The 57,078-nt window shown below is 47.9% G+C and carries 59 protein-coding genes (2 of these 59 cut by a window edge); 31 read left to right on the plus strand and 28 right to left on the minus strand.

The annotated features are described in order from the left end of the window. Window positions 1-1,521, minus strand: the beginning of a protein-coding gene (locus LPA26_RS01475) for a YhdP family protein (protein ID WP_229007064.1). 2,346 nt of this gene lie to the left of the window's left edge; the window shows 1,521 of its 3,867 coding nt (coding positions 1-1,521); it begins with the start codon at window positions 1,519-1,521; the stop codon falls past the left edge of the window. Window positions 1,522-1,798: 277 nt separating this feature from the next. On the opposite strand from LPA26_RS01475, the gene LPA26_RS01480 reads away from it, so the two are divergent. The 12 genes from LPA26_RS01480 (at window position 1,799) to LPA26_RS01535 (ending at window position 16,779) form a co-directional block, all read left to right on the plus strand. Continuing rightward, window positions 1,799-3,703, plus strand: a complete 1,905-nt coding sequence (locus LPA26_RS01480) for an ATP-binding cassette domain-containing protein (protein ID WP_229007065.1) — start codon at window positions 1,799-1,801, stop codon at window positions 3,701-3,703. Between the two features lie 43 nt (window positions 3,704-3,746). Further along, window positions 3,747-4,322, plus strand: a complete 576-nt coding sequence (locus LPA26_RS01485; RefSeq protein WP_229007066.1) for a hypothetical protein — start codon at window positions 3,747-3,749, stop codon at window positions 4,320-4,322. A 167-nt stretch (window positions 4,323-4,489) separates the two neighbouring features. After that, the gene (locus LPA26_RS01490; protein ID WP_055829398.1) at window positions 4,490-5,170 is read left to right on the plus strand and encodes a response regulator transcription factor; all 681 of its coding nucleotides are present in this window, start codon (window positions 4,490-4,492) and stop codon (window positions 5,168-5,170) included. Window positions 5,171-5,195: 25 nt separating this feature from the next. Continuing rightward, complete coding sequence (locus LPA26_RS01495) at window positions 5,196-6,341, plus strand: sensor histidine kinase KdpD (RefSeq protein ID WP_055871230.1); 1,146 nt, start codon at window positions 5,196-5,198, stop codon at window positions 6,339-6,341. A 75-nt stretch (window positions 6,342-6,416) separates the two neighbouring features. Further along, window positions 6,417-7,961: a lysine--tRNA ligase gene (gene lysS, locus LPA26_RS01500; RefSeq protein WP_229007067.1), complete on the plus strand. Its 1,545-nt coding sequence runs from the start codon at window positions 6,417-6,419 to the stop codon at window positions 7,959-7,961. A gap of 162 nt (window positions 7,962-8,123) precedes the next feature. Further along, a complete protein-coding gene (locus LPA26_RS01505; protein ID WP_229007068.1) occupies window positions 8,124-9,596 on the plus strand; it encodes a porin in 1,473 nt (490 codons plus the stop codon). 163 nt (window positions 9,597-9,759) lie between these two features. Next, complete coding sequence (locus LPA26_RS01510) at window positions 9,760-9,951, plus strand: YezD family protein (RefSeq protein WP_229007069.1); 192 nt, start codon at window positions 9,760-9,762, stop codon at window positions 9,949-9,951. A 59-nt stretch (window positions 9,952-10,010) separates the two neighbouring features. Then, a complete protein-coding gene (locus LPA26_RS01515; RefSeq protein ID WP_229007070.1) occupies window positions 10,011-11,720 on the plus strand; it encodes an alginate export family protein in 1,710 nt (569 codons plus the stop codon). A gap of 13 nt (window positions 11,721-11,733) precedes the next feature. Continuing rightward, window positions 11,734-12,741, plus strand: a complete 1,008-nt coding sequence (locus tag LPA26_RS01520) for a sulfate ABC transporter substrate-binding protein (protein ID WP_229007071.1) — start codon at window positions 11,734-11,736, stop codon at window positions 12,739-12,741. A gap of 65 nt (window positions 12,742-12,806) precedes the next feature. Further along, the gene (locus tag LPA26_RS01525; protein WP_029146612.1) at window positions 12,807-13,085 is read left to right on the plus strand and encodes a DUF2325 domain-containing protein; all 279 of its coding nucleotides are present in this window, start codon (window positions 12,807-12,809) and stop codon (window positions 13,083-13,085) included. A 176-nt stretch (window positions 13,086-13,261) separates the two neighbouring features. Next, entirely contained in the window at window positions 13,262-14,923 is a 1,662-nt protein-coding gene (locus LPA26_RS01530; RefSeq protein WP_229007072.1) for a bifunctional diguanylate cyclase/phosphodiesterase, read from the plus strand. 221 nt (window positions 14,924-15,144) lie between these two features. Further along, complete coding sequence (locus LPA26_RS01535; RefSeq protein ID WP_229007073.1) at window positions 15,145-16,779, plus strand: bifunctional diguanylate cyclase/phosphodiesterase; 1,635 nt, start codon at window positions 15,145-15,147, stop codon at window positions 16,777-16,779. A gap of 3 nt (window positions 16,780-16,782) precedes the next feature. Here the strand turns inward: LPA26_RS01535 and LPA26_RS01540 are convergent, their stop codons facing one another. From LPA26_RS01540 to epsC, 4 genes are all read right to left on the minus strand, one after another. Then, window positions 16,783-18,150, minus strand: a complete 1,368-nt coding sequence (locus tag LPA26_RS01540; RefSeq protein WP_229007074.1) for a TAXI family TRAP transporter solute-binding subunit — start codon at window positions 18,148-18,150, stop codon at window positions 16,783-16,785. A gap of 149 nt (window positions 18,151-18,299) precedes the next feature. Then, the gene (locus LPA26_RS01545) at window positions 18,300-20,306 is read right to left on the minus strand and encodes a family 2A encapsulin nanocompartment cargo protein cysteine desulfurase (protein ID WP_229007075.1); all 2,007 of its coding nucleotides are present in this window, start codon (window positions 20,304-20,306) and stop codon (window positions 18,300-18,302) included. Continuing rightward, window positions 20,293-21,207: a family 2A encapsulin nanocompartment shell protein gene (locus tag LPA26_RS01550; RefSeq protein ID WP_055829363.1), complete on the minus strand. Its 915-nt coding sequence runs from the start codon at window positions 21,205-21,207 to the stop codon at window positions 20,293-20,295. The genes LPA26_RS01545 and LPA26_RS01550 overlap by 14 nt, the downstream gene beginning before the upstream one ends. 46 nt (window positions 21,208-21,253) lie before the next feature. After that, window positions 21,254-22,156 (minus strand): serine O-acetyltransferase EpsC, encoded by a 903-nt coding sequence (epsC, locus tag LPA26_RS01555; RefSeq protein WP_055871247.1) that lies wholly within the window; start codon window positions 22,154-22,156, stop codon window positions 21,254-21,256. A gap of 404 nt (window positions 22,157-22,560) precedes the next feature. On the opposite strand from epsC, the gene LPA26_RS01560 reads away from it, so the two are divergent. The 5 genes from LPA26_RS01560 to LPA26_RS01580 all read left to right on the plus strand — a co-directional run bounded on the left by LPA26_RS01560 (window position 22,561) and on the right by LPA26_RS01580 (window position 27,428). Beyond that, complete coding sequence (locus LPA26_RS01560) at window positions 22,561-23,541, plus strand: sulfate ABC transporter substrate-binding protein (protein ID WP_229007076.1); 981 nt, start codon at window positions 22,561-22,563, stop codon at window positions 23,539-23,541. 42 nt (window positions 23,542-23,583) lie between these two features. Continuing rightward, the gene (locus LPA26_RS01565; RefSeq protein WP_055872033.1) at window positions 23,584-24,453 is read left to right on the plus strand and encodes an EAL domain-containing protein; all 870 of its coding nucleotides are present in this window, start codon (window positions 23,584-23,586) and stop codon (window positions 24,451-24,453) included. A 230-nt stretch (window positions 24,454-24,683) separates the two neighbouring features. Continuing rightward, on the plus strand, window positions 24,684-25,514 hold the full coding sequence (gene cysT, locus LPA26_RS01570) for a sulfate ABC transporter permease subunit CysT (protein ID WP_055829352.1): 831 nt from the start codon (window positions 24,684-24,686) through the stop codon (window positions 25,512-25,514). A gap of 44 nt (window positions 25,515-25,558) precedes the next feature. Beyond that, entirely contained in the window at window positions 25,559-26,449 is an 891-nt protein-coding gene (gene cysW / locus LPA26_RS01575; protein ID WP_055829349.1) for a sulfate ABC transporter permease subunit CysW, read from the plus strand. Window position 26,450: 1 nt separating this feature from the next. Continuing rightward, window positions 26,451-27,428 carry a sulfate/molybdate ABC transporter ATP-binding protein gene (locus LPA26_RS01580; protein ID WP_055829346.1) on the plus strand — a complete coding sequence of 326 codons (978 nt, stop codon included), beginning with the start codon at window positions 26,451-26,453 and terminating at the stop codon, window positions 27,426-27,428. A 91-nt stretch (window positions 27,429-27,519) separates the two neighbouring features. On the opposite strand, the gene LPA26_RS01585 is transcribed toward LPA26_RS01580, so the two are convergent. From LPA26_RS01585 to ribA, 6 genes are all read right to left on the minus strand, one after another. Continuing rightward, entirely contained in the window at window positions 27,520-27,735 is a 216-nt protein-coding gene (locus tag LPA26_RS01585) for a DUF4287 domain-containing protein (RefSeq protein ID WP_370634365.1), read from the minus strand. Window positions 27,736-27,805: 70 nt separating this feature from the next. Continuing rightward, window positions 27,806-28,249: an SRPBCC domain-containing protein gene (locus tag LPA26_RS01590; protein WP_229007078.1), complete on the minus strand. Its 444-nt coding sequence runs from the start codon at window positions 28,247-28,249 to the stop codon at window positions 27,806-27,808. A gap of 47 nt (window positions 28,250-28,296) precedes the next feature. Beyond that, the gene (sodC, locus tag LPA26_RS01595) at window positions 28,297-28,809 is read right to left on the minus strand and encodes a superoxide dismutase family protein (RefSeq protein WP_229007079.1); all 513 of its coding nucleotides are present in this window, start codon (window positions 28,807-28,809) and stop codon (window positions 28,297-28,299) included. A 327-nt stretch (window positions 28,810-29,136) separates the two neighbouring features. Continuing rightward, window positions 29,137-29,316 (minus strand): hypothetical protein, encoded by a 180-nt coding sequence (locus LPA26_RS01600; RefSeq protein WP_229007080.1) that lies wholly within the window; start codon window positions 29,314-29,316, stop codon window positions 29,137-29,139. 89 nt (window positions 29,317-29,405) lie between these two features. Further along, window positions 29,406-30,677, minus strand: a complete 1,272-nt coding sequence (locus tag LPA26_RS01605) for an O-acetylhomoserine aminocarboxypropyltransferase/cysteine synthase family protein (protein WP_229007081.1) — start codon at window positions 30,675-30,677, stop codon at window positions 29,406-29,408. A gap of 143 nt (window positions 30,678-30,820) precedes the next feature. Further along, the gene (gene ribA, locus LPA26_RS01610) at window positions 30,821-31,426 is read right to left on the minus strand and encodes a GTP cyclohydrolase II (protein ID WP_055829333.1); all 606 of its coding nucleotides are present in this window, start codon (window positions 31,424-31,426) and stop codon (window positions 30,821-30,823) included. Window positions 31,427-31,675: 249 nt separating this feature from the next. Here ribA and LPA26_RS01615 point away from each other — a divergent pair, with 249 nt between their 5' ends. The 3 genes from LPA26_RS01615 to LPA26_RS01625 are packed head-to-tail and all read left to right on the plus strand — an operon-like array spanning window position 31,676 to window position 33,980. Then, entirely contained in the window at window positions 31,676-31,975 is a 300-nt protein-coding gene (locus LPA26_RS01615; RefSeq protein WP_229008309.1) for a PepSY domain-containing protein, read from the plus strand. Next, window positions 31,975-32,655 (plus strand): response regulator transcription factor, encoded by a 681-nt coding sequence (locus LPA26_RS01620; protein WP_229007082.1) that lies wholly within the window; start codon window positions 31,975-31,977, stop codon window positions 32,653-32,655. Before LPA26_RS01615 ends, LPA26_RS01620 begins: the two co-directional genes overlap by 1 nt. Then, window positions 32,652-33,980, plus strand: a complete 1,329-nt coding sequence (locus LPA26_RS01625) for a sensor histidine kinase (protein ID WP_229007083.1) — start codon at window positions 32,652-32,654, stop codon at window positions 33,978-33,980. The genes LPA26_RS01620 and LPA26_RS01625 overlap by 4 nt, the downstream gene beginning before the upstream one ends. Window positions 33,981-33,994: 14 nt before the next feature. Here LPA26_RS01625 and LPA26_RS01630 read toward each other — a convergent pair whose 3' ends face one another. Then, entirely contained in the window at window positions 33,995-34,333 is a 339-nt protein-coding gene (locus LPA26_RS01630; RefSeq protein WP_229007084.1) for a PepSY domain-containing protein, read from the minus strand. 218 nt (window positions 34,334-34,551) lie between these two features. On the opposite strand from LPA26_RS01630, the gene LPA26_RS01635 reads away from it, so the two are divergent. Next, window positions 34,552-34,797 (plus strand): hypothetical protein, encoded by a 246-nt coding sequence (locus tag LPA26_RS01635; RefSeq protein ID WP_229007085.1) that lies wholly within the window; start codon window positions 34,552-34,554, stop codon window positions 34,795-34,797. A 24-nt stretch (window positions 34,798-34,821) separates the two neighbouring features. Here LPA26_RS01635 and LPA26_RS01640 read toward each other — a convergent pair whose 3' ends face one another. The 3 genes from LPA26_RS01640 to LPA26_RS01650 are packed head-to-tail and all read right to left on the minus strand — an operon-like array spanning window position 34,822 to window position 38,020. After that, a complete protein-coding gene (locus LPA26_RS01640; protein WP_055829316.1) occupies window positions 34,822-35,274 on the minus strand; it encodes a response regulator in 453 nt (150 codons plus the stop codon). Continuing rightward, on the minus strand, window positions 35,271-37,244 hold the full coding sequence (locus LPA26_RS01645; protein ID WP_229007086.1) for an ATP-binding protein: 1,974 nt from the start codon (window positions 37,242-37,244) through the stop codon (window positions 35,271-35,273). Before LPA26_RS01645 ends, LPA26_RS01640 begins: the two co-directional genes overlap by 4 nt. An 8-nt stretch (window positions 37,245-37,252) precedes the next feature. Further along, window positions 37,253-38,020 (minus strand): LuxR C-terminal-related transcriptional regulator, encoded by a 768-nt coding sequence (locus LPA26_RS01650; protein WP_229007087.1) that lies wholly within the window; start codon window positions 38,018-38,020, stop codon window positions 37,253-37,255. Window positions 38,021-38,160: 140 nt separating this feature from the next. Here LPA26_RS01650 and LPA26_RS01655 point away from each other — a divergent pair, with 140 nt between their 5' ends. From LPA26_RS01655 to LPA26_RS01670, 4 genes are all read left to right on the plus strand, one after another. Next, a complete protein-coding gene (locus LPA26_RS01655; RefSeq protein WP_229007088.1) occupies window positions 38,161-38,436 on the plus strand; it encodes a hypothetical protein in 276 nt (91 codons plus the stop codon). Window positions 38,437-38,552: 116 nt separating this feature from the next. Beyond that, on the plus strand, window positions 38,553-38,840 hold the full coding sequence (locus tag LPA26_RS01660; RefSeq protein ID WP_055829309.1) for a hypothetical protein: 288 nt from the start codon (window positions 38,553-38,555) through the stop codon (window positions 38,838-38,840). A gap of 149 nt (window positions 38,841-38,989) precedes the next feature. After that, the gene (locus tag LPA26_RS01665) at window positions 38,990-40,573 is read left to right on the plus strand and encodes a SulP family inorganic anion transporter (protein ID WP_229007089.1); all 1,584 of its coding nucleotides are present in this window, start codon (window positions 38,990-38,992) and stop codon (window positions 40,571-40,573) included. A gap of 57 nt (window positions 40,574-40,630) precedes the next feature. Continuing rightward, window positions 40,631-41,275, plus strand: a complete 645-nt coding sequence (locus LPA26_RS01670) for a carbonic anhydrase (protein ID WP_055829303.1) — start codon at window positions 40,631-40,633, stop codon at window positions 41,273-41,275. Window positions 41,276-41,341: 66 nt separating this feature from the next. Here LPA26_RS01670 and fdx read toward each other — a convergent pair whose 3' ends face one another. From fdx to cysE, 9 genes are all read right to left on the minus strand, one after another. Further along, entirely contained in the window at window positions 41,342-41,683 is a 342-nt protein-coding gene (gene fdx, locus LPA26_RS01675; RefSeq protein ID WP_229007090.1) for an ISC system 2Fe-2S type ferredoxin, read from the minus strand. Between the two features lies 1 nt (window position 41,684). Next, the gene (hscA, locus tag LPA26_RS01680) at window positions 41,685-43,574 is read right to left on the minus strand and encodes a Fe-S protein assembly chaperone HscA (RefSeq protein ID WP_229007091.1); all 1,890 of its coding nucleotides are present in this window, start codon (window positions 43,572-43,574) and stop codon (window positions 41,685-41,687) included. A gap of 5 nt (window positions 43,575-43,579) precedes the next feature. Beyond that, window positions 43,580-44,092, minus strand: coding sequence for a Fe-S protein assembly co-chaperone HscB (hscB, locus tag LPA26_RS01685; RefSeq protein WP_229007092.1), 513 nt, complete (start codon window positions 44,090-44,092; stop codon window positions 43,580-43,582). 88 nt (window positions 44,093-44,180) lie between these two features. Continuing rightward, on the minus strand, window positions 44,181-44,504 hold the full coding sequence (iscA, locus tag LPA26_RS01690; protein ID WP_055829295.1) for an iron-sulfur cluster assembly protein IscA: 324 nt from the start codon (window positions 44,502-44,504) through the stop codon (window positions 44,181-44,183). Between the two features lies 1 nt (window position 44,505). Continuing rightward, window positions 44,506-44,889, minus strand: a complete 384-nt coding sequence (gene iscU / locus LPA26_RS01695; RefSeq protein WP_055829291.1) for a Fe-S cluster assembly scaffold IscU — start codon at window positions 44,887-44,889, stop codon at window positions 44,506-44,508. 231 nt (window positions 44,890-45,120) lie between these two features. Continuing rightward, a complete protein-coding gene (locus tag LPA26_RS01700; protein ID WP_229007093.1) occupies window positions 45,121-46,338 on the minus strand; it encodes an IscS subfamily cysteine desulfurase in 1,218 nt (405 codons plus the stop codon). A gap of 23 nt (window positions 46,339-46,361) precedes the next feature. Further along, window positions 46,362-47,507, minus strand: coding sequence for a cysteine desulfurase family protein (locus tag LPA26_RS01705; RefSeq protein ID WP_229007094.1), 1,146 nt, complete (start codon window positions 47,505-47,507; stop codon window positions 46,362-46,364). Window positions 47,508-47,523: 16 nt separating this feature from the next. Next, entirely contained in the window at window positions 47,524-47,994 is a 471-nt protein-coding gene (locus LPA26_RS01710) for an Rrf2 family transcriptional regulator (RefSeq protein WP_055829282.1), read from the minus strand. 140 nt (window positions 47,995-48,134) lie between these two features. After that, window positions 48,135-48,869 (minus strand): serine O-acetyltransferase, encoded by a 735-nt coding sequence (cysE, locus tag LPA26_RS01715; RefSeq protein ID WP_055829279.1) that lies wholly within the window; start codon window positions 48,867-48,869, stop codon window positions 48,135-48,137. 134 nt (window positions 48,870-49,003) lie between these two features. Between cysE and LPA26_RS01720 the strand changes: the two genes are divergently transcribed. Beyond that, window positions 49,004-49,312 (plus strand): YkgJ family cysteine cluster protein, encoded by a 309-nt coding sequence (locus LPA26_RS01720; RefSeq protein WP_255658858.1) that lies wholly within the window; start codon window positions 49,004-49,006, stop codon window positions 49,310-49,312. A 49-nt stretch (window positions 49,313-49,361) separates the two neighbouring features. Here LPA26_RS01720 and LPA26_RS01725 read toward each other — a convergent pair whose 3' ends face one another. Continuing rightward, on the minus strand, window positions 49,362-50,099 hold the full coding sequence (locus LPA26_RS01725) for an RNA methyltransferase (RefSeq protein WP_229007096.1): 738 nt from the start codon (window positions 50,097-50,099) through the stop codon (window positions 49,362-49,364). Between the two features lie 113 nt (window positions 50,100-50,212). Between LPA26_RS01725 and LPA26_RS01730 the strand changes: the two genes are divergently transcribed. The 3 genes from LPA26_RS01730 (at window position 50,213) to LPA26_RS01740 (ending at window position 54,464) form a co-directional block, all read left to right on the plus strand. After that, on the plus strand, window positions 50,213-51,025 hold the full coding sequence (locus LPA26_RS01730) for an inositol monophosphatase family protein (RefSeq protein WP_055829274.1): 813 nt from the start codon (window positions 50,213-50,215) through the stop codon (window positions 51,023-51,025). A gap of 304 nt (window positions 51,026-51,329) precedes the next feature. Next, window positions 51,330-53,852, plus strand: coding sequence for a DNA mismatch repair protein MutS (gene mutS / locus LPA26_RS01735; RefSeq protein ID WP_229007097.1), 2,523 nt, complete (start codon window positions 51,330-51,332; stop codon window positions 53,850-53,852). A 12-nt stretch (window positions 53,853-53,864) separates the two neighbouring features. Continuing rightward, window positions 53,865-54,464, plus strand: a complete 600-nt coding sequence (locus tag LPA26_RS01740) for a nitroreductase family protein (RefSeq protein WP_229008310.1) — start codon at window positions 53,865-53,867, stop codon at window positions 54,462-54,464. A gap of 107 nt (window positions 54,465-54,571) precedes the next feature. Here the strand turns inward: LPA26_RS01740 and yfcF are convergent, their stop codons facing one another. Both yfcF and sugE read right to left on the minus strand, forming a co-directional pair. After that, window positions 54,572-55,198, minus strand: a complete 627-nt coding sequence (gene yfcF, locus LPA26_RS01745) for a glutathione transferase (protein WP_229007098.1) — start codon at window positions 55,196-55,198, stop codon at window positions 54,572-54,574. Window positions 55,199-55,259: 61 nt separating this feature from the next. Continuing rightward, window positions 55,260-55,580 (minus strand): quaternary ammonium compound efflux SMR transporter SugE, encoded by a 321-nt coding sequence (gene sugE, locus LPA26_RS01750; RefSeq protein WP_229007099.1) that lies wholly within the window; start codon window positions 55,578-55,580, stop codon window positions 55,260-55,262. 249 nt (window positions 55,581-55,829) lie between these two features. Here sugE and LPA26_RS01755 point away from each other — a divergent pair, with 249 nt between their 5' ends. Then, the gene (locus LPA26_RS01755) at window positions 55,830-56,201 is read left to right on the plus strand and encodes a co-chaperone YbbN (RefSeq protein WP_055829263.1); all 372 of its coding nucleotides are present in this window, start codon (window positions 55,830-55,832) and stop codon (window positions 56,199-56,201) included. Window positions 56,202-56,245: 44 nt separating this feature from the next. Here the strand turns inward: LPA26_RS01755 and LPA26_RS01760 are convergent, their stop codons facing one another. Next, window positions 56,246-56,710 (minus strand): Lrp/AsnC family transcriptional regulator, encoded by a 465-nt coding sequence (locus LPA26_RS01760; protein WP_229007100.1) that lies wholly within the window; start codon window positions 56,708-56,710, stop codon window positions 56,246-56,248. 162 nt (window positions 56,711-56,872) lie between these two features. Here LPA26_RS01760 and leuA point away from each other — a divergent pair, with 162 nt between their 5' ends. Then, window positions 56,873-57,078 carry the beginning of a 2-isopropylmalate synthase gene (gene leuA, locus LPA26_RS01765; RefSeq protein ID WP_229007101.1) on the plus strand. Its footprint extends 1,480 nt past the window's final position, so 206 of the gene's 1,686 nt are visible here — the first part of the coding sequence; it begins with the start codon at window positions 56,873-56,875; its stop codon lies beyond the right edge, outside the window.

Raw genomic sequence — 57,078 nt, forward strand, 5'->3', positions numbered from 1 at the left:
TTGCAATTGAATAGTGTCACCCCCGGCAGCACCGAGTTGATATTCCAGGTTGGTGCGAACGGCGATGTGCGGGTTTGAAAGTTGCAGATTGTGAGTGCTGATTAATAGCTTCTTGCCGTTGTTGTCCCACTCGATGTTGCCCTGCAAACGGTCAATCGGTACCGGCCAACGTAGAATTTTTGCTAAGTCGATACTGGCATTCTGCGTGTCGAGGTCAATGCTGCCTGCATTCGGATGCAGCGATAATCGCCCTGACCAATTCTTCAGGCCCGGCAACTGTTCATAAGCTTTGGTATGCACGGCATTCAGGTTAGCTTCAACCGCATAGTCTTGCCATTTATCCTGCTGATAAAGCCAGCGTAGCTTGATTTGACCAGCATTGAAAGCAGGGGCGATTTGGTCAACATAGTTAGCGGCTTCAGATTGCGAATCCAGCCATTTTGCAAATAACGCTCCCTGCTCAAGTGCGATTTTTTTCACGGTCAGCACGCCTTCATGACCATGGGCGTCCCATTGCAACTCGCCATTCGCATCATCAAGCTTCAGACCGGGCTGGATGTCGGCAGAAATGTGTTTCAGATAGATCATGTGGCGTTGCTCTACGCGCTGCCAGCGAAACTCACCACTCATGCTATCGGCCAAAAAAGTTTCTGTTGTATTGGGCGGGGTAACGGAAACTGACTTTAAATTGATTTGTGCGGCCATACGTTGCAGTTGCATCGCTTTAAAAGCCAGCGTCGAGGTCATGCTGCCTTGTCCTGTATGCACTTTTAACGGTAAGTCCAGCCAAGGGCTCCAGGCCGCCAAGTCGATTTGCGGCAAGCGCAGAGATATTTCGCCGTGCCATGCCTCAGGCTTTGTCACGTCATCTCCGACCAGCACAGAATCCAGCGTAATACGTTGTTTAGTGCCGTTAGAAACCAGGCTATCCATATGCACCGTATGCCGGTTTAGCAGGCGCTGCCAGACTGGTGTCAGTATTTCTATATTCAGGTCTTCCAGCAGCAAAGGCGGCGCCTGGCGCTGTTCATCTACCCAGGTCACCGTAGCGTGGGTGATCTTGATACGTCTTTGTTCCAGCAACCAGTTGGAAAATGCCGGGTCGCCCTTGCCTGACATGGAAATCCCTGCCAGGAAAAGCTCCCCGTCGGCGGTGCGCCGGATAATCAGGTTAGGCGCATCAATGCGCAGGCTGATGAGGGAAGGTGACAACAGCACCAGGCTGCTCCAGGACAAGCGGGTGGTGATTCGTGAAAGTTCAAGGGCAGGGCGCTTTTGCGTGTCGAATATGGTGACATCCCCAAGCGATACCTGTGGCGCCAAGCCACGCCAGCGAATGCCTATGTGCGCAATCGTGACTTCCTGCTTCATCGATTGGCTTAGTTTCTGCGCAATGCGATCTTTGTAATCATCAATATGGGGGAAAACATAAAACTGGATCACCGCGATCATGCCTGCCAGGACTACCAATATGACAATAAGCAGAGTGAGTAGCCAGCGTTTAATTTTTTGCAGGGGCATGAGCAGAGGCGGGTCTTGAATGCAGGGGTTTATCAACTGACTATTTTACTCGAAAACAGTTGCAGCACTGTAGCGGATGCTGGCGTAAAGGGAGAATTATGCAGTCTGATGCAGGCGAATCGTTTAAAATGCCGAATTTGCAGGGTTCTGGCCCGTCGCGGGATCAGTATTTTAAGGTTTAAGCGCGGTTGGGCGATTATCGCGCGTTAGTTCAGGGTCAGGTCAAGGAAATGAAAAGTCACACAATACGCATCAGGTTAAGTGAAAGTAGTCAGCAGTGATTCAGTTTAAGCAACTGACTTTTTCAAGAGCCGGCAAAGCACTGGTTGAAGATGCCAGTTTTCAATTGCATCCCGGCCATCGGGTTGGTTTAACAGGTGCCAATGGTGCTGGTAAATCTACTTTATTTGCGCTGCTTCGCGGTGAACTGGTCGCTGATGCAGGCGATTTGTTGATTCCTGCACATTGGGTGATCGCGCATGTTGCCCAGGAAACCCCGGCACTGTCGCAATCGGCACTGGACTATACGCTGGATGGTGATGAAGAACTGCGTACATTGCAGGCACATCTGGGAAAAGCACATTCTGCTGATGACCATGATAATGCTGATCCATTGTTGGTAGCCGAATGGCATCAACGCCTTGCCGATATCGATGGTTACAGTGCTGAATCAAGAGCAAGCACTTTATTAGCCGGCCTGGGCTTTTCCCAAGCACAGTTATCACAGGCTGTGAGTGATTTCTCCGGTGGCTGGCGTATGCGCTTGAATCTGGCACGTGCCCTTATGTGCCGTTCTGATTTGCTGTTGCTGGATGAGCCCACCAATCACCTGGATATTGAGGCAGTGATTTGGCTGGAAAGCTGGCTTAATGCTTATCAGGGAACTTTGTTATTGATCTCGCATGATCGTGAATTTCTTGATAATACAGTCAATCATATTTTGCATATTGAGCAGCGCAGGCTGGATTTATACCGTGGTGGCTACAGCGATTTTGAACGGCAACGGGCTGAAAAGCTGGCATTGCAGCAGGCCAGTTACCACAAGCAGCAACAACAGGTTGCGCACTTGCAAAAGTATATTGACCGTTTCCGCGCGCAAGCGACCAAGGCCAGACAGGCGCAAAGCCGTATAAAAGCACTTGAACGCATGGAGCGCATCAGTGCCGCGCATGTTGATTCGCCATTTAGCTTTGGTTTCAGGGAACTGGGGTCTGCACCTGACCCGTTGCTGGTTTTAAACCAAGCCAAACTGGGCTATCACGACAAAGTGCTGGTCAGTTTCGCACATCTGGCGATCCGCCCAGGTGAGCGCATAGGATTGTTAGGTAAAAACGGAGCCGGTAAATCGACGTTGATTAAAACGCTGGCACAGTCGGAGACTTTGTTGTCCGGGGAGCGCATTGAAGGTAAGGATTTACGCATCGGTTATTTTGCCCAGCATCAGTTGGAGCAACTGGTTGCAACCGACTCGCCATTGCAACATTTGCAACGGCTGGACGCGACAGCGCGCGAACAGGAGTTGCTGGATTTTCTCGGCAGTTTTGATTTTCGCGGGGAAATGGCCAAAACCGCCTGTGGTCCGTTTTCAGGAGGGGAGAAATCCAGGCTGGCATTAGCCATGCTGATCTGGAAGCGGCCTAACCTGATTTTGCTGGATGAGCCCACCAATCACCTGGATATAGAAATGCGGCACGCATTATCGTTGGCATTGCAGGCGTATGAAGGCGGAATGGTGATGGTCTCTCACGATCGTACTTTGCTGGCAACCTGTTGCGAAAAGTTTTTGCTGGTGGCCGATGGCAAAGCGGAAGTATTTGATGGTGACCTCGAAGATTACAAGCAACACTTACAAACGCAAGGTCAAACATCCGTTGCCAGTGAGAGCTCATCTACTCCCAAGCAAAACAGTTATCATCAACAAAAAGCTGACCGCCAGGCTAGGCTGAACGAGCGGCGCCCTTTGGTTAAAGTGTTAGCCAGTCTGGAAACACAATTAGCAAAGCTGGAAACTGAGAAAAATTTATTAGAAAGTCAGCTGGCTGATAGTGATATTTACAACGTTGAGCAAAAAGCTACTTTACAAAAAGTGCTGATGGCGCAAGCAGAAAACAAAAAACAATTGGAAATAATAGAAGTCCAGTGGCTGGAGTGTCAGGAAAAACTCGAAGCGTTACCTGAGTAATTCATGATTCACCATAAAGAGATTACTTGAAGAAAGATCAAACATGGAAATGACCTACACCGAGCGTGTTAAATTATTGCATCAGTTATGCCAGGTAGAAACCAGGCAGGCGACAGGGCGTTCAGAAGACGAAGCCAGGGCTGCATTTGCGAGTGCAGATGTTGAACAAGCAACTTATTACATTGCCAGTTTCGTTACTTTCAGGGCTATTCAAGCCGCTGAGCGGCACCCCGGTGAAGAGTTACAAAGCGACTTTGAGATGTTGGGTGTGTACCAATGTTTTGCCTTGATGGTATATGCGTTTCTGTTTATGCCACTGATACAGGAGGAGCATCAGCCGGATTATGATGAAGCTCAAGTGGTGATCGGTAGTACTTTATTTGAAGGAATTGCACCAGAGTTGCTGGCTGAAATTATTGAGTCCGGTTTTCACAAATTCAAATTGATTGCAGAAGCTGATGCTGAACACTGGCTGGAATATCGGGAAAATCTTGATAAAGTCACCATTAGTTATATAGTTGCCGCCACAGATGATGATAGTCCGCATGACGCTGCAGAAGTGTTGCCATTGTTTGGGCAACTCCTTAGCCAATTATGTGAAGCTTTCAGTGCAATTTAATATATTGATCTAAATTACTTACATGTATAATTTAATATTGTTAACAATTTTGACATACTTTGAAAACTTTAGTAAATTTATTGCTTAACGCATGTTAATCAATATGTTTCTTCGATAAGATCCCACGGTTTAGGTCCTAGCCTTCAATTAATCAGTAAGAGGATAAAATGAGCAAACTGCTGTTGATTGACGATGATGTCGAATTAGCTAACATGCTGAAGGAGTTTCTGACGCAAGAAGGTTTTGGCGTTACCACTGCCCACGATGGATTAACCGGTGAGCAATATGTGCTGGCTGGCAAATTTGAGCTGGTGATTCTTGACGTCATGATGCCAGGTCAAGATGGTATGCAAACTTTAAAAAATATCAGACAGCATTCAGATATTCCTGTACTGATGCTGACGGCAAAAGATGATAACGAAGGCCGTATCGAAGGTCTTGAAGGCGGTGCTGACGACTATGTGCAAAAGCCCTGTCTGCCGCGTGAGCTAGTTGCCCGTATTCGTGCCATTCTGCGTCGCCAGAATAGCGATGGCCCTAAAGGTAATGATATCGTGGTGGGACAATTAATTGTTTCCGGTGAGCGCAGAAAAGTATTTTGGGGCGACCAGCCGATTGTATTTACCAGCACCGAATTCAGTTTGATCGAGATTCTTGCCAAACATGCCGGTACAATCGTCAGCAAAGAGGATTTATCTATAAAAGCTTTAGGTCGCTCTTTGGTTAAATATGACCGTAGCATTGATGTGCACTTGAGCAGTATCCGTCAAAAAATCTCAGAAGCTTCAGGTGGCGTAAACGTGATCCAGACTATTTATCGCGTCGGATACCAGTTAGTCCGGGACTAATTATTAATACTTGATAGCGGGGGCTATGGGGCGCCTTTTCTGGAAGCTGTTTGCAGCGTTATTTCTGGCTTTGATCTCAACCGTCATTACGGTAGGGAACATAGTGCAGTGGGAACTGCACCAGAAACATCCGCACATGCAGAAAGTGCCCTCGCAATCATGGTCAGCTGCAAATCGTTCTACACCTGCGCCTAGCTCTCAAAACCAGACCGGTTACGTCCACTCTTCCAATGAGCTCAATTATGTTGAGCTGTTATTAAATTTCCCTTTTTCCGCGCTGGTTTTTTGTTTAATCACCAGTGCCATTTTTGCCGGCATACTGGCCTGGTCAATTTCTCACCCGATTAAACTGCTGCTTGAACATTTGAAGACTGCCGCTGATGGCAATCTCCTCATTCGCGTCAGCCCTAAAATCAAGGTGAGCCATGATGAGTTTGCCGAGCTAGGTGCTGCGTTTGATTTGATGGCCTTGCGTTTGAACAGCATGATCAAAAGCCAATCCAATATGCTACATCATGTATCGCATGAACTGCGTTCGCCACTGGCGCGCATTCAAATGGCCGTTGGACTGGTGATGCAAAACCCCAAGAAAATGCAAAGCTCATTGCAACGTGTAGAACTTGAGGCGGTGCGGATGGAAAAGATGATTGCCGAATTGCTGGAGATTTTTCGCCTGGAATCCGGCATGCAAAAACTGCAAAAAACTGATCTCGATTTAAAGGGATTGCTTGCTGGAATTGTGGGGGATGTACAGTTTGAAAAGCAGGATGCGCGTATTCACCTGGATATGCCTGACAAAGTGATTTTGATAAATGGCCAACTGGAGTTATTGCAGCGTGCGATTGAAAATGTGGTCCGCAACGCAGTGAAATATGGCCCTGCATTGGGTAAGGTCGCGATTGAGTTACAGCGCAGCGAGCGCACTGGCGAAGTCATTATTGAAGTACAGGATCAAGGCAATGGCGTGGAGCAGCAAGAGCTTGAGCAGATTTTCAAGCCATTTATCCGCGGGCGCAGTGCTTCACAAATTGATGGTCATGGTATTGGCCTGGCGATGACCAAACACATTGTCGAAGCCCATGGCGGTTATGTGAAAGCCTCGAACTTATCCCCGATTGGTTTTATGGTGCGCATACATTTGCCATTGGCCAACAAGTCTTCTGCTGGCTGAATTCACACGTATTCACCTGCAACAATGTTAAAATAAGCGGTTTTAAAGATCACTCAGGCGAAAAGCCGGATAACTATGACAGTACAACCATCCAATCAACCTTCAACAGCAACAAATGAAGTGGCCATTGACGAAAACCATGTCATCGCAGAACGCAGGGAAAAATTGCGCCTGATGCGCGAACAGGCAGCAGCTACCCAGTCAGCAGTTTTCCCAAACGATTTCAGGCCTGAACATAAAGCAGCTGATTTGCAAGCCAAGTATGGCGAAATCGATAAAGAGACGCTGGACCCACAGGAGATTCCGGCAGTTGTTGCTGGCCGGATGATGTTGAAACGAGTGATGGGCAAAGCCAGTTTTGCGACGATTCAAGATAGCAGTGCCAGGATTCAGTTGTATATAGCGCGCGATGAGATCGGCGAAGAGCTTTACGAAAGTTTTAAACACTGGGACATGGGAGATTTTCTGGGCGCTCGCGGCCGGCTGTTTAAAACCCGTACCGGTGAATTATCCCTGCATGTGACCGAATTACGCCTGTTGACCAAATCCTTGCGTCCGTTGCCAGAAAAATTCCATGGCTTGCAAGATCAGGAAACCAAATATCGTCAGCGTTATGTAGACCTAATCACTTCGGAAGAAACCCGCGAAACTTTTAAAGCACGTTCAAAAGTGGTGAATGCGATTCGCCAGTTCATGAATGAAAATGAGTTTCTTGAAGTAGAAACGCCCATGCTGCATCCAATCCCGGGCGGTGCATCTGCAAAGCCATTTATTACCCACCACAATGCGCTGGATATGCAGATGTTTATGCGTATTGCGCCTGAGTTATATCTGAAGAGATTAGTTGTTGGCGGTTTTGAACGTGTGTTCGAGATTAACCGTAATTTCCGTAATGAAGGTTTAAGTGTTCGCCATAACCCTGAATTCACCATGATGGAGTTTTATGCGGCTTACACTGACTATCACTGGTTGATGGATTTTACCGAGCAATGTATTCGCGCTGCCGCAGTGGCAGCACGCGGTACAGCAGTGCTGAGTTATGCGGATAAGGAAGTGGACCTAAGCAAGCCGTTTGAGCGCCTGACGATTATCGGCGCCATCCAGAAATATGCGCCGCAATACACACTCGAGCAGTTAAATGATGCAGATTTCCTGCGTAAAGAATTGATCAAGTTGGGTGTGAAAGCATTTGATCACGCCGGGTTAGGCTCACTGCAATTATCCCTGTTTGAAGAAACGGCCGAGAGTCAGTTGTGGCAACCTACTTATATTATTGATTACCCGGTTGAAGTGTCCCCATTGGCGCGTGCTTCAGATAAGCAGCCTGAAATCACTGAACGCTTTGAGCTGTTTATTACCGGTCGTGAAATGGCCAATGGCTTTAGCGAGCTGAATGACGCTGAAGACCAGGCAGCACGTTTCCAGGCGCAAGTGAAAGCCAAAGAAGCAGGTGACCAGGAGGCAATGTATTACGATGCCGATTTTATTCGTGCACTTGAATACGGCATGCCTCCAACTGGAGGCTGTGGTATTGGGATTGATCGGTTGGTCATGTTGATTACAGATAGCCCAAGTATCCGCGATGTTATTTTGTTCCCGCACATGCGTGCTGAGCAATAGTTTAAACAAAAAAAAGCCACCTAAGGGTGGCTTTTTTTATGCCTATAAACGGACTAGTGATTCTTTAGTACCAAGACATATAGTTGTCATCAAATTGTCATATTACCTGTTCAAAATACGCCCCGTTGTTTCAATAAAATAGATTTCAAACAGGGAAAAAATATGAATTCGAAATTGCATCGCATCGTCCTAGCTGCGGTGGCGGGTAGCATGCTTGCCGGCTTGTCATTTTCAGCAACAGCAGACTCAAATATTGATTTGGTTCAGGCGCTGGTGTCTAAAGGAGTACTCACTGAAGAAGAAGGTGCTTTGCTGACTAAAGGCCGCAACACCGAAGTCGAAGTTCAAAAGAAAAAAGAAAGTAAAAGCTGGACTAGCCGCGTAAACTTGCGTGGTTATGTACAGGTACGCAATACAACCATGCTGGGTGGCGATGAAGGTGTAAACCTTTGGTCAGACCGCTCTGTGGGTGATGACAAGTCTCTAGGGGATGCTGATAAAAACTTCCTGATTCGCCGGGCACGCCTGATTATCTTTGGTGATTTCGGTGATCATCTAAGCTACTACATCCAGCCGGACTTCGCTAGTTCCGTTGGAGGTACTTCAAACTCGAACGCCAGTGGTGCCGGTAACTTTGCACAATTGCGTGATGCTTATGGTGATGTTTATATCGATAAAACACGTGTGCACCGTATTCGTGTCGGTCAATCCAAAGTACCTTATGGTTTTGAAAACCTGCAATCAAGCTCGAACCGTCTCGCATTGGATCGTAACGATGCGTTGAACAGTGCGGTGCGTGATGAGCGTGACTTGGGAGCTTTTTACTACTACACACCTACAGACATTCAGGCTTTGTTTGAAGACATCAACAAGCAGGGCTTAAAACATTCTGGTAACTACGGTATGTTTGCACTTGGTCTATATAACGGCCAGGGCGCGAATGCCAGAGATCAAAATGACAACTACCATGTTGTTTCCCGCTTTACTTATCCATGGAAAACAGACAGCGGCCAAATTTACGAAGCAGGTATCCAGGCTTATAGAGGGGATTACATCTCAACTACTGGGGCATATAGTCGCCGTAATGCCGCTGGCGCTCTCGTTACAGCTACGCCAACACTAGGTTCTGCAACAACACCGATGTCTGGCAGGAATGGTATCGAGGATGAGCGCGTAGGTATCAGTTTTATTATGTATCCTCAACCTTTCGGTATTCAGGCAGAATGGAACTGGGGTAATACGCCTGGTTTAGATATTGCTAAAAATATCATTGAGAAGAAAAGCCTGAATGGTGGTTATGTTCAGGCAATGTACAAGATTGATAACTTCCAATTCTTAAGCACCAATGGCACTTTAATTCCTTTTGTTAAATGGCAATATTTTGATGGCTATAACAAGGCTGAAACTAACTCACCGGAAAACCATGTGAATGACTGGGAATTAGGCGTTGAATGGCAATTGGCACCAGAGGTTGAAATTGCAATGGTGTACCACCGTATGAATCGTACTAATTTAGTGACAGGGGCTCGTTTTGCCGGCGCAACTGGGATCGCTGCTAACAACCTCCCTCCTAGAGAAGATTACGAAAACTTCAAAGCAGAAGCATTGCGCGTACAGTTGCAATACAACTTCTAATAATCAAATAATAAGTTCTTAATTGAATCCCGCCACTTGGCGGGATTTTTTTATTTTTATATATAACAAATTAGAATATAAAAATAATAAATAATTATTTTTTAAAATATGCGTATTCTGAAATAATCCCGCTCATTCATTAACACTACAAGCGAGAAACGCAATGTCGTCAACACTGACTAAGCCGGAGATAGATTATGACGAAGCTGTGCTGGCTGCTGTGAATGCAGCCATTGTTGCTGTGCAGCGTGATACCGGTTACGGCTCTATTGAGGTTACAGTACATGACGGACGTGTGACTCAAATTGAACGGCGCGAAAAAGTACGTTTCGAACCAAGTAAATCGAAAAGGTAATGATTGTTTTTATGGCTCTGACCAGACGGCTGGAAGCTTTATTCACTAGGGAGATTTAAATGCAGTTCAAAAAAATAACGCTCGCAATGGCTGCGACCGGGCTATGGTGGGCAAGTGGTGTCGTCGGGGTTTCGCAAGCAAACGCAGCGGAAGAGACCACTGAAGCTCAGGTTGAAGATGCTGAGCAGAAGAAAAAAATAGAGGCGCGTCTGACCGAAATCAAGGCTGAAGAAAAGGCCGCTGCCAAAGCTGCCAACGGCTATTACGTTGAGCGACGCAGCTACGGTACACAAAAAGAAACTGAGCCGCCACGCTATGTTAAACAGCTTAACAAAACCTGGCTAAAAGAATATGACACATTCGCAGATGTAGACTGGCTGGATGTTGGCTTGGAATATCGTGCGCGCTATGAACACCGTGATAACGATTTCCGTCGCGCCAGAGAAAATGTTGATGATCCAATTTTACTGCGCACGCGAGCTTATTTAGGCCTTAAGAATATTTTAGATCCATTCCGCTTTGCAGTAGAGGCGCAAGATTCACGTCGTAATAATAGTGATTACACTCGTAGTAATGATACCCGCGATGTGGACAAGGCTGACTTTGTACAGGCTTACCTGGAGCTCTATTATAAAGACAGCATCTTTGGTAAAGACGATCTTGGTAACAGCCGACCATTCTGGATACGTGGTGGACGTTTAGCTTGGGAAAGTCTGGATCGCCGTCTGATTGCTCGTAACGAATGGCGTAACACCACCAATACATTCCAGGGTGTACGCGCCAATATCGGTGAGAAAAAGAATGACTGGCAACTGGAAGCGTTTGCAGTACAACCTGTACAACGTTTTACAGACAAGCTGGATGAAGTGGATCACTCACAAAACTTCTATGGTGTGATTGGTGATTGGCGCCGTTGGTCTGAGTATGTGACGATTCAACCTTATTATTTCTTGTTAAAGCAAAATGGTGACGATGTTACTTATGACTCCAATGGTATAGGTTATTCAGAACGCCGCACCTACAGTGCACTTGAGCAAGCTCAGTTCAAAATTGACCGTGAAATACATACAGGCGGTATTCGCGTATTTGGAGTATTGCCAGGCACTCAGTGGGACTATGATGCCAGCTATGTTAAACAGTGGGGGGATGTACAACGCTTTATCGGAACAACTGTAGCAAACGGCCGTTATATCACTGTTGATCACGACGCTTATGCATACAACGGTGAAATTGGTTACACCTTTGCAAAGCATTCCTGGAAACCAAGATTTAGTGGTTCTTATGGTGTAGCTTCTGGAGATAAGACTACACCAGCGGGTAATGACTTTACAGATAGTGGACGTTTTGACCGTCTGTTTGGTTTTGCTCGCCCATGGTCTAACAATGACTATATTCAGATGGAAAACATTCATGCAGCAAAAGTACGTGTTGAATTTGATCCACAAGTGCCTTTCTTGACTAATGTAAAAGTGGATACGGGTTTTAGCTGGTATCGTTTGGACCAAGCTTCGGATCGTTGGCAAGCTGGCGCAAACTTGCGTGATAGAACGGGTAACTCAGGAAAAGATTTGGGTAAAGAGTTTGACTTGCGCGTCCGCTTCCCAGTCAACCAATACGCTTCTTTGAATTTGGGTTATGCACACTTTTGGGCAGGCGACTTTGTTCAGAATGCAGTAAGTGCGAATGCCACTAATATTGGAAGATACGATCAGAACCGTTCCGATAGCTCTGACTTTTTCTACACAGAATTAACCTTGTACGGCTTCTAAATAGAGGATGAATATGAAATTCCACCAAACAATTAAAAAAGCATTGTTGATTGCCGCTCTTGCCTCGCCGTTCGCGGCCTGGGCAGCGGATCTTAACCTGCTGAATGTGTCATACGATCCGACTCGCGAGTTGTATCAGGACTATAACGTAGCGTTTGCCAATTACTGGAAAGCCAAAACCGGTGACAATGTGATCATCAAGCAGTCACATGGCGGTTCCGGCAAGCAGGCACGTTCTGTAATTGATGGCTTGCAGGCAGATGTGGTGACGTTGGCTTTGTCTTATGACATCGATGAAGTCGGAAGCAAAGGCAAGCTTTTTGGTCCAGACTGGCAAAAGCGTTTGCCGCACAACAGCTCGCCTTACACGTCTACGATTGTTTTCCTGGTGCGTAAAGGTAACCCGAAAAATATCAAGGATTGGGGTGATTTGGTCAAACCTGGCACTTCAGTGATTACGCCTAACCCTAAAACTTCAGGCGGCGCGCGCTGGAACTACCTGGCTGCTTATGCTTATGCACTCAAGCAAAATAACCAGGACGAAACCAAAGCTAAAGAGTACTTGAAAAAACTGTTTAAAAATGTGCCAGTGCTGGATAGTGGCGCACGTGGATCCACAACTACTTTTGTAGAGCGCGGTATTGGTGATGTGTTGCTGGCATGGGAAAACGAAGCATTCCTCGCTCAAAAAGAGCTTGGCCCGGACAAGTTTGATATCGTCGTGCCATCTTTATCTATCCTGGCCGAACCGCCAGTGACCGTGGTGGATAAGAATGTAAAGCGCCACAATACCCAGGCAGTTGCTGAGGCTTATCTACAGTATTTATACAGTGAAGAAGGTCAGGAAATTGCAGCGAAAAACTATTACCGTCCAACGCTGGAATCCGTTGCCAAGAAGTATGAAAAACAGTTTCCAAAGGTCAATTTGATCAAGATTGATGAAACGTTTGGCGGCTGGCAGAAAGCGCAAAAAACACATTTTGCCGATGGCGGTGTGTTTGATGAGATTTACCAAAAATAAGCAGTGATTTTAGAAAAAGGCATTTACCCAATGCCTTTTTCTTTTTCTCTTATAAGGAGAGTGTTATGTCAAAAGCATTAGTCATTGGTGGTGACCGTATTGAAGGTATTAAACAGGTATTGCACGCGCAAGGGATCGACAAAATTGATCACTGGACTGGGCGTAAACCAGGAGATGTAAAGCGTGAATTGCCTGCCAATGTAAACGTGATTGTACTGGTGACAGGTTGGTTAAATCACTCCATGATGTATCGCATCAAGCATGTTGCACACAAACGCGGATTGAAAGTTGTATACACGCGGAATAGTGCAGATGGCATGCAGCGAGTGCTTGAAGCGGCATAACTCCAAGTTGTTTGGTATCAAATATATATTGTTTACATTTTTATATTTAATTTAGTCTAAATTTATCCTCCTTATTAACCGATAAACACTTAGAGTTTTGAGGTTAAATGGCATAGCTCATCAGCATTCTGTGCAAAATGCACAGAATGGCGATAATGAGTTTATAAGGGTAAATAATGAGTCAAACCGGGATTGGCGGCAAAACAGCGCCACTCAACGAAAATGCTACGCAGCGCCAGTTTATGCGCCATCGTCTTGTACGCAAAGTACAGGACAATACGCATTTTTTGGCCATGACCAGCATGGTTTGTGGTTTATTAGGCTTTCCCCATTATTTGCTGGATGTCGACAACAATGTCTGGCTGGCACAGCTACTCACTTATCTCACTTTCATCCTAGTGAGCTACAACCTGCTACTGGAAAATGGCCGCACTAATTTGGCAATGCTGACCATGTCCTTAGTGACAATCAGTTTGTTCGTCGTCCAGCTTTCGCCGTATGCGGCAGATTTTAATGACACTGCACACGTACTAAGAATGACCAGTGATCTGCAGGTGCATCATTTCTCCCAAGTGCTTGAATATGCGGCCGGAGCTTTGCTGGCTTGCCTGATTGCCACTTCTTACTTATTCCAGCGTTCCGGCTGGTTAGCCACCAGCCAGGCGATTTTATACGTGGCAGTGATGATTCCATTGATTCCGCTGTTAGGTTTCTTCTGCGGCGTTGCGCAACCATACGGCATCATGTCGCCACTGACCACCTTGAGTGGCTTGTTGTGCGCGTTCAGTTTACTTGCCAAGCATGCCTCTCACCCACCCATGAGCTATTTGCTGTTAATGGACGATAACGGCAAACAGATACGCTTCAGCATTGTGTTTCTGAGTTTTTTTGCCATTTTGCTGGCCAGGGCAGGGGTGGAGTTTGGTGACAATATGCTACGCGCGCTTCCGGTTGTGGTGGTGGTGTCGATTCTGGCTATTATTTACACCATGACGGCTACCTACTACCGCAAAGGGCAAACCAGTGAACAGATTGTGTTACCCGCCGCAGATATGGACTTTGCCAGCCAAGTTGAGACCGCGCTGGATAACCAGCAGTTTTTTATGGTGTATCAACCGCAAATCGATTTCAATACCGGAAAACTGAAAGGCGTAGAAGCATTGATCCGCTGGCGGCATCCAGTGAAAGGGATTATCTCGCCAGAAAAATTCATACGCATGGCTGAACTGACTGGGCTCATTGTGCCATTAGGAAAATGGGTGATGCGTACCGCTTGCACAGATGCCGCTAAATGGAATGATGACCCGGTGCTCGGTAAAATTGAAGTGGCTGTGAATGTCTCAGCGCTACAACTGAAATCCGGCACGCTGGTTGAAGATATCTTGCAGATACTGGAAGAAACGGGCCTGGCACCTGAGCGTTTGGTCGTTGAGCTGACTGAAAGCGCATTCGTACAAGATGATGGCCAAAATGCAAGCACCATGCACCAGTTGAAAGAGGCGGGAATCAAGCTGGCCATTGATGATTTTGGTACTGGTTACTCTTGCCTGTCTTACCTGCGTGATATTCCTGGCGACTATCTAAAAGTAGACCGTTCATTTGTAATGGAGCTGCCTGGGAATGAAAAAGCAGAAGCGGTGATCAAGGCGATCGTCAGCCTGGGAAAAAGCCTGGGCTACCGGATTATTGCCGAAGGCGTTGAAACTGAAGCGCAAGCCAGGTTTCTTAAAGACATCGATAGTGATATTGCCCAAGGCTTTCTTTATTCAAGACCGTTGGAGGCAGAAGATTTGCAACATTGGGCGATAGAAAATCTACCGGCTCAAACCCATCAATAGTGATATCTCATAAACCCTTGATTTCTCAGTTTTTTATATGAACTGAGGTCTACAGGGGAACCATTTTATTGATAAAAATTAAATTTTATAGATATCAATCATATAAAAAGGAATATAAATCTAGTGTTACTCCGTCAGTAACTCTTTTTCCTGAGCGCCTATAGTGTAAAAAACCACCGTTCAAACGGGGATAATAACAGTCAGGGTTAAGGGGGCATCATATGTCAGTTTCCAGTGTCGACTGGTTAGCTGTGAATGTTCAAGAGTGCGCGACGCAACGCCAGTATATGCGGCATCGTTTTTTGCGCAGCGTACAAAAGCAGGCACCATGGCTGGCGATTGCCAGCATCATTGCAGTATTCCTGACATTCCCTTTTATTACCTTTCCTGATGAATATGGCTTATGTATCGCGTTAAGCCTTGGTTATATTATTTTTATCATAGTGAGTCTGCGTACCATGCTGGAAACATGGCGTGAAACCCGATTCAGCAAGATAGTCACCACTTCAGTAATACTTTTATTCCTTTCTGAAATATTCCTGGTCATCGGCGATCATCGTCATATCGATGTGGATATTGCCAATACTACTTTCGCCACTGTCTTGAATAATGACCAGTTGCTGACCGATTTATTAATGGCTTTTTTGGTCTTGCTCGCCTCTATTCTGTGCCATATACAATGGAGTAAATGCAGCCAGGCGCTGCTGTGTGTGGTCATCATGCTGCCGGTGAATGGCTGGCTGGCTTACTTGTATGGTATCCCGGATGCTTATGGTCAACTTTCAATGCTGGCCAGCCTGGGTGGCTTGCTGTGTGCAGCGGCAATGCTCGCCAAACAGATCTCGAATACTTCGATGAGCTATTTGTTACTGCTGGATGATTCAGGCAGGCATCTTCGCTGGATAGTATGCATTTTATTTCTATGTGCCATCACGATTGGTGGCATGGGCGTATTTTTCAAGCATGATCCGCGTGTCACGCCGATCCTTGTGACGTTGGCGCTGATTTCAATTGTCAGCATCATGACCATCACTTACTACCGCAAAGGTGTGGTCCATGAGCAGGTATTGCCGCCAGAAGACCTGGCTTTTGCCAGCGAGCTCGAGGCAGCGATTGCCCACGAGGAGTTTTATCTGGTTTATCAACCACAAATTGATTTCAACAGTGGCAAGCTGGTCGGCGTGGAAGCGTTGATCCGCTGGCAACATCCGCAACACGGGGTAGTCCCGCCTAATAAGTTTATTGGTGTGGCGGAGTTGACCGGTTTGATCGTCCCCATGGGCGCCTGGGTGCTCAAAGCCGCCTGCCAGCAGGTTGCCGGATGGAAAGACCAAGAACTAGCAAATGCCAAGGTTTCCGTAAATGTGTCGCCCATGCAGCTGAATGCAGAAGGCTTTACCGATTATGTGGTGCAGGTATTGCGTGAAACCGGGCTGGCAGCGGAACGCCTGGTGATCGAGCTCACCGAAAGTGCATTCGTACATTCAGAGTGCAAGAGCATGGAAAACCTGCAGGCACTCAAGCGTGTTGGCGTCAAACTGGCAATTGATGATTTCGGAACCGGATATTCCTGCCTGGCCTATCTGCGGGATATTCCGGGTGATTACCTGAAAGTAGATCGCTCCTTTGTCAACGATGTTCCCGGCAAAGAGCGCTCGGAGGCAGTCACTAGTGCCATCGTCGTGCTAGGAAAAAACCTGCATTACCAGATAGTAGCCGAAGGTGTGGAAACAGAAGCGCAGGCCGAATATCTAAAAGGCCTGGGCTGTGATTTCGTGCAGGGATTTTTATATGCCAAGCCGATGACAGCACGTGCGCTTCAAGAGTGGGTGCAAGTACGGGCTAGCGCAAAGTAGCTTTTAAGATTTGTACGATTTGGGATCAGCCGCTGTCACGGGATCAGGCGAGTCGTATTTGCGATGCTGCAGCTTTGACCTGACCAATTCAATATGGGCGCGTAACTCATACGCGTACTGAGAAAATGGCACAGGTAACTGAACATTTATTACCTTCAGCTCAATCTCGTTCAACTTCTCTAGAAATAATCGCTGGTCTTCAGCGGTTTTGATTTCCTTGAGTTGCGTATCCAAATAACGCAACTCGCCGTAATAGCGAAATAATTTCCGCTTCACCAGCCAGACATAAATCATCGGAATGATTTTAGTCAATGGGATTAATAGTGCCAGCAAGGGCAAAATTACGATCAAAGTACGATTCACAAATGTAGCAGCCCAGAATGGCAAATATTTATCGATGAATGGCAAGCCGGATTTATAGAAATTCAAGGCCTGGGTACTCAATGGGAAATCAGTATCCTTGGCCGATGGAAACTCATCCTTGGTATTAAACAAACCGGCGCCGCTATGCACTTGCCTGATAACCTTCATCATCAGATACACCAGCGCCGGATGCATGTTTTCCTTCACTACTAAAGTCGCTGTTGGCGCCACCATATGCACATCATGCGGTGGCGTATTGTTAACCAGGTCCATCGCACCTTCAGGTAGCACCAGGTGATGCAGGAACGAGAATTTTCGTGAAAACGCTTCCGCAGTGTCCATGCTAAGTAGACTCAGTCGTTTATCTTCGATCATGCTGCGGATCACATAGGAGGTTGGGACATCTACGAAGAATGCAGCTTCCAGTTTGCCATTGCGCAAGGCTTCTGCGGCTTCTTCGCCACCTGTTTCGATCAACTGGCTGTTTTCTGCGTTGACGCCGCTTTCAGCTAACAGAGTGCTTACCAAAGTATTGGTGCCATTGCCGGTGTAACCAATGGCAATTTTTTTACCTTTGAGTGCGGAGAGATGCGTGGTTTCCAATTTGCAACGACAGAAAATCCACACCGGTTGGTAATACAAACTACCCAGTGAGAGCAAAGTACCAGCACCCTCGGCATGTGCTTCCCCATCCTGGATAAATGCGATGTCCACATCAGATTCCGGGTCTTTCAGCAGACGCAGATTTTCTTTATCACCAGACGTTGATTTGGTTTCTAAGGTAATGCCTTCCTGTTTCAGGAATACGCCATAAATGGCCGCAAAAGCATTGTAATTGAGGTCGTTATTACCGGTGGCAATCACGATTTTGCGCGGTGGGGCAGGATCTATAAATTTGTAGGCAACAAACAGGGCCAGGCAGATCAGTATGATCGAGGGCAGCATGGCTCCAAGTATTTCACCGGTGAAGATAGCCGTAAATTTGTTATTACGTGGGTCAAATTTCATCTGGAATGGCAGTTCATCTTAAAAACGGATGAATTATTTTGTTGTCAGGATGAACTTGATTTTACAGAGGCTGCCACAGAATGTCACAACAGAAGAGGGAAGTGACATGAAAGAAAAAAATGCAACCAGGAAACCTGGCTGCATTCTTATCAGGGCTGACGCGCTGAAAGGCGTTGTAATACGATAATCATGCGATCAATTTCTTCATAGGTGTTGTAAAACGCCACTGAAGGACGCACGGTCGTTTCCACACCAAAGCGACGCAGAATCGGTTGCGCGCAATGATGACCGGAACGCACGGCAATGCCTTCCTCGTTCAGTGCTGCACCTACTTCTTCGCTCTGGTAGCCTTTGAGTGCAAAAGACAATACGCTGGCTTTGTTTTTAGCCGTACCAATCAAACGCAAATGCCGGATATCGCGCATGGCCCCCGTCGCATACTCCAGTAAAGCATGCTCATAATTGGCAATATTTTCAATGCCAATCCGCTCCACATATTTCAGCGCTGCGCCCAGTCCAACAGCATCTGCAATATTGCCTGTACCTGCTTCAAACTTGGCTGGCGCCGCATGATAGACGGTTTTTTCAAACGTCACGTCTTGAATCATGTTGCCACCGCCTTGCCAGGCTGGCATGTCTTGTAGTGCATCGGCTTTGCCATAAACCACACCGATACCGGTAGGCCCAAATATCTTGTGACCGGAGAACACGAAAAAATCTGCATCCAGGGCTTGTATATCGATTCGCATATGCGAGATCGACTGCGCGCCATCCAGCAAAACCTTGGCACCAGCACGATGCGCCATCGCAATCATTTCCTGTGCTGGCGTCACAGTGCCCAGCGCATTAGATACTTGCGTAAACGATACCAGTTTGGTCTTTGGTGTCAGTAGTCTCTGGTACTCTTCAAGCAGAATCTGACCGCTGTCGTCAACGGGAATCACTTTTAAAACCGCACCAGTTTCCTGACACAACTGCTGCCAGGGCACGATATTGGCGTGGTGCTCAAGGTTGGAAACGACGATTTCATCGCCTGCGGCTATGTGTTTCTTGCCCCAGGTTTTGGCGACCAGGTTAATACCTTCAGTCGTGCCACGCACAAAAATCACCTGATTGACCGATGGTGCATTGATAAAGCGACGCACGGTTTCGCGGGCATCTTCATATGCATCGGTCGCACGTGCGGCCAATTCATGTGCAGCACGGTGAATGTTGGAGTTTTCATGCTGATAGAAGTAGCTGACTCTATCAATGACTACCTGTGGTTTTTGCGTAGTTGCCGCATTATCAAACCAGACTAGCGGCCTGCCATTGACTTTCTCATTCAGGATGGGAAAGTCACGACGAACGCTCAGCACATCAAATGCCGGATGCGCAGGAGCAGGTAAACTTCCATTAATCGAGGGCTGCTCAGCTTGCAGGAAGTAGAATGACTGGCTATTGGATGATGCTTTGGCGGGTGGTACATTGCCAGGCGTTCCGTGACCTTGGGTTCCTTGAGTGTGAGTGCCAGGATTACGACTTCCATGACTCGGAGCTCCGTGGTTTGGATTTCCGAACCCTGAATGTCCAAAACCTGGCACCTTGGTTTGTGGTGTCGGATTCGATGGGTTTGACTGCCCCAGCCAACGATTCAATTCCTGTTGATAAGGAATTTCAATGCCCAAGCTCGCAAACTGTCCTGGTACGAGATAGTCCGGATCAGTATGAAGTACGTCGACATGGTTAGGGTCACTAGCCAATGTTTCAACACCCGGCGCATGCGTTAACTGCTGTGCTTGTGCTTCCATAATGGCAGGTTGAAAAGTGGATTGCACATAGCTAGGTGAAGAAACACCGCCGGTGGCATGCCCTAAGTGAGTGGTCAATGAGTCAGTCGCCGGTATGGCTGCCTGTGGCGGCTTGGGTGTGCTCAGCGATTGGGCAAAGTCTGCCGCATGAAAAGGCGCTGTCGCCGGAAAACCTTCAGCATATAACTCATTGGCCAGGCGGTTGAGTGTGTCTACATCCAATCCGCCAGTTTGCTCAAGTTGTCTGCCCACACCTAGCGCAGCTGCCATTTTTGGATGTTCGCCCGGAAGTGAACCCAAAATGGCTTCCGGCTCGAAGCTAGCCAAATCCAGACCCTGATGAGTGTTTGGATTACTTGTAGTCATAATAGTGGTCAACTCCGACATCTTCCAGCACGGCAATGGCATCTTCAGTTAACACTGCCAGTGAGCAGTAGAGTGAAACCAGATAAGAGGCAATCGCTTTGTGGTTAATGCCCATGAAGCGCACAGACAAGCCCATGTTTTGTTGACCAGGTAAATTCGGTTGATACAAGCCAATCACACCTTGTTTGCTTTCGCCTACGCGTAACAACAGGATTTTTGATTTGCCATTCGCGATAGGCAATTTGTCACTAGGGATCAGTGGAATACCGCGCCAAGTGATGAATTGTGAACCGAACAGGGATACTGTTGGTGGAGGCACACCACGGCGGGTACATTCACGGCCAAATGCGGCAATCGCTTTCGGGTGAGCCAGGAAGAATGCTGGTTCTTTCCAGACTTTGCTCAGCAACTCGTCCAGGTCGTCAGGTGTAGGGTAGCCATTACGTGTTTTCACGATTTGTGATTTGGCTACGTTATTCAGTAAACCGTATTCTTTGTTATTGATCAGTTCGCTTTCCTGGCGCTCTTTCACAACTTCAATCGTCAGGCGCAACTGCTCTTTAATCTGATTGTGAGGGCTGCTGTACAGGTCAGAAACGCGTGTATGTACATCCACCACGGTGTTCACCGCATTCAGCACATATTCACGACCCCACTCTTCGTAATCAACGAAGGTAGCAGGCAGCTCTTTTTCGTCCTTATTAGAGCAATCAACGGTAATTGCCGCTGGATCTTTCGCCTTGTTAACGCGGTAAATACCTGCTTCTACCGGTACCCAGTTCAGTAAATGCACCAGCCAGCGTGGGCTGATAGTACTGAGCATAGGTACCGATTTGGTTGCATTGGCAAGCGTCCGTGCGGCGACATCGCCTAATGCGGTCTGAGATGGCTGTTGTGACATATGTTCTCCTTATTCGTATGACTTCAAATGGCTATAAAACAAAAAATCAAGCAGCGGCCGAAATGGGCTTAGCATCCGAATGTGCTTGTGTAACATGGCTGTTGGCTGGCACGTTGCGGGTCACCCACACGTTACCGCCAATGACTGAATGTTTGCCAATGGTAATGCGGCCTAAAATCGTGGCACCTGCGTATACCACAACGTAATCCTCTAAAATCGGGTGGCGTTCGAATTTCTTTACAAGGTGGCCATTGGCATCTTTAGGGAAGTTTTTGGCTCCCAATGTAACGGCCTGGTACAAGCGCACATGATTACCAATGATGGCAGTCTCTCCGATCACAACACCTGTGCCATGATCTATGAAGAAGTGATCGCCGATATGCGCACCGGGGTGTATATCTATCCCGGTCTGTGAATGCGCAATTTCGGTCATCAAGCGCGCAATGATGGTTAACCCCAAGCCATGCAGTACATGGGCAATGCGATAGTGAATCAGCGCCAGAATGCCAGGGTAGCTGACAAGGATTTCATCCACACTATCTGCGGCGGGATCCCCTTGATAAGCGGCCTCGAGGTCTGTATCAAGTTGTATGCGGATACGCGGCAGATGCTCGGAAAACTGCCCGGTCAGGGTATGCGCTTGTGAATGGAACTGATTGGCCACTTCACTGGGCGCTTTAAATGCCAGTTCAAGGCGGATCTGATGCTGTAATTCGCGCAGGGCTTTATCCAGTGTGGTGCCAACGTAAAAGTTAATCGCATTCGCCTGGATATCAGGTTCACCAAGACGGTTGGGGAATAAAGCCGCTGCCAGCCATTCCACGCATTGCCCCAACGCTTTACGCGAGGGTAACTTGGGCGGTTGCGATAAGCGCTGCCGCTGTTGCAAAGCACTTTCCCTTATGTTGGCCAGTTCTTGCACGATATGCTCAATCGCAATCTCTTGCATGGTAAATTGTCCTGTCAGTATTGCATTCGCTGATTAAAAAAAGAAAAGCCAGATGCACTTTGTGTGTGCATCTGGCCTCTAGTCATCTAGTCAGCTTTTTGTATGCGCACACTATAAAATAAAGTTTTGTAATTGACCAGAGTTAAAGTCAAATAATTTTTAATTATTTACTTATTCTATTTGGTTATTAGTTAAGAAGTTTTAAAAAATCAGTCTTCGCCTATTGGAGTAAATCTATTCAAGCTATTAAACTACTCCTTCAAATGAAGGTTTGCAATGAAATCTATATGAAATAATTAAGGCAATTTAATATACTTAATAAGTATAAACATATTATTTTTTATTCTTTTTAAAAATATGTATACCTCTGTATAGTGCAGCCCATTCATCTTAAGGAGTTATGTATGTCGTCTATTTTGCGCAGTGTCTTGCTGGTTGCATTATTCAGCAGTGTGTCATTGCAAGCCGCCGAATTGTTAAACGCTTCTTATGATGTGACCAGGGAGTTTTATAAAGACTTTAACCCGGCGTTTATTCAATACTGGAAAGAAAAAACAGGCGAGACTATCACCATCAACCAGTCACATGGTGGCTCAACAAAACAGGCGCGCTCGGTAGTGGATGGTTTGCCGGCCGATGTGATTACGATGAACCGTAGCGCGGATATTGATATCCTTGCGCAAAAAGGCAAATTGATTCCTGCCAACTGGCAGGCACGTTTACCAAACAACAGCGTGCCTAGCGCTTCGCCAACGGTGTTTCTGGTACGCAAGGGCAACCCTAAACGTATTAAAGACTGGGATGATTTGATTCGTCCGGGTGTGGCATCTGTAATTCCCAACCCGAAAACTTCAGGTAACGGTAAATATAGTTACCTGGCTGCCTGGGGATATATCACGCAAAAAGGCGGTGATGCGGCCAAAGCCCGACAGTTCGTCACCGAATTGTTCAAACACGTGCCGGTGCTGGATACCGGTGGTCGTGGCGCCACCACTACCTTCGCACAACGCGAAATCGGTGATGTACTGGTGACATTTGAGAATGAAGTGTATCTGCTGCAAAAAGAACTTGGCGAAGACAAATATGAAGTTGTTTATCCTTCAGTCACCGTGCTGGCGGAAAACCCGGTAGCCGTGGTAGACAAAGTGGTCGATAAAAAAGGCACACGCAAGCAGGCACAAGCCTATCTTGAATTCCATTTCTCGCCGCAAGGCCAGGCCATCGCCGCGAAACATTATTTGCGTCCGCAAATCAGTGAAGTATCCCAGCCAGCGTTTAAAAAGATTCATACCTTTACTGTGAAAGAGATATTTGGTAGTTGGACTGATGCCGAAAATACACACTTCAGTGATGGTGGCATCTTTGACCAGATTTACCAGAAATAAACGTTTCAGCGTTTAACGTAGCAACGAACAGAGGAGGGGATGATGACCCAGCGACAACCACATCAGGAACCAGAACATGTAGTGCAATTACGCGCCGAATTAAAACAGGTGCTATCGCTAGATCTGGAAGAGTTAGGACTGATTGAAGCCAACACCGGCGAGTATGAAAGTACTTTTATCGGCGTACATTTGAAAACGGCTTTCCAGCCTATTTATGATGCCAAACAAGGCGATATCTACGGCTATGAAGCTTTGATTCGTCCTTCGCTATTTGGCACGCTGGGCAGTACACCGGAATTTGCATTCACCTATGCAGAGCAATCCGGAAAACTGGTGCAATTCGACCGCGTATGCCGCTCACAGCATGTGCTTAACTTCCGTGCGATTCACCAGGAAAACGGTCTGCTGTTTTTGAATGTCCATCCCAAACTGTTACTGGAAGTCAGCGCACACGGTAAAGTATTCGAGCAAATACTTCACCAGTACTCGGTGCCAACCGATCGCGTGGTACTTGAAATTAATGAGTCGTTGATAGACCAGGACAAACACCTGATTGCGGCGATTGAGAACTACCGTTCACTGGGCTACAGAATCGCGTTTGACCATGTGGGCAATCACCATAGCAAGTTATACCGCTTGTGGGGTGTGCAGCATGACTTTATCAAGTTTGATATTTCTGTAATCCACCAGGCAGCAAAACAGCCTTCACTGGCCAGAGCCTTGAGTGGATTGGTGCATGCAGTACAGGATCTGGGCAGTACGCCGGTGATTGTTGGTGTTGAAACCCAGCAGCAGTTGGATATCGCAATTGCTTCAGGTGCGACTATACTGCAAGGCAATTTCCTGGCTGAACCTGTCGTCGCCAAGGTGTTGAATGACCAGTTGCATCATCGGTCCCCGAAAGTGGCCTGATCTTTTTTTCAGTAAATTAAAACGCATGGTATTGGCAGCTTAAGTGCCTAAGGGTCAAGAAATCCTTATCACTTAAGCAGCCTTATTCATTAAAATAAAAACTCCAACAAAAGAATTTAATCATCAAATGTACTGATATAACAGTCAGTTATAAATTAATGATTAATCATTCTTTTGTGAATAATAAGAATCCGGCTACATTAGCCCCTGTTTAAAACGGCACGAGCCATATGACAACTAGAAAAAAACATTTATTGCCCGGCTTTGGTCTGTCGCTTGGCTATACATTGGTGTATTTAAGCCTGATCGTATTAATTCCCCTGGCAGCTGTTTTTCTTCGCACTACCGAATTAAGTTTTAGCGAATTCTGGGCCATTGTGACCACGCCGCGGGTATTGGCCACTTACCGCTTAACATTTGGCGCTTCATTACTTGCTGCAGTGATCAATCTGGTATTTGGCTTGCTGACCGCCTGGGTGTTGGTGCGCTACCAGTTTTTTGGCAAAAAAATCCTGGATGCACTGGTTGATTTGCCATTTGCCTTACCTACCGCAGTAGCCGGTATTTCCCTGACCGCCATTTATGCCCCCAATGGATGGCTTGGTCAATGGCTGGAGCCTCATGGTATTAAAGTCGCCTTTACGCCACTGGGTGTGGTTGTCGCCCTCACCTTTATCGGTTTGCCTTTTGTGGTGCGTACGGTGCAACCTGTGCTGGAGGATTTCAGTACTGAGTTGGAAGAAGCCGCTGCCAGCCTGGGCGCCAACCGCTGGCAGACATTTTTCAAGGTTATTCTCCCGGCTATCTGGCCGGCGTTACTGACCGGTTTCTCGTTATCTTTTGCCCGCGCAGTCGGCGAGTATGGCTCGGTGATTTTTATCGCCGGTAACATGCCCATGATTTCAGAAATTACGCCATTGATGATTATCACCAAGCTTGAGCAATATGATTACGCCGGCGCCACAGCGATTGCAGTAGTGATGCTGGTCATTTCCTTTGCCTTGCTACTGTTGATTAACCTGTTGCAGTGGTGGAGCAGCCACCGTCATGGCGGCAAGTAGAGGTTTTACATTACTCGCTCACTGAATCTAACTAAACGAAAAATATGCATACAACACAACTAGAACAATACCAGGGCAAAGTGGCTTATAAACGTGCCACTTCCGAACCTCCATGGGTGCGCTGGACACTGATAGGCATTGCATTAGTATTCCTCGCTCTGTTCCTGCTGATTCCGCTGGCGGCGGTGTTCGCAGAAGCACTGCGCAAAGGCTGGGGAGTTTACCTGGCGGCGATTACTGAGGCTGATGCTTTGTCTGCAATGAAGCTGACGTTGATTGCCTCATTGGTATCCGTACCTCTCAACCTGGTGTTTGGCGTGGCTGCTGCCTGGGCGATTACCAAGTTTGATTTCCGCGGCAAAAGTTTCCTGATTACCTTGATCGATTTGCCATTTGCGGTTTCGCCCGTGATCGCCGGTTTGATTTTTGTGCTGATATTTGGTCTGCAAGGCTGGTTTGGCGAGTGGCTGATTGATCATGATTACAAAGTGGTATTTGCGGTTCCCGGCATTATCCTGGCGACCATTTTTATTACTTTCCCGTTTGTTGCCCGCGAGTTGATTCCGCTGATGCAAGCGCAAGGTAAGGAAGAGGAAGAAGCTGCATTAGTGCTCGGCGCTTCCGGTTGGAAAATGTTATGGCATGTGACCTTGCCAAATGTGAAGTGGGGTTTGATCTATGGCGTGATTCTTACCAATGCCAGGGCGATGGGTGAGTTTGGCGCGGTATCTGTGGTGTCGGGACATATCCGTGGCATGACCAATACCATGCCACTGCATGTGGAAATTTTATATAACGAATATAACTATGCAGCAGCGTTTGCAGTGGCCTCACTGCTGACTTTGCTGGCATTGGTAACCCTGGTTTTGAAAACCTATGTCGAATGGCGGGCATCACACGATGCAGCTATTCAGGAAAAGGAAGTGACGGTTTAATATGGGCATCACCATACAACAAATTAGCAAGGGTTTTGGTCAATTCAGCGCGCTGCGCGACATTGATCTGGAAGTGCCAAGTGGCGAGCTGGTTGCTTTGTTGGGACCATCCGGTTGCGGTAAAACCACATTGTTGCGCATTATTGCCGGACTGGAATCCCCTGATAAAGGGCAGGTATTGTTTGATGGCGTCGATACTACACATGCAGATGTGCGTGAGCGCCAGGTTGGCTTTGTATTCCAGCATTACGCGCTGTTCAGGCACATGACGGTGTTTGAAAATGTAGCGTTTGGTCTGCGTGTGCGTCCAAAAGAGACACGTCCTTCAAACGCCGAAATTAAAAAGCGTGTACACGACTTGCTGAAGCTGGTGCAACTGGACTGGCTGGCAGACCGTTACCCGCCACAGCTTTCCGGTGGGCAGCGCCAGCGTATTGCCCTGGCACGTGCACTGGCGGTTGAGCCAAAAGTATTATTACTGGATGAGCCATTTGGCGCACTGGATGCCAAGGTGCGTAAAGATCTGCGTCGCTGGTTGCGCCGCCTGCATGACGAATTGCATGTGACCAGCGTATTTGTGACCCACGACCAGGAAGAAGCCCTCGAAGTGGCTGACACCATTGTCGTGATGAACCATGGCCAGATCGAGCAGGTGGGTTCACCGCAAGCCGTGTATGACGATCCGGCCACGCCATTTGTGTATGAGTTCCTCGGCAATGTAAACGCGTTTGAAACCCCGCAAGGAAAAGGCTTTGTGCGCCCTTACGAGATTGCAGTCAGCCGCGAACCAGCATTGAATACAATTGCCGGCGCACTGACTTATGTGCACTCGGTCGGTTCATTGGTGCGCCTGGAAATCAAACGTACAGACAATGAGCAATATGTCGATGTGGAATTGGGCCGCGATGTGTTTAATCAGCTAAATTTCAAGCAGGGCGAAACGGTATATATCAAACCTACGCAATTGCGCGTGTTTTAATCTGTCTAGCTTAGGCTGATAAAATTAAAGAGGCGTAACGGTGATCGTTACGCTTTTTTGTTTAAAGCAGCACAGTAAGGCATAGCTGTTCCTATGCCTTATTTTTTGCCAGGTGATGCGCGACCAGGGCATTGGCATGACCATGTCCCAAGTCATGTGCCGATTTGAGCAGGTTGACCAGCTCCATATGTTTAAGACCACCAGCCTGGCGCAAGATATCAAACCAGTGTTCAACCGGATGGCCGTACTTTGCTTCTATAGACGGGAAGTAAGAGGCCGGGCCTTTGATTTTCTCGGTGTCTGCCATCATGCTTCTGAAGTAATCGAATAAGTCACTCTATAAAAAAAAGGCCTTGCTGGTAAAACCAGTAAGGGAGTTATTGGGCACTGGCAATCTTGCTGAGCACCTGCATCAGCCTGTCAATGTTCTGTTCATTTGCTGACCCCACAATCTGTTTGACGGCTTGCGCAGTCTGCGCATCATCGAAAAACTGCTGCCAGCTTAAATGCGTGCCATCGCTGACAGGCGTAAGCTCTACCGTCAGCGTGAAAAACGGCTGGCAGGCATGATAGATGACGATTTTGGCATCCTTGACCAGCTCCTTGAAGGTGCTTTCGTTCGCATAATGCTTGCCGTCAGGGCCATGCATGACAAACTTCCAGCGTCCACCCGTCTTGAACTCAAAAATCTCGAAGGTATTGGTAAAACCATCCGGCCCCCACCATGCTGCCAGCAGCTCAGCGGATGCAAAGGCGTCATAGATTTCCCTTGGCGTGTAGGGCAGCGTTCGTGACGTGCTTAGTGTTCTTTCTTCGCTCATCAAGTGATTTCCTGGGTTATCAGTTGATTAGTATGAGGCAATAGTGACTATTTAATCACACCACAGGCAAACCGTGCACCACCACCGCCCAGCGCTGCAGGATGATCAGAATGATTGTCTCCCCCGACATGTACCATAAGGGCGCGGCCACTGATATCACTCAGCTTCAGTCTGGGAGCCAGTACCGGCTGGTTAGATGTGCCATTGGCATTCACATACAGGGCTGGCAAGTCACCCAGGTGGCCATCACCCCATGGCGCATCGTGCTTGTTGCTATTGTCAGGGTCATAATGACCACCCGCTGCACCAGCAGCCGTCATTTTTCCATCCTTCTCTTTTGGGTCACAGCTAGGGTTCTGGTGAATATGAAACCCATGTGTCCCTGCAGGCAGGCCTTGCAATTCCGGCGTAAACACCAAGCCATATTTGGTTTCAGAAATCGTGACTTTCCCGGCGTTTGCACCCGTGCCTTTTTCATCCACCACTTGTAGCGGTACGACAATATTTGCGAGGACGGCGTTTGAAACAAGTGCCAGAGTGAGCACAATCATGGTTTTCATGTTTTTTCTCCAAGGATGATGCATCGTAAGGGCGTGTTAGTAGACACGGCTTTTTAAAGTGCCTGAACAGTCAGCAATCAAAGCCTGTCATCAATCTGATGACAGCAAGACAATAAAAGTTCTAGGCCATCATCTGGCATGTGCAAGTTATTTCTCACGGACGATATTGCCAGTCACGACATAGCGCTTTTCGCCTTCAATAATGATTGAGTAAACTTTCAAGGTGTTCAGATTAATCACTTGCGATACCTGAGTTCCGGTTTTTTCTACCCAGCTGACAAAGTAACTTTTGTCTGCGACTTTAAAACGCTCAGGTTTTTCTATCCCTTACGCACTTTTTTCCGGGCCTTTGATCCATTCCCGTGACAGGGACTTGGCATTCTTCACAGTCACGCGATAGACGTTGCCGTCTTCGTAATTGAAAAGAAACTGGCCGATATATGACCCTGAAGCACAAGCGACCGTAGCAAAAGTCAGCAACAGTATGCTGGTGATAAACGAACGCACAGGCAGCAATTGTTTTCCCTCTATATTGTATTAGCAGAAACAGTATGCCGAAATCAGGTGTTCGTCAAAGCGTCATGCGTTATCAATGTTTATACCTTTGACAGTGCCTGCTCCAGGTCGGAAATCAGGTCATCAATATGTTCCAGGCCAGCCGAAAGCCTGACCAGGTCTTCGCTGACACCTGCTTTTGCCAGTTCTTCAGGATTCAGTTGACGGTGCGTGGTTGTCGCCGGATGGCAAGCTAGACTTTTGGCATCGCCAATATTCACCAGGCGGGTGAACAATTGCAGCGCATCTATAAATTTGGTACCGCCTTCTTTACCGCCCTGCACACCGAAGGAAAGGATGCCGGAAGCCAGGCCATTCAGGTATTTTTTGACCAGCGGGTAATCCCTGTGATCTTCCAGCCCGGCATAGTTGACCCACTTCACTTTTGGATGCTGCTTAAGGTAATGCGCAATCGCCAGGGCATTGCTGCTATGACGTTCCATGCGTAGCGGTAATGTTTCCAGCCCTTGCAGGATAAGGAAGCTATTAAAAGGGCTGATGGCTGCGCCGGTATTGCGTAAGGGTACGACACGGGCGCGGGCGATGAAAGCAGCCGGCCCCAATGCTTCAACATAGTTAACGCCGTGATAGCTAGGGTCAGGTGTATTCAAACTAGGGAAGCGCGCTGCGTGATCCCCCCACGGAAATTTGCCGCTATCGACAATAATGCCGCCAATCGAGTTGCCGTGGCCGCCTATATATTTTGTGAGTGAGTGCACAACAATATCTACGCCATGCTCAAACGGCTTGGAAAGAATCGGAGTCGCAACTGTGTTGTCTACAATCACCGGTACACCATGTTTGTGTGCGGCTTCACTGATGGCGGCCAAGTCAACCACATTACCCAGTGGATTACCTATGGTTTCTGCGAACACCAGTTTGGTACGGCTATCGATCAGTTTCTCAAGCGAAGCCGGGTCGCGGTAATCAAAGAACCGGACCTCAATGCCTTGCTTGGGCAGTGTATGCGCAAACAGGTTATAAGTGCCGCCATACAGCGTTGATACTGAAACGATGTTGTCGCCAGCTTCGGCAATGGTCTGGATGGCGTAAGTGATGGCAGCCATGCCTGAGGCCAGCGCAAGCCCGCCAATGCCACCTTCAAGCTGGGTGATGCGCTCTTCAAGCACCGCGGTGGTTGGGTTCATGATGCGCGTATAGATATTGCCCTGAACCTTGAGATCGAACAGGTCGGCGCCATGCTGGGTATTGTCAAACGCGTAAGAAGTGGTTTGATAAATGGGGACAGCGACTGCTTTGGTCGTGGCTTCTGGTGAATAGCCGCCATGGATGGAGATCGTCTCAGGTTTCATCTTGCTGCTCCTTGTGATTGCGTGACAAGCGTGCAGTATAAACCTGGCGTTTGGCCATGGTTATAACATTTAATTCAATGCTTATAACCGCAAGAAATCGGTCGCGTTTTGAACTGAAAGCGCTCAAGCGTGCTTGCCGCGACTTACCCCATCAGGTCAGGAATAATATGACCAAGTTTTGCGGATTTGGTTTGCAGGTATCTCAGGTTTTCTAAAGTAGGTTCGGTCAGCAAAGGTACTTGCTGGTGCACAGTAATCCCTAGCATTTCCAGTGCGGAACGTTTGCCAGAATTGTTGGTAAGCAGGCGCACAGAATTAATTTCAAAGAATGCCAGCATCTCTGAAGCCGCTTCGTAGCTGCGACTATCCACCGGCAGCCCAAGTGCTTCGTTGGCTTCTACTGTGTCCAGTCCCTGGTCCTGCAAGGCATAGGCGCGCATTTTATTGCTGAGGCCTATGCCGCGTCCCTCATGGTTTTTCAGGTAAAGCACCAGGCCGTGGCCATGTTCCTGAATCAGCCGCTGGGCATGATGCAACTGTTCACCGCAATCGCAGCGCGTAGAAGAAAACACATCCCCGGTGAGGCATTCGGAATGCACGCGTACCAATGGATTCTGTGAACGGGTGATGTCGCCGCAGGTCAGCGCGACATGTTCAACATTGGTCCGGTTATCATGAAATACGTGCAGATCAAAATCACCATACTGGGTAGGTAACCTTGCGCTGGAACTATGGGTAAGAAATTGCATGTGTTTGACTGGAAAATAATTTAAATCTTCAAGCCATTATTGTAACGTTTACATGCAGGTTCGTATGTATTTTTTGCTTTAAACCTTGTGTGGGTTGCAGTCAAAACCCGCGTGAATAAACGAACCGATTCAGCTTGGATTAATCCTAATGCTGTTACACTTTTAGCCAGTGACAGTTGGTAGCCGCTGTTAACGGCAATGTTATTGAGGAGTGATATGCGCAGGTCGACGACCTTTTCTCGAGTAATGATGGTTTGCCTGGTGTGTTGCAGCCTGGCTGCTACCGGCTGGCTGTTACCAATTGCCGGTTCTGGCGAAAGCCCTGCTATTGCCGGGCAACTTGCTGCCAAAGGTCAGATTTTGAGCCTAGAGAAAATATCCAGGTTGGCAAAGTCACATAAGCCAGGTGAAATTCTCGAAGTTGAACTGGAGAAAAAACATGGCCGCTATCTTTATGAGGTGGAAATCCTCGATGCGCGCAGCCAGGTATGGGAACTCAAGCTGGACGCCAAGACCGGCCAGCTGCTGAAAATGGAGCTGGATGACTGATGCGTTTGCTGCTGGTCGAAGATGATGCCTTGCTCGGTGCCAGCGTGCAGCAGGCGCTGAAAGCTGCCGGTTATGCCAGCGACTGGATACAGGAAGGTAACGAGGCCAGAATACAGGGTAGCCTGGAGCCTTATGACGTGGCTATCCTGGATATTGGTTTGCCGGGGCTAAATGGGCTGCAAGTATTGGCCGCCTGGCGTGAGGAAGGGCGGAGTATGCCGGTGATCGTATTGACGGCCCGCAGTAGCTGGCAGGAAAAAGTGGAAGCCTTTAACCTGGGCGCAGATGATTATGTGACCAAGCCATTCCATATTGAAGAACTGCTGGCGCGCATTAGTGCGGTACACAAACGCAGCGTTGGCTTGGTCAGTGGCGAATTGAGTATGCAAGGATTACGTCTGGACGAGCATACGCAAACGGTCTGGCAGGGCACTGATTCTTACAGTTTGACGGGTACTGAATTCCGCCTGTTGCGTTATTTCATGCTTCATCCTGGGCGCATACTCTCTAAAAGCGAGCTTACCGAACATGTGTATGCTTATGATGAAGATAAAGATAGCAATGTGATCGAGGTGTATGTCAATCGCTTGCGCCAAAAAGTCGGGATGGACAAAATCCAGACCCGGCGCGGACAAGGCTATGTATTCGGCCAGCTTCATCCAGAAAGTCACTCTGCATGAAGTCATTGCGCAAGCAGCTCACCCTTGGCCTGACGTTAAGCCTGGTAGGGCTGTTAACGTTGCAATGGGCGGTAGTCACATTCACGATTGACCACCTGATCCAGTCTCAGATGACAGAGCGCATGCAGCAGGAAGTAGAAGCGCTGCTGGCGGGTGTAACCGTTAATAGCCGAGGCCAGCCCGTAGTAGAAGAGCGGTTGATCACTGCAAGTTACCAGCGTCCTTTCTCCGGACGTTATTTTATCGTCATGATTGATGAAGCGCATAAACTCCAGTCGCGTTCAGCTTGGGATGTGAATTTGCCAGTGATGCCGCTAGCGGTGGGGCAGCAGCAGGCGACCCATATCACCGGACCTGAGGATCAACCTTTATTATTGTGGGGGCATGGTTACCGCAAGCAGCAACGGGATATCACTATCTATATCGCCGAAAGCCTGGTCGATTTGCAGCACAGTTTACGCGTGTTTCATGGTATCTACGGTGCGCTATCTTTATTAGGCCTGATTGCTTTATTAGCCCTGCAACGCTGGATTGTACTGAATAGCCTGAACCCATTGCAGCAAATCAAGGAAAATCTGGCACGGGTTGCCAGCGGTGAATTACAGCAGATTAATGCCAATGGCCCGGCGGAAGTCATGCCGCTGGTGAATGAATTCAACCGCATACTCAAAAGCGCCAGCCAGAAAACCAAACGGTCGCGCCTGTCTATCGGCAACCTGGCGCATGCGCTTAAAACGCGGCTGGCGCATTTGCAACTGCTGTTCGATAACGACTCACGGATAGGCATTTCGCAGTTGCGCCTAACTATGAAAGCCTGTGCAGAAGAAATACATCAGGATGTCGAGCGTGAGCTCAAACGCGCCCGTCTGATGGGTGATGTGTACACCAGTCAGCAGACCGATTTAGAGATTGAAGTGCCTAAACTCGTGGCAACCTTGCAAAAGATTTACAGTGAAAAACAGGTGGCATTCGCCTGGCAACATGATGCCCAGACCAAGCTGATGGTTGACCGCGAAGATATGCTCGAGCTGTTGGGGAATGTACTGGATAACGCTTTTAAATGGTGCCGTGGCCAGGTACAACTCAATATCTCGGTACAGGATGGAATTACCGTGATGGTAGAGGATGATGGCCCAGGCAGTAGCGCACCTGAACTGGATACATTATTACAGCGTGGAATGCGCATGGATGAATCCAAACCGGGCAGCGGCCTGGGGCTGGCGATTGTGCAGGATATTGTGCAGCATTATCATGGGGATATTTCCCTCGATCACTCTGCCCGGTTAGGTGGGTTACGTGTGCAGTTGTGCTTAAAGCCTGCATGAAGCAGGCTTTATATTTAGAACCAGTCGCGGTTCACGCTATTCACTTTGCCGGTTTTCGCATCAATATACACTTCCCATTCAGCGCCCTCGGCATCCACAATTTCCACTTCGTAATCCCAGCCGGATTTGAATTTGCGGCGTTCCAGTTCGACTTCTTTAACGACACCTGGCTTTGCGGCCAGTGCTTTACTTTGTGCGTCTTCCCATGAAATAAAGCCGAATGCTTTTGCCGTTTCGGTCATTTTCTGAATATCGTCCCCATCATCGTCTGCCATGGCTGGTTGATTGGCCAGCACGCCGCAAAGCAGGCTGATCATCAACACACTGGCTGAAGTTTGCATAAAGTTTTTCATCGTGATTCTCCTAATAATTGTTGTCGAATTATCACGATAGTCTGCACGCCTTAATTCAAGCTGAATAATTGTTGGTAATACTGTAAGGCTACTGAAATATTCACGAAAGCTTTTTGTAAGGCTGGCGCGCTACAGTGAGTCACATCAAATCCGTCATCTATATATGGCGGTGTTACGCAAGGTTATATCTCTAAAATATTATTTTGAAGGAGCGAACGATGAAAAAAGTGAAAGCGTATCAAGTGATGGGATTGGCTGCATTAGTCTTTTCCGGATCGGTATTGGCGGAGCAAGCCAATGCCACCCAAAATATCGCCAGAAGAGCAGTGACTGCGCAACCTGTCAGTGCGAGTGCAGATCAGGCATGGGAAGGGACCAGTTTGCAGTTGAATGCAGCCCAGCAAAAACAGCAGGCAGCTAAACCGTTCAGCTTGCAATATGTGAGCAGACGCTCGACTATCTGATCCAAAAGGCAAGGCGCTGCAAATTTACGAGTAATTCGGCATTTGTAAATTAGGCTGATGTTGTTTGAGCTGGGTAAATAACCAGCGTGTCTCCAGCAATATCCAGACCCGCAGCATGGCCTCCATTGGGTCAAATGGCTTGGTTAGAAAGTCTTTTGCGCCCAGTGCCAGCGCCTTGCGTCGTGTAGCAATCGTGGCATCAGCTGTCAGCACCAGTACTGGCAGATACTCATTCGGCCCGACATGATGCGATAACTGGTCTAGCACGGCAAAGCCATCCAGCACCGGCATCATTAAATCCAGCAAAATCAGGTCAGGCTGGAAAGCGTTCACCAAGTCCATGGTTTTGGTAGAATCGGTGGTGCTGATGACTTGCTCAAAGCCTTCTTTGGTCAGCAGCTCTTCCAGCAGCCTCAGGTTGGCTTCAGCATCATCAATAATCAGGATTTTAGAGGCTCGCAGCTGTTCAATATTCATGGTGTCGGTTCTGGTAATAGTTTTAACAATAACTGGTTAAACGTGGCGACATTTAACGGTTTGGTGAAGTAGTGGGTGATGCCTAGCGCCTGCAAACGCTGGATGGTTTCTGGCAGTGCGTCGGCACTCAGGATCACTAGCGGGATGTCACGCAGATTATCGCGGTCAGACTGTATATGCTGAATCAGTAATTCTCCCGAGCCATCGGGCAGGTTTAGATCGAGTAATAATAAGTCAGGCGTCATGTCGCGCAGCCAAACCATGCTGCCTTGCAGGCTGGCAGTGACGTGCAGTTTGATATGGCGATGCTTGCTGATAATTGCTTCCATCAATGCCTGATTGCTAAGGTTGTCTTCTACATACAGGATATGACGCTTGCGCGGAGTTGCAGAAATGGTGGCTGGCATTTGCACATCAAGCTCTTCTGCGGTTTCTGAGGCGGCCTGCATTTGAATATCTTCTTCACAGGCTGGCAGGCTAAACCAGAACATGCTTTTATCTTCCGCCACGCCGATCTGCCCGCCCATAGCGTCCATGAGTTGTTTACTTAACACCAGACCTAACCCAGTACCTTCGGTCACTGTGCGTTCTGCACCCAGGCGGTCAAATGGCGTAAACAGGCGTGATCGATGTTCTGCGGGAATACCTTTGCCCTGGTCTTGTACTTCTACCCAGATATGGCCTTGCTGGCGGTATGCACTGATGGTGACCAGGGTATTTTCCGGCCCATATTTCAGTGCATTCGCCAGCAGGTTTAAAATCACTTGCAATAACCGCTGCCGGTCAGCACGCACCTTCAACCGCGGTTCAAAGCGGGTTTCTATGCTCATGTCGCGTACTTTTTCCAGCGGCTTGAGGTAATGATAGGCTTCTTCCAATAGAGGATTCAGCGCGATGACTTCCATAGACATGCCAATATCACCACTTTCGATACGTGAGATATCCAGTACTTCATTGATCAGTTTCAGTAAGTGCTGTCCCGCGTTATGGATTAACGTCGCACTGTCTTTCTGGCGGCCATCGGGCAAATCGTTTTCCAGGATTTGCGCAAATCCTAAAATCGCATTGAGCGGCGTGCGGAGTTCGTGACTGGTACGTGACAGGAAATTACTTTTTGCAGCGCTGGCTTCTTCCGCTTCAACTCTTGCCTGATGTGCTTCGTGTGCACTTTTTTTCAGTAATTGTGAGGCATGCTCTAGCTCCATCGTCAGTTCGCCCAATTCATCCTGACTGATACTGGGTAACGCCAGCGGCTCACTTTTTACCAGGTGAATGGCGCTGTCACGGATAGTCCTGACACGGGCGACGATTGTTTGCGTAAATACCCAAACGCCAATCAGAGAACCGAATACGCCTGCGATCACCGCCATCAACGTAATACGCAGGTTGCGTTTACGCTCAAAAATCACTTCTTTTTTATCCTGATCGACAATCCGGGATTCCCGCAGACTCATTTCGTCCAGGTGTGAACGTAACTGATTAAGCGCAGCGCCCTGGGAGCTGAACTTGCGTATCAACTCTTCATCGGCTTCTTTTTCGGTATTGCTGGCCAACACGGCCAAGTCGTTAAGGTTTTTTTGTACCAGCGGATGTATCACCAGCAGCAATTTCTGTTGTGCTTGGTCATCCAGGCGCAGTTCCAGTGAATCCAGTAACTGCGGCATGGCTTGTTTGGCACTTTCATATCCAGACAAAAATTGACTGTTGTCGGTAAGCAGGTAATCGCGTACGCCGGTAGAAGCTTCGAGCAACTGCGTTTGCAGGGTTTGAATATCCTGCTGGATTTGTAGCGCATTTTGCACGCGGCGCTCCAGTAACGCCGCCTGTTGCTCACTTTCAAAAATCAGGGCCAGTGACGCCAGCAAAACGGTCAGTGGCAAGGTGTTCAGGATAATGCCTTTGATCGTTAAAGGCGCGTCTTGCCAAAGTTGGTTTAAATAGCTGAATAGTTGCAGGTTGCGAAAAGGCATATCAGGTATCACAATCCATCGCTTTTGAACCCAGCCTCCACTGCCTTGACCGCGGCCTGGGTACGGTCATTGAGGTCCAGTTTGCTGAGGATACGCTCTATATGAATTTTGACCGTACCCGGTGAAATGCCCAGCTTACTCGCTAGTAAAGCATTGCTTGCACCGGAAGGCAGCAGGGCAAACACTTCGCGCTCCCGTGGCGTAAGTTTTTGCACGTAACTGTCATCAATCATGGTGCTTGACTGGGCTTGACCGTATAAGGCAAAACCCAGCATGCCGCACAGGCTGTATAAAATCTGCAAGCTGTTATGGCTTAAAGGATTGCCTGTGATCAATGCCAGTAAACCGACAGGGCGTTGCTGGCATGCAATGGGCAAGTGATAACAATGCACATTTGCCTCGGTGGTGGCAGGCAATGTCCATAAGCTAGACACGTATTGCTGATGCACTTCAAAGCGGATGGGTTCTTTTAACCATTGCCCCAATACACCCAGCATGGGAATACGCGCACCGACCGGATAGCTCTTGCCACGCAATGCCAGAATCTTCAGCGCACCGCCATGTTGTTGGCTGATCAGGCCGTGCTGTGCGCCGAATTGCATGCATATTTCATCCAGCAACCATTGCAATAACTCGTTGGACCAGCCGGAAACAAATAATTGCTGGCCAAATTTTTCAAATAATTTGTCTTGTGCAATTTGCGCCTGGTTTTGTTTCAAGGCGCTACGCAGGGCAAACGCACTCTCGACTTCAGGGGTAGGGCTGTCATTCGGCATATGCCGTTAAGTATATACCGAACTACCTATATTGGTAGATTTTTTGTTGCCAGCTACGGTGCAAAATGCAAACCATGATGAATCAATTAAAACCCCAACGAACAATGAATGTCCAACAAACAGTGAATAGGAGAAATAATATGCGTAACGGTTATACAGCAATGTTATTGGTGTTTGGTTTGGTAGCGGCTTTGCCGGTGAATGCCCAAGACCAAAATGAAGAAGTGACCATAGAAACCAAAATCCATCACCACCAGTCCCTGAGCAGAAGACCTTACCAGGCACCAGTAGTGATGGCGAACAAGCCTGCTGCTGAACAAGGGTGGGAAGGTGCATCCATGACAGCCGGCCAGGAGCAGAAAGAAAGACACCTGCAATTATTGAGAATGCATTCCATTGGTAAGCGTCCACTTTAAGTCAGGGTCAAATTAGCGAGTCAGAATTGTGTAAGGATACTGGCACATAATATTGCCAGGCCTTGGCTAGAATGCTTGAAGGCTGCCTGACGTTTATATGATAAAGGAGTATGAAAATGAGCAAATTATTATTGGTAGTTTTGGTGTCATTCGGAGTGATGGCAAATGTTCATGCGGATGAAACACAAGCGCAGGATAATGATGTACGTACTTTACATCATAAGAACTTTAGCAGCCGTCCTTACAGTAAAGCTCCAGTGGCTAAACAGCAGAGTGCTGAAGATAAATGGGAAGGTGCAGGTATTGTGACCGATAGTCCAGATAAAGGATTTGATAAACACGATCAACTGCGTTTAAACTTTATTGGTAGACGTCCTTACGTAGCTGATACTCCAAGAGACTAATGAATACTGCATATAGTCTTTAGCGTTCAAACCACCCCGCACGCGTGCGGGGTTTTGTGTATTGTGTATATGGCATAATCATAGAATCTAATTATAATTAACGATAATAATATAACGAAAAATTGTTTCACTTGTGAAGGAAAAACACTATGTCCGCTACACCATCAAGGTCGGATTTTTTCGACCTGTTTAAGCATTTGAATCGGGATTTACCGGCTTCAATCGTTGTTTTCTTTGTAGCTTTGCCGCTTTGCCTGGGCATCGCACTAGCCTCAGGGGCACCACTCTTCTCAGGCGTCATCGCCGGGATTGTCGGCGGTATCGTCGTTGGCCTGGCCAGTGGATCGCAGCAGGGGGTTAGTGGCCCGGCAGCCGGCTTGGCTGTGATTGTGATGGCCGCCATCAGCAACCTTGGATCTTATGAAGTATTTTTAGCCGCTGTAGTATTGGCCGGTGTTTTTCAATTTTTACTTGGCCAATTTAAAGCAGGTTTCATTGCTTACTTTGTGCCTTCTTCAGTGATTACCGGCATGCTGACCGGTATCGGTTTGCTGATTATCCTGAAACAGATTCCGCATGCATTCGGTTACGATGCCGACTATGAAGGTGATGAATCGTTTGGTTTTGACGGCCACAATACTTTCAGCGATATTTTGCAGGCATGGGACTTATTGACGCCAGGAGCTGTGTTGATTGCCGCAGTTTCTTTTGCGATCCTGCTTCTGTGGGATACTGTGTTAACTAAAAAACATAGAGTGTTCCAGTTGTTGCAAGGGCCGATTGTGGTGGTACTGGTGGGGATTTTGTTCAATATTGCCTTTATGCGCGGCTGGTTAAATTTTTCGCTGGCTGAAGACCAGATTGTACGATTGCCGGTAGCGGGTAGCCTGGGTGAATTTACCAGCTTTTTTACCCACCCGGATTTTAGCCATATTGCACAGCCAGCGGTGATTAAAACCGCGTTAGTCATGGCGATTGTCGCCAGCCTGGAAACATTGTTATGCGTAGAGGCAACCGACAAACTGGACACCCTGAAACGGGTGACGCCGACCAACAGGGAGCTTAAAGCGCAGGGGTTAGGCAATATCGTGTCCGGTTTAATCGGTGGTTTACCCGTCACCCAGGTGATTGTGCGCAGTAGTGCGAACATCACGTTTGGCGCACAAACTAAAATATCCGCAATTTTGCATGGTTTCTGGTTACTGCTCAGCGCCATTACCATTGCCAGCTTCTTGAATCTTATTCCCCTGGCCAGCCTGGCCACTATCCTGATCATGGTGGGCTATAAACTGGCTAAACCGAGTTTATTTAAACAACAGTTCGCCCTGGGCTGGGAACAGTTTATCCCGTTTATTGTGACTATTATCGCCATTGTATTTACCGATTTGCTGACGGGTATCGGCCTCGGATTAGTGGTAGCGATCTTTTTCACTTTGCATCATAGCTACCGTAACTCTCATTACATCAAGCAAACACGCAGTACCAAGGATGGCCAAGAAGTGTTTGAACTGGTGTTGGCGGAAGAAGTGTCTTTCTTCAACAAGGCCAGCATCCTGGAGGTATTGGAGTCGATCCCGCGCAACAGCAAAGTGGTGATCGATTGCACTCACAGCAAAGCGATTGCCTATGATGTGGTGGAGTTTATTCATGGCTACCAGCAGCATGCCAAACTGAAAAACATTACCGTAGAAACCATTGCGTTTAACCCGCCCAAGCATTTGCTGGGGCATTAATCAAAAGCGGGGCTGAATAGCCTCGCTAAAACAATAATTTACTAGAGGATTATTTGTATGTACAAACACCCATTACTTGATCGTGACAAAATGACGCCGCGTGAGGCACTGGATATTTTGATCGAGGGTAACCAACGTTTCACTTCAGAGGTGGAAGAGGAAAAAGACTTCAAGGCTCTGATTCAAATCACCAAGGACAAACAGCATCCGTTTGCGTCTTTCCTGAGTTGCAGTGATTCGCGCGCACCGGTTGAATTACTGTTTGACCAGGCCCTGGGCGATATTTTCAGTGTGCGTCTGGCCGGTAATATCGCTTCCGACAAAGCGATGGGCAGCCTGGAATTCGCCAGCAAATACCTGGGCAGCAAACTGATTGTGGTGATGGGGCATACGTCCTGTGGCGCGGTGAAAGCGGCTTGTGATGACTTTAAAGATGGCCATATCGGAGAAATCATTAACCTGATCAAACCTGCTATCCGTCATGAAAAAACGGTGAGTGATGCGGCACAGCGTAATTCCAAGAATGCTGATTTTGTTGAAAAGATTAATGAATTAAATGTCAGGTATCAGATAGATACGATTATCCGTAGCAGTGATATTGTCGATGACATGATACACAGCAAGCAAATTGCGATTGTTGGTGCGATATACGACATTTCTAACGGTAAAGTGAACTTCCTGAATGATACTTACGTCGGGTAATCAATCCGTGGTGTATTAAATAAAAAAAGCCGATGTTACAACATCGGCTTTTTTATATCATTTTGATTACTGATGGCCTTCTTTAGCCAGGTTGATACTGTATTTAGGGATTTCCACCGTCACATCGGCCTCTTGTAAAATGGCCTGGCAAGAGAGTCTCGAGAAGGGCTGCAAGCCCCAGGCGCGATCCAGCATATCTTCTTCATCTTCTTCAATATCGTTCAAGGTTTTAAAGCCTTCTCGCACGACCACATGACAAGTGGTACAGGCACAGACGCCGCCACAGGCGCTGTCAATGTCGATCTCGTTATTATGCAATGCGTCACAGATGGAGGTGCCTTTTTCTGCTTCAATCACAGCGCCTTTCGGGCAAAGTTCAGCATGGGGGAGGATGGTGATTTTAGGCATATTACAGTTCCAGAGAGTCCAGGTTTTTACCCGCTAGGGCTTTTTGTACAGAAGCATCCATGCGTTTGGCCGCAAAGTTTTCTGTCGCATGATTCAATGCTTCAGTGCCATGCTTGATGGCTTGGCTATCTGTGCCCTGGCACAAGGTGTGCAAGGCCTCCAGATGCGCTTGTATGGTATCGCGCTCTTCCTGCGCGAGTAAGGTTGCGCCATCCTCAGCCAGTGCTGCCTGAATCGCTTCTATCAGGCGTTGCGCATCCACAGTGGCTTCACGCAGCATACGGGCTGCTTTGTCGCTTTCAGCCGCGCCAAATGAATCTTTGAGCATGGTTGTAATCTGGTCTTCGCTCAGGCCATAAGATGGTTTGACGGTAATATTGGATTCAACGCCGCTGGTTTGTTCACGCGCCGTCACCGAAAGCAGGCCATCGGCATCTACCTGGAAAGTGACACGAATACGCGCAGCGCCTGCGGCCATTGGCGGAATACCGCGTAGCTCAAAACGGGCCAGTGAGCGGCAGTCGACCACCAGTTCGCGCTCGCCTTGTACCACATGGATAGCCATCGCTGTCTGGCCGTCTTTGTAGGTAGTAAAGTCTTGCGCGCGCGCAATCGGTAAAGTCGAATTGCGAGGAATGACTTTTTCAACAAGTCCGCCCATGGTTTCCAAGCCAAGAGATAATGGCGTCACATCCAGCAGCAATAAATCTTCTTCGCTACGATTGCCTACCAGCACATTGGCCTGGATGGCTGCACCCAGTGCAACTACTTTGTCCGGGTCCAGATTGGTCAACGGTTCCTGCTTGAAGAATGCCTGCACTGCATGGCGGATATGCGGCATGCGGGTAGCGCCACCAACCAGTACAACACCATTGATATCTTCCATGCTCAAGCCGGCATCGCGCATGGCTTTGCGGGTAGGGCTTAAAGTCTTGCTAACCAGGTTTTCAGTCAGGCTGACAAACTGCTGAACTGTCAGCGTTTCATCAACCAGTGCGCCATTGCTGAGCTTGCACAGAATATTGGCTTCGTGGTTATCGGTCAGCCATTCTTTGGCCTGACGCGATTTGGTCAACAGCAGGCGGGTATCGGCTTCGGTCAGTGGCTTGAAGTCTGCCGTTTTACTCCGCACCTGATCCAGTACCCAGCAATAGATGCGGTGATCAAAGTCATCACCGCCAAGGGCCGAGTCACCGTTAGTCGCCAATACCTCAAAAATGCCTTTACTCAAGCGCAGAATCGAAATATCAAATGTACCACCGCCAAGGTCATAAATGACATACACCCCTTCAGAGGCATTATCCAGGCCATAAGCGACTGCAGCGGCAGTTGGCTCATTCAGTAAGCGTAAAACGTTCAGGCCAGCCAATCTGGCAGCATCTTTGGTGGCCTGGCGCTGGGCATCGTCAAAATAAGCAGGGACGGTCACCACGACGCCCATGAGTTCGCCACCTAATGCTTTTTCAGCACGTATTTTTAATGCTTTTAGAATATCCGCAGAAATCTCAACCGGGCTTTTTAAGCCGGCGCGCGTTTTGAGTTCTAAAATGCCTTCTGAAGATGCATTTTCAACAAAGTGGTAGGGGATATGTGCACGGTCGGTAATGTCGTTTAAAGCGCGCCCCATAAAGCGTTTGACTGAGACGATCGTATTGACCGGATCCTGGCTTTGTGCGGCTTGCGCTTCATGACCAACCACAATTTCATTTTCAAGATAACGTACAACAGAAGGCAATAAGGCATGGCCATGTTCATCATGCAATACTGTACTCATGCCACTGCGTACTGTAGCCACCAGTGAGTTGGTCGTACCCAGATCTATGCCTACCGCCAGCTTGTGCTGGTGTGGGGCAGGGGACATACCTGGTTCGGATATCTGTAATAGCGCCATGAAACTTAGTCTTCCAATTGAGCGATCAGCTGGTTCACATCTTCGCTCACTTTATCTATAAACCGCAGCTTGCGAACAGTCATTGCCGCTTGTGTCGGCGCTTGCGTAATTTCTTCTGCCACTTGCTGTTGCAGGATGTTGGCTTGTGCGCGCATATCAATTAAAAGCGCATCCAGTGCTGCGATATCTTTGGCAAATTTGGCGTCGTCTATTGCTTCTCGCCATTCCATTTGCGCCATCAGGAAATCGGCAGGCATCGCCGTATTGTTTTCTTCTTCAGTCTCAATACCTGCTAATTGCAATAAATATCTTGCCCGCGATGTGGGCTGTTTGAGAATTTTATAGGCTTCATTAGCCAGTGTCGCTTTTTGCATGGATTGCATGCGTTCTGCAGATGAGGCATTCACAAACTTGTCCGGGTGAACTTCGGCCAGCAGTTTGCGGTAATTGCTATCTAACACTGCCAACTCAATGTTGAATTGTTGCGGTAGCTGGAATAAAGCGAAATAGTTTTGCATAGTAGAAAATAAAACCTATGCAAAACTAATAGAAGTTAACATCAAGTAGAGCATAAAGAAAGTAAGCAGCTTTTAAAACACAGTCAAATCAGACCGTGAATGACTCGCCGCAACCGCACTCATCCTTAACGTTAGGGTTATTAAACTTAAACCCTTCGTTTAATCCTTCTTTGGTGAAGTCCAGCTCGGTGCCGTCGATATACACCAGACTTTTCGGGTCCACAATGACTTTGACGCCATAGCTCTCAAATATGCTGTCTTCCGGCAACATATCATCGACAAATTCCAGTGTGTAAGCCATGCCGGAACAGCCGGTGGTTTTCACGCCCAAACGCAGACCAATCCCCTTGCCACGGTTGGCCAGGAATTTTTCTACGCGTTGAGCTGCGGTTTCTGTCAGGGTAATCGCCATCTTATTTACCTTGTTTGGATTTCAGGTCAGCAATCGCAGATTTAATTGCATCTTCAGCCAGCACTGAACAGTGAATTTTCACTGGCGGCAGGGCCAACTCTTCCGCAATCGCAGAGTTCTTGATTTCCTGCGCCTGGTCCAGCGTTTTGCCTTTTAACCATTCGGTGACCAGCGAGCTTGAAGCGATCGCTGAACCACAACCGTAGGTCTTGAATTTGGCATCTTCAATCACGCCAGCTGTATTGACCTTGATTTGCAGTTTCATCACGTCACCGCAAGCAGGCGCACCCACCATACCGGTGCCGACTGTCGGGTCGTTTTTATCCATAGAACCTACGTTACGTGGATTTTCGTAGTGGTCCAGTACCTTATCGCTATATGCCATCTCATGCTCCTCTGATGCATTCACCCGCTCACGAACTCTGCGTTGGCGCGCCTCGCCGTACTTATCGTACTGTCTTCGGCTTGCCGCCTTGATTTCGTATCGCGTTTTAATGCATTTAAAATTAATCTAAAAAAATTGAATTTGATTGTCTGGCTAGGCGGAGGATTGCGCCGTTTAGTGTTTCTAAACAAGCAATCCGACAACCCCGCCAGGCGGTCAAAGATCAATTTTTTAATGTTCTGCCCATTCTACTTTGGACAGATCAATGCCATCCTTGAACATCTCCCACAATGGCGAGAGTTCTCGTAATTTGTCGATCTTGCTCTTCAACAGGTCAATTGTGTAATCGACATCTGCTTCAGTAGTGAAACGGCCAATGCTGAAACGGATAGAGCTATGTGCGAGCTCGTCTGAACGGCCTAAAGCACGCAACACGTAGCTTGGTTCCAGACTGGCAGATGTACATGCAGATCCAGAAGAAACTGCAATGCCTTTAATCGCCATGATCAATGACTCACCTTCAACAAAGTTGAAGCTGACGTTCAGGTTATGCGGCACACGATGGTCCAGATCACCATTGACATAAGTTTCTTCAATATCCAGCAGGCCGTGAAGTAAACGGTCACGCAACATGCGGATACGCTCGTTTTCGCTGGCCATTTCTTCACGCGCAATACGGAAAGCTTCGCCCATACCGGCAATCTGATGCGTCGCGAGCGTGCCTGAACGCATACCGCGCTCATGACCACCACCGTGCATTTGCGCTTCAATACGGATACGTGGTTTACGGCGCACATACAATGCACCAACCCCTTTAGGGCCGTAAGTTTTATGTGCAGAGAAGCTCATCAGGTCAACTGGCAGTTTTTCCAGGTCAATCACGACCTTACCAGTGGCTTGTGCGGCATCCACATGAAAAATCACATTATTGGCACGGCAAATATTGCCCAGTGCTTCAATATCCTGGATCACGCCGATTTCATTATTCACCAGCATGATAGAAGCCAGCACGGTGTCTGGACGGATGGCAGCCTTGAATGTCTCGATATTGATCAGGCCATCGGCTTCCGGCTGCAGATAAGTCGCTTCGTAACCTTCGCGCTCCAGTTCACGGAATGTATCCAGGACTGCTTTATGTTCAGTCGCTGCCGTGATGATGTGCTTGCCTTTACCTTCGGCATAAAAGTGCGCAGCCCCTTTGATCGCGAGGTTGTTAGACTCGGTCGCGCCTGATGTCCACACGATTTCACGTGGATCGGCATTGACCAGTTTGGCAACTTCTTCGCGTGCATTTTCAACCGCTTTTTCGGCTGTCCAACCGTATGGATGGCTGCGTGAAGCAGGGTTGCCATAATCTTCGGTCAAAAAAGGGATCATTTTTTGCGCAACACGTGGGTCAACCGGTGTAGTCGCAGAGTAATCCAGGTAAATCGGCTTTCTTTCAGACATGTTCATACTCTTTCAATAAAAACTTATGCCGCAACGGCATTTAATCCTTTTAAGCGTTTCACTTCTTGTTGCAACGCTTTTAAAAAACCCTGTACTTCAGCTTCACTATTGCTTTCACCTAAACTGACGCGGACTGCACTGCGGGCGAGGTCAGGTTCAATGCCCATTGCCAATAAAACATGGCTAGGTTCTGTGCTGTCACTTGAACACGCTGAACCGCTTGCTACCGCGTATCCTGCTTTATCCAGTGCCGTTACCAATGTTTCCCCTTCAATATTGGGGATAGCAAAAAAACTGGTATTTGGCAGGCGCTCTGCCTGTTGGCCAAAAATAACTGCATTCAAATTCTGCAAACCAGTTTCAAGCTGGTCACGACACTTAGTTTGGGCCATACTGCGCATTTTCAATGTTGCCACAGCCAGCTTGCATGCTTTGGCAAATCCCACGATGCCAGCGACATTCTCAGTACCGCTGCGCAAACCACGTTCCTGTCCGCCACCATGCAGCAAAGGAGCGATATCTACACGCTTATCCAATATCAACGCACCTACACCGACCGGGCCACCAATTTTATGACTGGAAATCGTCATCGCATTCACACCCAGTGCACCGAAATCGACTTCCAGCTTGCCAAATGCCTGTACTGCATCAGTATGTAGCAAAGCACCTTTAGCTTTGGTTAATGCAGCCAGCTCAGCAATGGGCTGGATGGCGCCAGTTTCGTTATTCGCCAGCATGGCTGAAACCAGGCCGGTATGTGTGTTCAGTTTTTGTTCGGCATCCGCCAGATCAATCACGCCTTGTGTATTGACCTTCAGGGTTTGCACTTTCCATTCGTGCCAAGCAAGCGATTGTGCGGGACGCGATACACAAGGATGCTCAATCGCACTTACTAAAATTTGGGTAGGCGTCAAATTCGTAGTGATGCCTTTGACCGCAAAATTATTGGCTTCAGTGCCGCCAGAGGTAAATACCACCTGCGAGGCTTGCACACCTACACATTCAGCAATTTCTTTCCGTGCAGCTTCAACGGCGTCTCGTACATTACGGCCGTAAATATGACGGCTGGTCGCATTGCCGGCTGTTTGTGATAACCACGGCAACATGGCTTGTAAAACCTCAGGCTTTAAAGCGGTAGTGCTGTTATGGTCGAAATAAACCGTATTCATGCGCTTTAAAAAAATCTTAAGCTGCAAGCGTGGCGTCAGAACCACATTTACGTGGTGAAAAATGCACTGTGCCAGCGCCTTTTTTCTTTTGCATATCCACCATGTCGGCCAAACTCACACCAGACAGATAATCCAGTATTTTGCCATTGAGTGAAGCCCACAATTCATGCGTCATGCAACGGCCTTCATCGTGACAGTCTTCATTGCCACCACATTGGGTCGCATCAATCTGTTCATCTACAGCCGTGATAATGTCAGATACTGAAATTTCTGAATGGGCTTTAGCGATTCGATAACCGCCACCTGGTCCACGCACACTGGATACCAGGCCCTGTTTGCGCAGGCGGCTAAATAGTTGTTCCAGATATGAAAGAGAGATACTTTGACGCTCGCTGATGCCAGCCAAAGTAATTGGCTTATCAGCCTCGTAGAGGGCAATGTCCAGCATTGCTGTCACTGCAAAACGTCCTTTAGTGGTTAATCGCATCTATGAAACACCTTTAAAACAGACTCAAATTTTATAATAACCTACTAATTTAGTCAATTATTATGGTAAAAAGTTTCTGTATAAAAATGGCTTAAACCCGCATGAATGCTGGTATTGGGAATGGTTCTTATTCAGGCTTGCTATTCAGGCTTTTTGGCAAAAGCGTCACCAACATCTGATTCAGTTTCGGCGTCGCTCAGTTTGGCTAACTTGGCTTTGAGTTCAGCAATATCCAATTCCTGCTTGTGCGCATGATCCAGTAATCCGTTGATGGCTTTGATCATGGGATCATTCTCATCGTTACCCACTGCATAAGCGCTGAAACCCATTTTTTGTGCTGCGCTTTGCCGCTGTTTGGTTTTTTCTTCTTCCAGAATACGCGCAGGGATACCGACCGCTGTTGCACCTTCAGGTACATCTTTAACGACCACGGCATTAGAGCCGATTTTGGCATTTTTACTGATCGTAATCGGGCCTAGTACTTTGGCGCCAGCACCTATCACAACGCCAGATTCCAGCGTGGGGTGACGTTTACCTTTATTCCAGCTGGTGCCGCCCAGCGTTACACCGTGGTACAGGGTACAGTCATCGCCGATAATGGCGGTCTCGCCAATCACCACGCCCATGCCATGATCGATAAATACGCGATGGCCGATCACTGCACCCGGGTGGATTTCAATACCGGTGATCCAGCGACCAAAATGCGATAGCATACGGCCAAACCAGTACAAACGATGTGTCCACAGCCAGTGGCTAACACGGTGGATAATCAGCGCGTGAACGCCAGGATAAGTCGTCAGGATTTCAAAGTGCGTGCGCGCCGCAGGGTCGCGGTCAAACACGATAGAGATATCTTCTTTGAGGTGATCAAACATGCGCGCATTATGCCACAAGTTAAGAGGGTGTCAGAAAATCACGATCTCAAAGACTGGCTAAAGATATTGGTAGGTGTCTGGTAAGGAGTTAGCGCGCAAAGCTACAATGATGCTTTCATTTCATCTTTAAATATATGTCGGACCCTTGCCAGTCGTGTGGCGCATGTTGTGCCAGTTTCAGAGTGTCGTTCTATTGGGCTGAAAGCGATGTTCATCCACAAGGCACCGTGCCGGCACACCTGACACAGAAAGTGAACGATCATTATGTTTGCATGCAAGGCACCGGGCAGTTTCCCGTGCGGTGCGTGGCTTTGCAAGGGGAGTTGGGACGGTCAGTAGGTTGCAGCATTTACCCATTACGCTCAAGTACATGTCGCGAATTCGAGGCCGGCTCCGAGAGTTGCAACCAGGCGCGCCAGTCCATCGGGCTGGCTACAATGTAGGTCTGTTGATATAAGGAAACTGGGAGTTAGGGGTTAAGGCTAATGCGGCCTAGTACTTGCTGTGTTTCTTAGGGTTCACACTCAGGGTTAGAATCCCGCGCAATAAATTCACTTCCTCTTTCTCCAGCCGGGTACGGCCATACAATCGACGCAGACGTTCGAACAGTTTCTTGGGCGCCCGCGGATTGATATAACCAATATGCTCCAGCACTTCACGCATATGTTCGTAAAAACGCTCCAGATCATCTTGTGAGGCGAGTTCAACCGGTTTTTCCTGGTAATGTAATTCTCCAGTCGTCATCGCCATGCGGATTTCATAGCACATGATCTGCACCGCTTGTGCCAGGTTGAGTGAAGTATATTCCGGGTTGGCGGGAATGGTCGCCAGCACATGGCAGAGATCAGCTTCAGCGTTAGTCAGGCCGCTCATTTCGGTGCCGAATACCAGCGCAACCTGGCTGTGTTCGGCGGTGCTTTTTACTTCTTGCGCGGCTTCACGCACAGTCATCACTTGTTGTGACAAAGAGCGTTCTTTGCCGCTCACACCAATGACAAACTGGCAATCGGCCAAAGCTTCTTCCAATGTTTGTGTCACCACTGCATGATCAAGCACAACGGCCGCATTCACTGCCAGTGAAGTGGCTTCGGGATCTGGGAAGTACTTTGGCCTTACCAGGTAAAGACGATCCAGACCCATGGTTTTCATGGCGCGGGCAGTGGAGCCAATATTGCCGGGATGGCTGGTCTGGCAAAGGACTACGCGGATATTATTGAAGAGTGTTGTCATGTGAATCACTGATGGCGTTCACAAAATGACTGAGATAAAAGAGCATTTCATTTTGTGAACGCATGATAAAACGTTAAAATGCTATTTTATCAGTTGATCCTTCCAAACACAGCATGCATCCAACCTTAAATGTCGCCATTCGCGCCGCGCGTGAAGCCGGCAAAATCATTAACCGTGCCGCCCAGGATATTGGCGCTTTAAAAATTGAACAAAAGGATACCAACGACTTTGTCAGCGAAGTCGACCGCGGTGCTGAGCAAGCGATTATCTCCATTCTTAAAGAAGCTTATCCAAAACATGGTTTTTTTGGTGAAGAAAGCGGCAAAACAAATTCAGAAGCAGATAGCATCTGGATCATCGATCCACTGGACGGTACAACCAACTTTTTGCATGGTTTCCCGGCTTACTGTATCTCAATCGCCTTGCAGGAAAAAGGTGTGCTGACGCAGGCTGTCATTTATGACCCGGTGCGTAATGATTTGTTTACGGCTACAAGAGGCAGTGGTGCATTTTTGAATAACCGCCGTATCCGCGTGACACAGCGTGCCAAATTGCAAGAAGCCTTGCTTTCCACCGGTTTCCCGTTTAAAGATTTCAGCTATTTGGAAACCTATATCAATATTTTCCGCGACATGGCTAAGAAAACCTCGGGTTTGCGCCGTCCAGGCTCCGCTGCGCTTGATCTTGCCTATGTAGCGGCAGGCTATTCTGATGGATTTTTTGAAATCAACCTGTCACCTTGGGATATTGCTGCCGGGGCTTTGCTGGTACAGGAAGCAGGCGGGATAGTGGGTGATTTTGAAGGTAATGAAAGCTGGTTGAGGACTGGAAACATTGTCGCGGCGAACCCAAAGGTGTTTGGGCAAATGTTGCAGGTGATTGCACCACATTTGACCGAGCGGATTAAGACTCCGACGCTGGCATAAAAATAAAGATTAAAGTAATTAATAAACCCGGGCAGTCTTGTCCGGGTTTATTTTTTTAGGGACTATTGATCACAAGTTAGAAGGTCATTCTTTTGGTATTTTTTGCCTACAGGCGAAACACAATCGAACTAAAAACCTTCAACGCCTCAAGTCTTGAAGAATGTTTTTTTACATGCTCTTATTTCCAAGCTGACCCAATAATCTTACGTCGAGAAATACCGCTTTTGTTGTAAGATACAAAGGCTTTTCTACTCATTATTTTTATAAGTCTTTCCTTCCGATGGCCTTCGAAAACCACACTCCCATGATGCGCCAATACCTGGCGCTAAAAGCACAGTATCCCGATATGCTGCTGTTTTACCGTATGGGCGATTTTTACGAACTGTTTTTTGAAGATGCCGAAAAAGCATCCCGATTATTAGGGATTACACTTACCCGTCGTGGCGCCAGCAATGGCGAACCGATCAAAATGGCTGGCTTGCCATATCATGCGGCCGAACAATATCTGGCCAAGCTTGCAAAAATGGGCGAAGCTGTCGCCATCTGCGAACAGGTTGGTGATCCAGCCACTTCCAAAGGGCCGGTAGCGCGTGAGGTGACAAGGATTTTAACCCCCGGTACGCTGACCGATGCAGCTTTGCTGGATGAGACACGCGATAACACTTTGCTATGTATTGCCAAAGGTGATGGCGTACTGGGTTTGGCCCGGCTGAACCTGACTTCCGGCGAGTTTGTATTAAGCGAAATTGCACCCGGGCATTTGTCGCAAGAGTTGGAGCGGATTCATCCGGCCGAGTTGATTACCGGCGATGATCATATCTCAGACATCTTGCAACAGGCTCGATGCGCCAAGAAACGTCTGGCACCTTGGCAATTTGATCTGGAGTCAGCACAGCGTAGCTTGAGTCAGCAGTTTAATACCCATGACCTGGCAGGGTTTGGTTGTGCCGAAATGCCTGTCGCCGTGGCAGCTGCGGGTGCTTTGCTTGACTATGTCAAAAATACCCAGCGAACCGCTTTACCGCATATTTCCGGTTTGCGTGTAGAGCAGACAAACCACTATTTGCAACTGGATGCGGCCACTCGTCGTAATCTGGAAATTGATACCACTATCCGAGGTGAGACCAGCCCGACTCTGTATTCTTTACTGAATTCAACACGAACCGCGATGGGTGCACGTTTGTTACGGCATTGGTTGCATCATCCCTTACGTAATCAGTTGGAGATACAGCAACGCCATCTGGCGGTGGCTGAATTACTGGAGCAATCGCTGGAAAGTGGATTACAGCTTGCGCTGCACCCGATTGGTGATATTGAACGCATGACTGCCCGGGTAGCGCTTAGAAGTGCGCGCCCACGGGATTTGTCGGGTTTGCGGGATAGCCTGTTGCAACTGCCTTCACTGGTTCAAACACTGCCCCATATTCAGTCTGAGTTAATACAAAGTTTGCTATCAGAGTTGCAAGTCCCTTCAGAAGCTTTACGTTTGCTGGTCCAAACCATTCAGGCCGAACCTTCAGCGATTTTGCGTGAAGGTGGCGTGATTGCTTCGGGTTTCGATGCGGAACTGGATGAGTTGCGTGCGTTGCAGACTGACCACGGCGACTTTCTGTTGCAGTTTGAAGCGGCTGAAAAAGCGCGTACCGGTATTGCCAATCTTAAAGTCGAATATAACAGTGTGCATGGTTTTTACATTGAGATCAGCCGCTTGCAGGCTGAAAGTGCGCCAGCTGAATATCGTCGTCGCCAGACTCTGAAAAATGTAGAACGGTTTATCACGCCGGAACTAAAGACATTTGAAGATAAAGTATTGAGTGCCAACGAGCGTGCACTGGCTCGGGAAAAAATGCTGTATGAGCAGGTACTGGATGCACTGCTGCCACATATTACAACCTTGCAGCGTATTGCCACTGCGGTTGCGACTTTGGATGTGCTGGCCTGTTTTGCTGAGCGCGCGCGGGCGCTGAATTATGTACAACCCCAGTTCCGTGCCGAAATTGGCCTGGATATCCAGTACGGTCGCCATCCGGTAGTCGAGAGCATTGCCCAGCCTTATGTGGCAAATAATGTCGCATTGAATCCTTATCGCCAGTTGCTATTGATTACCGGCCCGAATATGGGTGGTAAATCCACTTTTATGCGGCAGACGGCATTGATTGTACTGCTCGCTTACTGCGGTAGTTTCGTGCCGGCGCAAAACGCCGTCATTGGTGAAATTGACCGTATATTCACACGCATAGGTGCTTCGGATGACCTGGCAGGTGGTCGCTCTACCTTTATGGTAGAAATGACTGAAACCGCCAATATCCTGAATAATGCCAGCGCCAATAGTCTGGTACTGCTGGATGAGATTGGCCGGGGTACAAGTACTTTTGACGGCTTAAGCCTGGCCTGGGCAGTCGCCAAGCAATTGCTTGAAAAAAATAAATCCCTCACCTTGTTTGCCACGCATTATTTTGAGCTGACGCGGATTATTGATGAGGCCAAGCATGCTGCCAATGTGCATCTGGATGCGGTCGAGCATGGCAAAGGCATTGTATTCCTGCACAAGGTGGAAGAGGGCGCTGCGACCATGAGTTACGGTATACAGGTAGCGCAATTGGCCGGGATTCCAAAATCGGTGGTGCAACTGGCAAAGCGTAAGCTCCTGCAACTGGAGAACCAGACTCTTGCCGCCACGCCACAAAATGACTTGTTTGCAATCGATGCCGAGCCGGAAGAACCACCTTTGCATCCTGTGGTCGCAGAATTAGAGCGCATTCAACCCGATGATTTAACACCCAAGCAGGCTTTAGAGCTGCTATACACTTTGAAAAAACAACTGTGAGGATTTATGACCATACAAAAGCCAGCCATTACGCAACAGCCTATCCATGAAGTGATTGCCAACCGCTGGAGCGGTCGCGCTTACGACGCCAATAAACCGGTGAGTAAGGAGCAGATCATTAGCTTGCTGGAAGCCGCGCGCTGGGCGCCTTCGTGCTTTGGTGATGAGCCATGGCGCTATGTGGTCTGTAACAAGGCCGATAATATGCAGGCCTGGCAGGCTGCATTTGATTGCCTGGTTCCTGGCAATCAGGGCTGGGCGGTGAATACGCCGGTATTGTTACTTATCTGCGCAGATACGGTATTCCGTAGCAATGGCAAGCCAAATAAATGGGCGCCTTACGACACTGGTGCCTCGACGGAAAATCTCTGCCTGCAAGCCACAGCACTAGGGTTAATGGCGCACCAGATGGGTGGCTTTGATGCCGATAAAGCGCGTACCACTTTCAAAGTGCCGGAACGTTTCCAGATATTGCCGATGGTCACTGTGGGTTACCAGGCTGCCGTTGAAGAATTGCCTGACGATGTGAAAGAGCGTGAATTAGCTGCGCGTAACCGCCAACCACTGGGTGAATTGTTTTTTGATGGTGTGTGGGATAACGCGATTGTTTAAAACCCAGCAGCCACTTAACGAATATAAAGCTGGTTTTTAAAAAATTAGAAAAATGCGGTTGGTGAAAGCCAGTCGCATTTTTATTTATAAAATTAAAGTGACCGTTATTAAGTGATTGCCCTGGGCAAATTCACCCATTCCTGCACGCTTGGACGCTGCCATTGGCGCTCTGCGTAATCCATTAAATGCTCGGGTACCGGGTCACCAGCCAATACAAGGCGGTTGATCATCACTGCGAGATCAGTATCTGCAATACTCCAGTCACCAAACAAATGTGTCTGGCCGGGCTGTAGCAGCTGGGCTGCAGCATGAAATAGTTTATTCGCCGCTGCTTGCGCCTGAGCAGACAAAGGTGGCGGCGAACGTGTCAGGAATACCACTTCGGTTGACCGTTCCTCACGGATGGGTAGCAGGTCACTTCTCAGCCAGGCTTGCAATTCCCTGGCTTTGGCTTTGGACTGAATATCCGACGGATAAAGTTGCACGCCGCTATATTGCTCATCAATATATTCACTAATTGCTGATGATTCAGACAAGTGGAAGTTTTGTTCGCTATCGACCAGGGTGGGCACACGCTGGGTGTTGGAGAAAGCAGCGAATTCCGGCAAAGCCTGCTCCTGTTTGCGCAAATCGACAAGCCGTAGTTCAAATTTCAAACCCTTTTCACGCAGCGCGATATAAGCGGACATGGCGTAAGGTGAAAGATAATTGGCATCGACGTAAAGAATCATCATCAGTCCCTTCTGTGCTATTTTTCTTAAGGGAGCAGGTGCTTATTAACCTGCTTTATTGCAACTACATGAACGCCGCGAGCTTAAGACCAATAATGCCCGCCACAATCAGTACCAGGCTGCCAATGCGTAACATGGTGACTGGCTCGCCAAACAATACCATTCCCAATATCACGGTGCCTATCGCACCCACGCCTACCCAGATGGCATAAGCAGTACCGACAGGCAAGGTTTTCATGGCAACGCCCAGCAAGCAGAGGCTGATGATCATGGCCAGCACTGTACCAACGGTCGGCCATAATTTACTAAAGCCTTCGGTATATTTCAATCCTATCGCCCAACCCACTTCAAATAGTCCCGCAATCACAAGAATAAACCAGGCCATATTTCGTTCCTCTCTTTTTTCAGGGTCGTCCCTGCAAAAATATTGGAGCGGTGGGGTCGTCCTCACTTCCTGCTGCATCCATGATACAACAGGTGAGCGCTTATTCAAGTGCAAGAGCGCCATGTGCGCATTTGCCATGTCGCATTGTCTATTCAGCGTAAAGCAATCATGTATACAGTTTGGCATGGGCAGTGGCTTCCTCTGCTACAATAACGCCACAAAAATTAATCTACAGGAACAGGAAATATCATGGCAGTGTTGACGCTGACTAAAGCGAATTTTAAAGAAACCATTGAAAATAACGAATTTGTCATTGTGGATTTTTGGGCGCCGTGGTGTGATCCATGTGTGGCATTTACGCCAACATTTGAGGCTGCTGCTGAAAAGAATCCGGATATCGTATTTGGCATGGTGAATACTGAGACTGACCCGGAAATTTCAGATTATTTTGATGTAAAACAGATCCCAGGATTGCTGGTCATTCGCGAGCGTGCTGGTATTCATGCCCAGGTTGGCGAAATTGGTGCGCCAGCCTTTGATGAAATCATTAAATGGGCACGTGATTTCGATATGACCGCCATACGCAAGCACTACGCAGAAGAAGACGCCAAGAAAAAATAATTGATAGTGATAAAAAGGCCATGCAATGCATGGCCTTTTTATTTTTAAACGACAGGCAACCTCGCCCTTGCAATGACATTACGTAATACAAAACTGGTATGCACACCGGTGACACCGATAATTTTGGTAATCTTATGCAGTAACAGATGCTGGTAATCATCCATATCTTTGACCACTACTTTTAGTAAGTAATCTGATTGCTGGCCTGTGATCAGCAGACATTCCAGCACTTCAGGCACATTGACGATGCTTGCTTCAAAATTGGCAAACCGTTCCGGGGTGTGTTGGTCCATGGAAATACCGATTAATGCCATCAGGCTCAACCCAAGTTTTTTTGCGTCCACCAGTGCCTGGTAGCCGGTAATCAGGCCATTTTGCTCCAGCGCTTTTACCCTGCGCAAACATGGCGCAGGCGAGAGACCTATACGCTCGGCGAGCTCCTGATTACTGATATGTCCATCAGTTTGCAGAATGTCGAGAATGGCTTTGTCAAACTTGTCCAGTTTCATATATTTTTAACTATTCATTTAAAATTGAAATAATATTACATTTAATTTTTATTAATTGAAATTTAATTTCATAATTTAATTTTAAAGCACACATTTCGCAATAATATTTTTTATAAAAGCTCTATTATGTGTGGTATCGAATCAATGTTTACGGAGCATGACATGCACGCACAACCATCACAAAAATATCAGCCGTTTCCACCGGTCAATCTTAAAGACCGTCAATGGCCGAACGCAGTGATTAGCCAGCCTCCTGTTTGGCTGAGTACCGATCTGCGTGACGGGAACCAATCGTTGTTTGAACCGATGGATGCCGACAAGAAGATGCGCATGTTTAAAATACTGTGCCAGATTGGTTTTAAAGAGAT

It is taken from the genome of Methylophilus sp. Leaf408 (genome assembly GCF_916856905.1).
Lineage (GTDB): Bacteria > Pseudomonadota > Gammaproteobacteria > Burkholderiales > Methylophilaceae > Methylophilus.

Coding starts and splice junctions, on each gene's coding strand:
- LPA26_RS01485 (WP_229007066.1), top strand. CDS start 3,747: ATGGAAATGACCTACACCGAGCGTGTTAAATTATTGCATCAGTTATGC.
- LPA26_RS01490 (WP_055829398.1), top strand. CDS start 4,490: ATGAGCAAACTGCTGTTGATTGACGATGATGTCGAATTAGCTAACATG.
- LPA26_RS01495 (WP_055871230.1), top strand. CDS start 5,196: ATGGGGCGCCTTTTCTGGAAGCTGTTTGCAGCGTTATTTCTGGCTTTG.
- lysS (WP_229007067.1), top strand. CDS start 6,417: ATGACAGTACAACCATCCAATCAACCTTCAACAGCAACAAATGAAGTG.
- LPA26_RS01505 (WP_229007068.1), top strand. CDS start 8,124: ATGAATTCGAAATTGCATCGCATCGTCCTAGCTGCGGTGGCGGGTAGC.
- LPA26_RS01510 (WP_229007069.1), top strand. CDS start 9,760: ATGTCGTCAACACTGACTAAGCCGGAGATAGATTATGACGAAGCTGTG.
- LPA26_RS01515 (WP_229007070.1), top strand. CDS start 10,011: ATGCAGTTCAAAAAAATAACGCTCGCAATGGCTGCGACCGGGCTATGG.
- LPA26_RS01520 (WP_229007071.1), top strand. CDS start 11,734: ATGAAATTCCACCAAACAATTAAAAAAGCATTGTTGATTGCCGCTCTT.
- LPA26_RS01525 (WP_029146612.1), top strand. CDS start 12,807: ATGTCAAAAGCATTAGTCATTGGTGGTGACCGTATTGAAGGTATTAAA.
- LPA26_RS01530 (WP_229007072.1), top strand. CDS start 13,262: ATGAGTCAAACCGGGATTGGCGGCAAAACAGCGCCACTCAACGAAAAT.
- LPA26_RS01535 (WP_229007073.1), top strand. CDS start 15,145: ATGTCAGTTTCCAGTGTCGACTGGTTAGCTGTGAATGTTCAAGAGTGC.
- LPA26_RS01540 (WP_229007074.1), bottom strand. CDS start 18,150: ATGAAATTTGACCCACGTAATAACAAATTTACGGCTATCTTCACCGGT.
- LPA26_RS01545 (WP_229007075.1), bottom strand. CDS start 20,306: ATGACTACAAGTAATCCAAACACTCATCAGGGTCTGGATTTGGCTAGC.
- LPA26_RS01550 (WP_055829363.1), bottom strand. CDS start 21,207: ATGTCACAACAGCCATCTCAGACCGCATTAGGCGATGTCGCCGCACGG.
- epsC (WP_055871247.1), bottom strand. CDS start 22,156: ATGCAAGAGATTGCGATTGAGCATATCGTGCAAGAACTGGCCAACATA.
- LPA26_RS01560 (WP_229007076.1), top strand. CDS start 22,561: ATGTCGTCTATTTTGCGCAGTGTCTTGCTGGTTGCATTATTCAGCAGT.
- LPA26_RS01565 (WP_055872033.1), top strand. CDS start 23,584: ATGACCCAGCGACAACCACATCAGGAACCAGAACATGTAGTGCAATTA.
- cysT (WP_055829352.1), top strand. CDS start 24,684: ATGACAACTAGAAAAAAACATTTATTGCCCGGCTTTGGTCTGTCGCTT.
- cysW (WP_055829349.1), top strand. CDS start 25,559: ATGCATACAACACAACTAGAACAATACCAGGGCAAAGTGGCTTATAAA.
- LPA26_RS01580 (WP_055829346.1), top strand. CDS start 26,451: ATGGGCATCACCATACAACAAATTAGCAAGGGTTTTGGTCAATTCAGC.
- LPA26_RS01585 (WP_370634365.1), bottom strand. CDS start 27,735: ATGGCAGACACCGAGAAAATCAAAGGCCCGGCCTCTTACTTCCCGTCT.
- LPA26_RS01590 (WP_229007078.1), bottom strand. CDS start 28,249: ATGAGCGAAGAAAGAACACTAAGCACGTCACGAACGCTGCCCTACACG.
- sodC (WP_229007079.1), bottom strand. CDS start 28,809: ATGAAAACCATGATTGTGCTCACTCTGGCACTTGTTTCAAACGCCGTC.
- LPA26_RS01605 (WP_229007081.1), bottom strand. CDS start 30,677: ATGAAACCTGAGACGATCTCCATCCATGGCGGCTATTCACCAGAAGCC.
- ribA (WP_055829333.1), bottom strand. CDS start 31,426: ATGCAATTTCTTACCCATAGTTCCAGCGCAAGGTTACCTACCCAGTAT.
- LPA26_RS01615 (WP_229008309.1), top strand. CDS start 31,676: ATGGTTTGCCTGGTGTGTTGCAGCCTGGCTGCTACCGGCTGGCTGTTA.
- LPA26_RS01620 (WP_229007082.1), top strand. CDS start 31,975: ATGCGTTTGCTGCTGGTCGAAGATGATGCCTTGCTCGGTGCCAGCGTG.
- LPA26_RS01625 (WP_229007083.1), top strand. CDS start 32,652: ATGAAGTCATTGCGCAAGCAGCTCACCCTTGGCCTGACGTTAAGCCTG.
- LPA26_RS01630 (WP_229007084.1), bottom strand. CDS start 34,333: ATGAAAAACTTTATGCAAACTTCAGCCAGTGTGTTGATGATCAGCCTG.
- LPA26_RS01635 (WP_229007085.1), top strand. CDS start 34,552: ATGAAAAAAGTGAAAGCGTATCAAGTGATGGGATTGGCTGCATTAGTC.
- LPA26_RS01640 (WP_055829316.1), bottom strand. CDS start 35,274: ATGAATATTGAACAGCTGCGAGCCTCTAAAATCCTGATTATTGATGAT.
- LPA26_RS01645 (WP_229007086.1), bottom strand. CDS start 37,244: ATGCCTTTTCGCAACCTGCAACTATTCAGCTATTTAAACCAACTTTGG.
- LPA26_RS01650 (WP_229007087.1), bottom strand. CDS start 38,020: ATGCCGAATGACAGCCCTACCCCTGAAGTCGAGAGTGCGTTTGCCCTG.
- LPA26_RS01655 (WP_229007088.1), top strand. CDS start 38,161: ATGCGTAACGGTTATACAGCAATGTTATTGGTGTTTGGTTTGGTAGCG.
- LPA26_RS01660 (WP_055829309.1), top strand. CDS start 38,553: ATGAGCAAATTATTATTGGTAGTTTTGGTGTCATTCGGAGTGATGGCA.
- LPA26_RS01665 (WP_229007089.1), top strand. CDS start 38,990: ATGTCCGCTACACCATCAAGGTCGGATTTTTTCGACCTGTTTAAGCAT.
- LPA26_RS01670 (WP_055829303.1), top strand. CDS start 40,631: ATGTACAAACACCCATTACTTGATCGTGACAAAATGACGCCGCGTGAG.
- fdx (WP_229007090.1), bottom strand. CDS start 41,683: ATGCCTAAAATCACCATCCTCCCCCATGCTGAACTTTGCCCGAAAGGC.
- hscA (WP_229007091.1), bottom strand. CDS start 43,574: ATGGCGCTATTACAGATATCCGAACCAGGTATGTCCCCTGCCCCACAC.
- hscB (WP_229007092.1), bottom strand. CDS start 44,092: ATGCAAAACTATTTCGCTTTATTCCAGCTACCGCAACAATTCAACATT.
- iscA (WP_055829295.1), bottom strand. CDS start 44,504: ATGGCGATTACCCTGACAGAAACCGCAGCTCAACGCGTAGAAAAATTC.
- iscU (WP_055829291.1), bottom strand. CDS start 44,889: ATGGCATATAGCGATAAGGTACTGGACCACTACGAAAATCCACGTAAC.
- LPA26_RS01700 (WP_229007093.1), bottom strand. CDS start 46,338: ATGTCTGAAAGAAAGCCGATTTACCTGGATTACTCTGCGACTACACCG.
- LPA26_RS01705 (WP_229007094.1), bottom strand. CDS start 47,507: ATGAATACGGTTTATTTCGACCATAACAGCACTACCGCTTTAAAGCCT.
- LPA26_RS01710 (WP_055829282.1), bottom strand. CDS start 47,994: ATGCGATTAACCACTAAAGGACGTTTTGCAGTGACAGCAATGCTGGAC.
- cysE (WP_055829279.1), bottom strand. CDS start 48,869: ATGTTTGATCACCTCAAAGAAGATATCTCTATCGTGTTTGACCGCGAC.
- LPA26_RS01720 (WP_255658858.1), top strand. CDS start 49,004: ATGTCGGACCCTTGCCAGTCGTGTGGCGCATGTTGTGCCAGTTTCAGA.
- LPA26_RS01725 (WP_229007096.1), bottom strand. CDS start 50,099: ATGACAACACTCTTCAATAATATCCGCGTAGTCCTTTGCCAGACCAGC.
- LPA26_RS01730 (WP_055829274.1), top strand. CDS start 50,213: ATGCATCCAACCTTAAATGTCGCCATTCGCGCCGCGCGTGAAGCCGGC.
- mutS (WP_229007097.1), top strand. CDS start 51,330: ATGATGCGCCAATACCTGGCGCTAAAAGCACAGTATCCCGATATGCTG.
- yfcF (WP_229007098.1), bottom strand. CDS start 55,198: ATGATGATTCTTTACGTCGATGCCAATTATCTTTCACCTTACGCCATG.
- sugE (WP_229007099.1), bottom strand. CDS start 55,580: ATGGCCTGGTTTATTCTTGTGATTGCGGGACTATTTGAAGTGGGTTGG.
- LPA26_RS01755 (WP_055829263.1), top strand. CDS start 55,830: ATGGCAGTGTTGACGCTGACTAAAGCGAATTTTAAAGAAACCATTGAA.
- LPA26_RS01760 (WP_229007100.1), bottom strand. CDS start 56,710: ATGAAACTGGACAAGTTTGACAAAGCCATTCTCGACATTCTGCAAACT.